Source organism: Stenotrophomonas terrae (assembly GCF_039674165.1).
GTDB lineage: Bacteria > Pseudomonadota > Gammaproteobacteria > Xanthomonadales > Xanthomonadaceae > Stenotrophomonas > Stenotrophomonas terrae_A.
Map to the genome: position 1 here is coordinate 1 of NZ_JBDJMY010000036.1, position 44523 is coordinate 44523.

The window sequence follows — 44523 nt, forward strand, 5'->3', positions numbered from 1 at the left end:
GCCATGCTCGGCAGGGGCGTTACCGGGAAAGCTCCTGCCGAGCCTGGCTCGGCACGACAGGGCGCATTGCTGGGAAAGCCTCTGCCGAGCATGGCTCGGCACTACGCTCCCTCCCTTGGGCCGAAGGCCAAGGGGAGGGTTGGGGAGGGGTAAGCTCTTTGCGGACTGATGCAGTATTAGCTTCGCGGCTTACACCGCTCCTACAGGTTCACTGGGAAAGCCTCTGCCGAGCATGGCTCGGCACTACAGAGGGCATTGCTGGGAAAGCCTCTGCCGAGCATGGCTCGGCACTACAGAGGGCATTGCTGGGAAAGCCTCTGCCGAGCATGGCTCGGCACTACGCATCACGCTGTGCCAATGCGTGCCAGCAGTAGGCCGGCCAGCACCACCGCGATGGCGACCACTGCCGCCAGCGCGAGCAGCCAGCCGCGCCTGCGCTGGCGTTGGGTCGCGCTGATCGCGGCGTTGAACATGGCCACGCGCTGCTGCTCGCTGGCCGCTATGACGGCCTTGGCTTTGGCCGAGCCCTCATCGGCACCAAGCCGCCCAGCCTTGATGTCCTCGGCAATGACTTCCAACTGCTGCATCACTTCCAACTGCAGCTTCTGCAGTTCCAGTGCGGTGTGGTTGTGATTGGACAAGTGGGAACCCTCGCGGTTGGGATCAGGCAGAAGGAGACTGCAAGGCTTGCCGGATCACCCGTGACAGGATCGCCGGGTCCTCGGCCGACAGGTGCTGGCCCAGCCGGACCAGCCCCACGCCGAAGCCGGCCATCACCAGCCCCGGTATTGCTGTGGCCATCTGCAACGAGCTCTGCTGGCCAAGCTGCAGCACGCTCACAACCGTCCCCAACAGGCAGAAGCCGATCCAGAACGACAGGAACACGATGACCAGCAGCGGTGGCGCAAATACGCCCCGCAGTTCGCAGCCCTGCGTGCTGGCAACGAAGCGGCCACGGAAATGGGGTTTGAACGAGTTGCGCATGGCGCGGCGGTGATACAGCAGCACCCGGTCCGCATCCACCGAGCCGGCGATGGTGCCGGTGGCGGTGATGTTGCCGCGTGCGGTGGTCGCGCGCAGCGCCTGCACGGCCTGTTCGCGCGACAGCGGGCTGCTGTAAACGGCGGGTAGGCGTGGGAACAACCAGGTCCACAGAGACATGCGTTCTATCGTTGCCGGGCAGGACACGATAGCTGTACACGCGGGCGCTGGCTATTGCAGGCTGCTACCTGTAGCGCGCATGGCTTTCCTGATCAGGGCGGTGATCTTCTTCTCGACTTCGGGCGTAAGTTCGGCCAGCGCATACGCGGTGGCCCACATCGGGCCGTCATCCAGCATCGCGGTGTCGTTGAAACCCAGGGTGGAATAGCGCGAGCCGAATTTGCTTGCCCCCTGGAAGAACACCAGCACCTTGCCGTCGCGCGCATAGGCGGGCATTCCGTACCAGGTCTTGGGCAACAGCGACGGTGCGGTGGCGGTCACGATGGCGTGCAGGCGCCGCGCCATCTGTTGCTCGGCGGCGGGCATTTCGGCGACCTTGGCCAGCAGCTCGGCTTCGCCATCGGCCTTCAGCTTGCCGGTCTTGGCCTCGGCCTTGAGCTCGCGCGCACGCTCCTTCATCGCCGCCTGTTCTGCGGCGGTAAATCCACTGGATTTGGCTTTGGATTTGGAGTCGGGCATGGCACTGGCTCGGGCGGGCGGAGTTCGGTTTATACCGTGCGGTGAGCGGATGTGTGTGAAACGCAGGCCGGTGCTGATCAGTCAGGCTGGCCGAGTTCGCGTTCGATGCGCCGGTCCGGAATCAGCCACAGCAAGGCGGCGATGGCATACAGCGCCTGCCCCAGATGCACTTCGACAAAGCTCAGCGCGATGCCGCTGATATACAGCAGGGGCGACAACTTGCCCTTCCAGTCGCCGCCCAGCGCATGCCGCAGGCGGGAGTTCTCGCCATCGGCGACGACGATGCGCCGCTGCAGGATCCAGTAGGCAATCGCTGCCCCCAGCAGGATGCAGCCGTACAACGCAGTGGGCAGCGGCTGGGTGTTGTAGTCGTCCATCCAATGCGTGGCGAAGGGCAGCAGCGACAACCAGAACAGCAGGTGCAGGTTGGCCCACAACACGCTGCCGGTGACCTTCTGGCAGACCTGCAGCAGATGGTGGTGGTTGTTCCAATAGATGCCGACGTAGACGAAGCTCAGGATATAGCTGAGCAGGGTGGTCAGTAGCGGCCGCAGCGCGTCGAGCGAAGCACCCTCCGGTGGCCGCATCTCCAGCACCATGATGGTGATGATGATGGCCAGTACGCCGTCACTGAATGCCTCAAGTCGCCCCTTGCCCATCGTCCGCTCCTGGCGGTTTGCCGCCGCTGTCTGGGGCGAAACCTAGCACGCCGGACTGTGCTGGCGATGTGTTTGTGCTGCGGCCGGAAGGCAGGGCCGGTGGCGGCGCGGTACTGCCGGCGGCGGTGCGGCTTTCAGTGCGCCATCTGCAGGACGATCTTGCCGATATGCTGGCCGCGCTCCATCCACGCATGCGCCTGTGCGGCGCCGGCAAGCGGGAACACCTTGTCGATCAGCGGCGGGCGGATCTTGCCAGACTCGATCAGCGGCCATACCTGCTGGCGCAGCTGTTGGGCGATGACGGCCTTTTCGCCGACGCTGCGCGGGCGCAAGGTCGAGCCGCTTACCGAGGCACGCTTCTGCATCAGCGTAAGCAAGGGAAGCATGACTTCCGAGCCCTGCTGCAAGCCGATCTGGATGATGCGCCCGCGCATGTTCAGCAGCTCAAGATTCCTGGCGAAGTACGAACCGCCGATCATGTCCAGCACTACATCCACGCCCTTGCCATCCTGCAGGCTGCGCACCTGCTGGACGAAATCATGCGTGTTGTAGTTGATGGCGTGGTTTGCGCCCAGCCGCAGGCAGGCCTGGCACTTCAGCTCGCTGCCGGCGGTGACGATGACCCGCGCACCAAAAGCGTGGGCGATGGCGATGGCAGTGATGCCTATGCCGCTGCTGCCGCCATGGATGAGGATGCTTTCATCCGCGCCCAGGTTGCCGGCCATGAACAGGTTCGACCAGACGGTGAAAAATGTCTCCGGCAATGCGCTGGCTTCCAGCAGCGACAGGCGGGCAGGAATGGGCAGGCATTGCGTCGCTGGCGCGGTTGCATATTCCGCATAGCCGCCACCGGCCAACAAGGCGCAGACCTGCGCACCCACGCGTGGCCATTGCACGCCGGCTGCCGCCCGGACCACGGTGCCGGCGACTTCCAGTCCCAGTGTTTCCGACGCGCCGGGCGGCTGTGGATACAGGCCGCGCCGTTGCAGCAGGTCGGGGCGGTTGATGCCTGCGGCCGCGACGCGGATCAGTACCTCGCCGCTGCGCGGTCTCGGCGTTGGCCCGCGTGCAATTTTTAGATTGTCGGCATCGCCAGTTGCCGACAGCTGGATCAACTGCATCGTGCCGGGGATCTTCATCGTGCCTGCGACAGCCTGAGAGTCGAAGGCTTCGACAATAACGTTCGCCTCTGTTCACAGGCACGAACGTGCATATGAATTTATCTGCTGAGCGCGGGCATGTGCGGTCTGGATTGCAGTGGAACTGCCGGCCCATCGCCGGCTGGGTATGGAGGATTCCCCGAAGGATCAATACGCGCACAGCCCCGTGCAATCGGGATCACTCATGGCCTTGATGATGGTCTCGATATCCGGGCGGCTGTCAGCTGGCGCGTCGGCAAGAATGGCTGTGGCGGCCTCGACGATCTGTTGCCGCGTCGGCAATTGCAGCGCGGACGCAAATATCGGCGAACTCTCCGCCATTGCCCGCAGTACCCGCCTGCGATAGCTCGGCGCCAAGGCTTGGTTGCCTATGCTGCTCAGGTTGCCGGCATAGGAATTCACCAGACCACCACGCAGTTGGTGCAACCCGGCCAGGCGCACGGGTGTAAGTTCCTGTGGTGGCAAGTCGGCCATGAATGTTGTCAGGGGTTGGATCTGCGTGGCCAGACAGCGCAGCAGAAAGGGGTGCAGGCGTTCCAGCTCCTGCGGGAATGACATGATGTTCGCTTCCATCAACGAGACCATCTGCCTCGCGATGTCTTCTGCGGTTGCCTGGGGGGCAACATGTTCCTTCAATCCCGATAACGCATAGGCCATCGAGACGCGGTTGGCCTGCCCGCATATTTCCATCAGCTGGCCGATGTTGCCGGCGTCGTAAACCTGTGATTCCAGGAACCGATCACTGTCGGAAAGGACTTCAAGCAGTGCACGCGTCTCAGGCTCGGTGATGCGGGGCATATCCCCCTTGGCGGCGCTCTGTGCGATGCGCTCCTGCATCTTTGCACCGGCCTCCATGTAGGCGGCGTGGGGGTTTGCTGGTACTTGCCCGATGGCCTGCGACGCAGCAAGGCTGAGGCAGGCGGTGGTAAGGCAGGTGAGCAGGGACTTCATGTCAGGTAGGTCCAGAAGGTGGCGGCGACAGATGACTGCGGCCGGTGCCGAGCGGCCGCAGCGATAGCCCGGCGGTGCGGCGTGATGCGAAACCAGAAGCCCGGCGGATGCCGGGCTTCTGCTGATCGCGAGTGTTGGCCGATCGATTACTCGATCGGCTGTTCCAGCATCAGCTGCCGGGCGAAGCGCACCGGCGGCGCGCCGTAGGACAGGATCTGGTCGTGGTAGGCCTTCAGGTTGAAGTTGGCGCCCTGCTTGTCCTGCACTGCCTTGCGGGTGTCGAAGTGCTCCTGCGCACCGACGAAGTAGGTCGGCAGCTGGGCCGAGGTGAGCTGTGCGCGCACCCACTTGCCCGAGGCTTCGCTTTCCTGCTGGAAGGCGTCGTGGATCATCAGGTGCATCGCCTGCTCACGCGTCCAGTTGTCCACGTGCACGCCCTGGTCAAGGATGGCGTTGGAGATGGTGCGCAGGTAGAACTTCAGCTGCACCAGGTGGAACAGCGGGTCGTTATCCAGGTAACCCTGTTCCTGCATCATGCGCTCGGTGTACACCGCCCAGCCTTCGGCAAACAGGCCCGAGCGAAGCACCGCACGCAGCGTCGACGGGAACTTGCCCGAATGCCAACCTTCCAGGTAATGGCCCGGGGTGCCTTCGTGGATGGACAGCAGGTGGATCATGCGGCTGTTGTATTCGCGCAGGAAGGAATCCACCTGCTTGTCGTTCCAGTCGTCCGGAATCGGCGAGACCGCGTAGAAGGTCTTCAGGTTCTTGTCCAGCGGGCCCGGCGAGTCGCAATAGGCCACGGCCACACCGCGCTGGAATTCCGGCATCAGGATGATGTCGACCGGCGCGTCGGGCAGGGTCATCAGGTCGTGCTTGCGCACGAACTCGGTGGACTGGTCCAGTGCCGCCTTGGCATCGTCCACGACTTTGTCGCGGGCCGGCTTGTCGGCATAGGCCAGTTCCAGTGCGGCTTCGATCGCCTTCTGCTGCTGGTCATCGGTCGGGTTGGCCGGCATTTCCGGCGCGCCCGGCTTGTCCTTCAGCACCACCTGGGCGATGCCGTACATGTCCTTGCGCACACGGCTCAGTTCGGCGCGGGCGCGCTCGCCGATCTCGGCGCGCGACAGCGAGGAGTTGAGCGAGAACTTGAGCTTCTGGTCGTACTTTTCCGCGCCGATGCGGAACTCGCCCTTGGCGTTGGGCACCAGGGTCTTGTCCAGCCAGGTCTGCTGTTCTTCCACCGCCTTGGTGAGGTTGGCGATGGCGGTCTTCAGGCGCTCCTGGTCAGCGGCTTCAAGTTGGCCGATGTTCGGCACGATGAAGGTTTCAACCAGGCTGAGGATGCCGCGGTTCTGCTTGGACACGGTCTCGGCATGGATCTTCGGCACGCGAGCCGGGTCGAGGTTGGCGCGGGCCGCGGCGAAGATCTGCGGGATCTGCTCGATGCGCGCGGTGGCCGACTTCAGGCGTTCGGGCAGCGGTGCGAACTCACGCGCCATCAGGCCATAGATGGCGCTGCCGGCCAGTCCGTTATAGACCTGCGGGTCCCACTTCCAGGACTGCATGGTTTCGTTGGACCAGATGTCGGACTGCAGCTGGTTGCGCAGGATCGCGGCATCCACCTGGTTCTCGCGGCCGAGCTTGCTGACGTCGAGCTTGTCCAGTTCGGCGAGCAGGGCCTTGCTGGCCTCCAGGCTCTTCTGCTGGCCGGCGGCGCTGAGGTCATCGAGCTGGCTGTCGTAGCGGTGGTCACCGATCTGGGTAGCGCTGACTGGGGACAGCTGCATCCAGGTGTCCAGTGCCTTCTTCGACAGCTCGGCGAACTGGGCGTCGGCCTGGGCTTGGCCAGCCTGCTCGGTGGAGGTGGACGGAGCGGTCGGGGCCTCGCCGCTCTGGCAGCCGGCAAGGCTGGCGAGCAGGGCGGCGGCGAGCAGGTGCTTGCGCATCGGTGATCCTGTTACTGAGGGAATCGACGAGCATAGGCGGAGCCGGCCGTTGCCGCACATGCCGTTGGTTGGTGGCAGCTTGCCGACCCGGGCGGTTGGGCAGCGCCGAACCCTGCGCCAGGTGGACGCAGCGCCACCGCAAAATCGGCTCAAATTCATGTAGCCCGGGTAAGCGCAGCGCACCCGGGGAGGTGGCCCGGTGCAGGAACTACAACCCCGGGTGCGCTGCGCTTACCCGGGCTACAGCGCCCTGCACAAAAATTTAGCCTTCGTATTCAGCCATGTCGTTATGCTGCCGCCACTCCATTCCGGAAACAGGGAAGCATGAAGCAATTGCACGGAAGTACCTTGGTCTTGGCACTGGGCGCGCTGCTGGCGCTGGCAGGCTGCGCCAAGCACGAGATGTCGGCCGAAAGCGCGGCCGTTGCCGCCGATGCGGTGCAGTCGCCAGAGGGCGCCTTCCTGGCCTACGAGCACACGGTGCAGCTGCAGCTGCCGGGCAAGGAGATTGCCCCGCGGGTGAAGGCGGTGGCCGATGCCTGCCAAAGCGCGAAGTACGGTGACTGTGCGGTGCTCAACGTCTCCCAGCAGGGCGGCGATACGCCGAGCGGCCTGATCAAGGTGCGCGTCGCGCCCAAGGGCGTGGAGCCGCTGATCGCGCTGGCCAGTGACAAGGGCGAGGTGACCACGCGCAATACCGAGGCCGAGGATCTGGCGCAGCAGGTTGCCGATACCCAGCTGATGCAGGACCGGCTCAAGGCCGAGCATGCGCGGCTGATCGAGTACCAGCAGCGCCGCGATCTGGCGGTGGCGGACCTGCTGACGATTTCGCAGCGTCTGTCGGAGATCGAAGCCGGTCTGCAGCAGGCCAACCGTGATTCGGCGCAGCAACACCGTCGCATCGATACGCAGCTGGTGACGATCAACATCGAATCCACCAACAGCCAGCGCAACCGCAGCGAGATCGGTCAGGCGTTCGGCGACTTCGGTGAGATCTTCACCACCAGTCTGGCGTATGTGATCCGCATTGCCGCCGGATTGTTGCCTGTGCTGCTGGTCGGCGGCATGCTGGCGTGGTTGCTGCGGCTGTGGTGGCGCCGCCGCAAGAAGAAGTAATCCTCGGCTTTGTGGGAGCAGCGTAAGCCGCGAAGCCGATGACCTGAAACGGTGTCAGCTTCGCGGCTGACGCCGCTCCCACAAGGGCCTGCATCAGCCGTGCAGATGCAGCTCCGGAATGCGCTTCTCATGCGCGGCAAACAGTTCCTGGAACTCTTCCTCGTTGAACTCATCGGGCAGATAGACCGCCACCTGGCTGCTGACGCCATTGGCATCCACCCGCTCGCGCGGACCCGCGCGCAATGACACTTCGCGATCCTTCCAGGTAGCGACCCACGGGGTTTCATCCCATTGCGTCACTTCGGCGTTGTCTGCATCCCAGATAACAACAATCGTAAACATGGCGTCTCAACTCTTCAGAGGGCGGTGTTCGCTGGTGATGACTGCACCTTCGCTCATCACCTTGGTGACAGGTGTACGGCTGGCAACATCCAATAACCGGTCCCATTGTTCGCGGCTCAGCGCGCCGGTCGCGGAAAGAATGCGATGCACCTGCAGCTTACCGGCTTCATCGCGGCTGGATGTAAGCTCGGCGTTGAGTTGCCCCAGCTCCCAGCCTTTTTTCTCTGCATACATGCGCAGGGTAATGGCGGTACAGGCGGCCAGTGATGCGAGGTACAGATCGAACGGTGCCATCCCCGCATCCTTGCCGCCCAGGCGCGGCGGCTCGTCGGCCAGCAGCGTATGCAGGCCGTTGCTGATGCGATGGGCGTAGTTGTCGGCGGTTGACTCGATGGTGACCTGGGCCATGGCGAATTCCTGTGCAATGAGCCATCAAAGTAACTGCAGATCGCCGATGGCGGTAGTTGCTGTTTATTGCCCTCATTGTCCCACTGCCTGAACGATGACGGTTTGAAAGAGACGCGCCGAAAGTCAGCCCGTAACCACCGCCGTGGCATTGCTGTGCCGGGCTGCCAGCGCATCTTCCAACACCTGCGCAACGGCGGTCGTCAGCATCTTGGGGGCGATGAAGTGGCGATGCACGGGGTCGACGACTGCCATGTACAGGTGCCCGAATGGGTTGTAGCAACGCACGCGTGTGGACAGGCTGAAAACGATCTGGTCGTGCTGGCGACGCACCGCGACACAGGAGCGGAACTGCAGGTGGCGATCATCGGCCCCCAGCAACACCTGCTGCGCGTCTGCACTGCCGGCGCTGGCCAATACCGGGAAGCGCTGTGCAAAGCGTTGCCCGGGTGTGTCGTTCAGCAGCGACGAAACCGGACAACCCAGCGGCGATGTGCGCAGCCGAAGTGGACGCGCCAGCAAGTTGCGCAGACGCATCAGGCCGCTGATGCTGCTGGCGGGTTGGTTCATGAAGGCTGTCAGCAGCAGTACCAGCAACTGCTCGGTGCCAATGGCAGGAAGCCAACGCTGATCGATCTGCAGTTGCACACAGTCCTGGTGATGGTAGTGCGGCAGTTGCGCGGCCAGCAGTGAATCGTCCGGCAGCGCGCGCAGGCTGCGTGCCTGCAGTGGCGGCAGTCCGTGGCGGGCACTGCCGGAGCGTGGAAAGCGCTGCAGCAGCGCCTGCCGCAGCCGGCCGACATGGTGGCGAAGCGGTGTGCAGGCTGCAGCTGCCCAGGCATGGCCGGGAAGTGGATCGAAGCCGAGCATGTGGGTTGGTACTGCCGGACTGTAGGGCGTGGCGTGCCGCAGTGTGTGCCGCAAGGCTTCGGGCATCAGCTCGGTCAGGCTGGCAAGATCGGCGTCGCCGCGCATGACCTGCGCATGCAAGTCCTTATCCAGTGCGCCGCCGGTTTCGTCGGGGTGACAGGACACCGCGAACAACGCCGGGTGCCTGCCATTGCCATGCAGTGGCTGGAACTGATGCCAGGTATTGGCAGCCATGCGCACGGTGAACAGGCAATCTGCAGGCACTTCGACATGCTGCAGACCGGCGAGCGCTGCTTCGGTGCTGCCCAGGCGCGTATCGGCGGGGATGAAACGCAGACGCGCGCCACCGCTGCCACTGATTGCGGTGAACAGACGTGGTGCCGCATGCCGGTGGAAAGGATGGCCGTTGCCACCGACGGAGAACGTATACAGCGCAGCAGGGTCGCCTGCGTCCAGGTCAGGTGCGGACAGCCGTGCGGAGGGCTCATCCAGGGCGTCATTGAAGTGCGGGTGGCGGGCCTGCAATGCACCGGCACTCAGTGCCAGGGAGTCGCCAGCGCCTACGCCCAGTTGTGTCAGCAGCGTGACTTCCACTACACGACGGCCATCGGCGGTGGTGATTGATGCATGGGGGAAACTGCGTTCACGGCGGCTGCGACTGCGGTCCATGCGGGGCCTCGGTGTGCTCAGGTAGCGGGCTTGGTCTTGCGCTTGGCGTTGCTTCGCGATTCGCGCTGCAACGGGCCGGCCGTTGGGCAAACCTCGAAGGCGAAGCGGCTCAAGGTATTGACAAGGTTGTCTGGGGTAAGCCGGTAGAAAACAAACTGGCCGCGACGCTCGCTGATGACCAGGCCAGCGGCCGCAAGAACGGAGAGATGGCGCGAGATGGCCGGTGCGCTCATCGCGAAGCGCTGACCGATTTCTCCGGCGGTGAGTTCCTGCGCCGACAGATAGGCCAGAATCTCCCGGCGTGGGCGCGAGGCAAGGGCTTCAAAAATCTGGTCGGCAGGCATGGTAAATCAATTAACTAATTCGTTAATTAATTAATTGCATGAATAACCCGCCACGTCAAGCGACACAAATGTAGTGCCGAGCCATGCTCGGCAGAGGGATTACCGGTAAAGCCCCTGCCGAGCATGGCTCGGCACTACAGGTACGGTGGCCGGCTTACTTGATGATCCGCACCGGCAGCGGAATGTTGCACAGGTCGATATGGCCAGCCGCGCGCTTGTAGAAGCCGTCGACGCGATTGCGGCGCGCTTCCACCGCATCGGCGAAGGTCTTGGAATCGGTGCGCAGCACCTGCAGTTTCACCCGTTGTGCTTCCGGCAACTCGCTGGCCAGGGTGATCGCCTTGATCGGCGTGCGCTGCGCGGCGTCCTCATAGAAGCCCATCGGCTCGGGTCCACGCGTGATCGTGCTGAGCAGCTCCATGCCCTTGAGCACGCGACCAACCAGGGTGATGTTGCGGTCCAGCTGGCGTGGTGATTGGCCGGTAACCACATAAAGCTCGGCGCCCAGGCTGCTGTCTTCATCATTGTTGCGGCCTGCGCCGACGGCGCCGTAGCAATGCGCCAACCAGGCGTTCTGGCCATCACTGCCCACAGCGAAGTCGCCGACAAAACCGGTCTTGGCGGCCCAGCCATCGCGGTCGGGCAGGGCAGTGAATTCCAGGCCGGCAACGGGGCGCTGGAACTCCGCCGGCAGATGGGATTTGGCGCTGCCCATCGACTTGGCCTTGGCCGCATCGTCGGCATCGGCATCGCCGAACTGGACGACGAAGTTGTCCTGCGAGCGGTAGATGCTCAGGCCATCCCAGAAGTGCTGCTTGGCCAGGGTGCGGATATTGCCTGCGTGTTCGGGCGCGAACTGGGGCGCCAGTTCGATGATGACGCGGCCGCCTTCCAGGTCCATGTACACGGTGTTTTCGGCGGCCGGGGTGTGCCAGTCACTGGCCGGCGCGGCGTCGATGATCTCCTGCGCGCTGCGGTACTTGGCGGGGGCGTCAGCGGCCAGCAGCGGCAGCGGGGACAGCGACAGGGCCAGCGCGAGCAGGCAGGGACGTAGCGTCATCGGGCGCATTCCAGTTGGGTGTGGCCTGATTCTGCGCGATTGCGCAGCGTGCCTGCCAGCGCCATGACGGCGGTGGGGGTGACTACCGGCACATTCGCTATAGCGAACTAAACACTAGTGTTTGCTTCAGGCTAGTCGGCAGGAGTGAAGGCCATGACTGAATTGGATGCGCATCTGCGCAAGTTCCAGAAGGAATTGAGCACAGGCACGGTGTCGCTGGCATTGCTGGCGGTGTTGGCCAAGGCCCCAGAGCCGCTGTACGGCTATCTGATCGCCAAGGAGCTGGAGCGGGTTGGCGATGGGGTGCTGAGCGGCAAGCAGAGCGCGCTGTACCCGGTACTGCGCAACCTGGAGGGCGCCGGCCTGCTGGAGAGTTATGTCGAGCCATCGGTGGCGGGACCACCGCGGCGCTACTACCGCATCAATGACGACGGTCGCGCCGCGTTGCGGCAATGGATCGCTGCCTGGAACGCCACCCGCGACTCGGTCGAGTCGGTACTGGAAGGAATCAAGTGATGAATACCGAATACAACGCACGAGCGCTGCCCACGACCATCCCCGAGTACCTGGAGCAACTGCGTGCTGCCTTGGCTGGCGCGGACCCGGCAATGATCCAGGATGCGCTGTACGACGCCGAGGAGTACCTGCGTTCGGAGCTGGCCGAACAGCCGGGCAAGGGCGAGGCCGAAGTGATTGCCGGGGTAGCCGGCAGCTATGGCGCACCCGAGGAAGTTGCGGAGATCTACCGCGAGACCGAAGTGACGGTGAACCGTGCCTTGCGCACGCCGCGTCCAGCGGCGCGGCCGGCTCCTGCGCCTGAAGCGGCGGCAGCACAGTCCGCTGACTCGTCTGCGGAGCCCCTCGCAGCTGCGCCGCTTCGCGAGCCTGCGCCACGCTCCCTGGTAGCGCGTTTCTTCGGTGTGGCGATGGACCCGCATACCTATGGCGCGCTGTTCTACATGCTGTTGTCACTCGCCACCGGCACGTTCTTCTTCACCTGGGTGGTGACCGGTTTGTCACTGTCGGTATCGCTGCTGATCCTGATCATCGGCATCCCGATCCTGCTGTTGTTTCTGGGCTCGGTGCGGGTGTTGTCGCTGGTCGAAGGGCGCCTCATCGAAACCATGCTGGGTGTGCGCATGCCGCGCCGCCCGGCCTATACGGACCGGAGCCAGGGTTGGCTGCAGCGCATCGGTGCGATGTTCTCGGATGGGCGCACCTGGCTGACGATGCTGTACTTCGTGCTGATGCTGCCGCTGGGGATTCTGTACTTCACCCTGGCAGTAACCTTGCTGTCGACGTCGTTGGCGCTGGTATTCGCACCGCTGGTGGCATTGCTGACAAATTTGCCGGTTGGGATATGGATCGACGGCGTCAATGTCGGCACTCCGTTCTGGATGTGGCCGGTGTCGGTGGGTGCAGGCGTGTTGCTGCTTTTCGGCACCCTGCATCTGGCGCACGGTATCGGCAAGCTGCACGGGGCGATGGCCAAGCATCTGCTGGTGCGGCTGTAAGCAAGCTGCAGTGAGTGAATGCAGACGAGGGCGCCGCCGGCGCCCTCGTTTTTTTGTAGTGCCGAGCCATGCTCGGCAGAGGCCTTCCCGGTAACGCCCCTGCCGAGCATGGCTCGGCACTACCGGTGCCAGCCCCTCTCCCGTTTACGGGAGAGGGGTTGGGGTGAGGGCGGCTTTTTGGGCGTTACCGGTAAGGCCCCTGCCGAGCATGGCTCGGCGCTACGGCTTGTCAGCGTTGGGCGCGGCGGCGCAGCGGGGTGACGTTGCTGCTGGCTTTCTTTGGTTTCTTTGCCGCTGGCTGCGTGGACTGGGCGCTGAAGAAGTCGCGCATCTTCGGGTACACCACTTCGCGCCAGCGGCGGCCGCTGAAGATGCCGTAATGGCCGGCGCCTTCTACGATGAAATGGTCGCGGCGCGAGGCCGGGATACCGGTGCACAGTGCCTGCGCGGCTTCGGTCTGGCCGAGCCCGGCGATGTCGTCCAGCTCGCCTTCGATGCTAAGCAGGGCGGTGTCGCGGATTGCCGACGGGTCGACGTGCTCACCGCGCACATACCACTCGCCGCGCGGCAGCAGGAACTCCTGGAACACCACGCGGATGGTGTCCAGATAGAACTGCGCCGGCATGTCCAGCACTGCGTTGTATTCGTCGTAGAAACGGCGATGCGCGTTGGCATCGTCCAGATCGCCCTTGACCAGGTCGGTATAGAAATCCCAGTGCGACATCAGATGGCGGCTGGGGTTCATCGACATGAAACCAGCGTGCTGCAGGAAGCCCGGATAGACGCGGCGGCCCTGGCCCGGATACGGCGCCGGAATGGTGTGGATGACGTTGTTCTCGAACCACGACATCGGATTGCGAGTGGCCAGATTATTGACCGCGGTCGGGCTGCAACGGGCATCGATCGGGCCGCCCATCATCACCAGCGAACGCGGCGTGGCTTCGCCACGGCTGGCCATCAACGACACCGCAGCAAGTACCGGCACAGTCGGCTGGCAGACGCTGACCACGTGCACGTTGTCGGCGCCGAGGTGGCGGATGAGCTCCTGCACGTATTCGATGTAGTCGTCCAGGCCGAACTCGCCCTGTTCCACCGGCACCATGCGCGCATCGACCCAGTCGGTGACGTAGACGCGGTGGTCGCGCAGCAGGGTGCGCACGGTATCGCGCAGCAGCGTGGCGTGGTGGCCGGACAGCGGCGCCACCACCAGCACGATGGGCTGTGCCAGCAGGGCTTCGACCTTGGAGGTTTCGTTGCTGTGGCGCTTGAAGCGCAGCAACTTGCAGAACGGCTTTTCGACCTCGGTCAGCTGGGCGATAGGCACGATCTCGCCATCAAGTTCCAGCTCGTGGATGCCCCATTCGGGCTTCTCATAATCCTTGCCGAGGCGGTGGAACAGCTCGTTCATCGCCGCAAAGCGATCAGCGCCCGGCATCGACGACCACCAGTGGCCCGAATTATTGAAGAACGCCGCATTGGCCTGCGCCTGGTGAACCCAGGGCGCAAGCAGATTGCGGGTCAATTCATGCAGTTGATAAAGCATGACGTCCCAATATGTACAGTCATATGATGCTGTGCAGCATAGCGCACTATCGCAGAGCGGGCGTTAAGCAGGTATCGGCCTTTAGTCGGAGCTTTCCAGGGCGGCGATGTCCTCGCTGAACGCCGGCGCCAGCCAGCAATGCGAGCCGACCGCGCGGAAGCCCACCTCGCGCAGCTGCCGCCTGTACCAGCGGGCAGGGCGCTGCTGGAAACCTTCATGGTCGCCATGGAACTCGTCCTCGGCGGTGAACAGCTCCAGGAAGGCGACCCCGCCGCACAGCTCGGCCAGACCGGGCAGGCCTTGGCGCAGCTCACGGTTTGGCACGTAATGGATCACGTCCGAGCAGACCAGCAGGTCCACCGGCGCGCAGGGCCGCAGCCATTGGAAGTCGCCGAACCTGGCCAGGTGCAGGTTGCGGGTACGGCCATAGCGGCGCACCGCATACTCGCTGCTGTCAAAGCCCATGTACTGCAGCTTGGGCCGCAGCTTCAGCAGGGGCGCGCGCCAGGCCGCTTCGCCGGCGCCGATATCGAGCACGCTGCGGATCGGGCGCTCCAGGTAATACTCGGCCGCGGCCACGGCCAATTGCACCTTGCGCGCCAGGCGCGCCGGGCCGCCGATATCGTCGCGGCGGTACCAGCGTTGGAAGTAGTCGGCGTCGTACTGCTTGTCCTGCATGTGCGTGTCTTGTGCGGATGGGCGAAAATGGCGCTCATCCTACGCCGCCGATGGAGCCAGCGCATGCAGTCGTACTTTTGGGTAAAAACCTTCCACCTTGTTTTCGTGGTGGCGTGGATGGCGGCGGTGTTCTACCTGCCGCGGATCCTGGTCAACATCGCCGAGGCGGCGGGCCAGCCGCCGGTGGTGGAGCGCCTGCAGTTGATGGGCAAACGCCTGTATCGCTTCGGCCACGTGATGTTCGGCATTGCCTTCATTCTGGGGCTGGTGCTGTGGCTGGGCTACAAGGTGCTGCCGGAGTTCCCGACCATGGTGGCGCCGGGCGCTGCCGGTTGGCTGCATGCCAAGCTGGGCCTGGTGGTGCTGCTGCTGGTGTATTTCACCTTCACCGGCCGCTGGTTGAAGGGGACCATCAAGGGCAAGGCCTTGCCGTCCTCGGGCGCGCTGCGCTGGTTCAATGAGCTGCCGCTGGTGCTGTTCATTGCGATTGTGTATCTGGTGCTGGCCAAGCCTTTCTGAGTTTTTTTGGGGGGCTGCGAAGATCAAAAACACCCCTCCCAACCCTCCCCTTGGCTGCGCCAAAGGGAGGGCTCAAGCTCTGCCCCCTCCCTTGCGCGTAGCGCAGGGGAGGGTTGGGGAGGGGTAGGCTTCAAGCGCTACCGCCCCCGCAATGCCTCTGCGAACTGCGCATAGGCAAACACATCGTTGTGAGCGGCCTCCGCGATGGTTACTTCCTGCGCCACGCCGGGCTGGAATTGCTGCAGCAACCGCAACGAACTCGCATTCGGAATCACTTCGTCCCTGCCGGCGATGATCAGCGTGGTGGGCGCGCTGATCCGCGCTGCGTGACGCCATGAATCGTAGTGATCGCGTAACAGCAGGCGCACCGGGAAGGCCGGGAACATGCGCGCAGCCAAGCCGCCGATGCTGTCGTAAGGCGTGATCAAGACCAGGCGTTGAACGGGGCGCGCAGCAGCGAGTTGTACGGCGACGCCCGAGCCCAGGCTGCGGCCAACCACGACAATGTCGTTTGCTTGGGCGTTGCTGGTGCCGTCATAGAGCGCGAACGCATCGCCAACAAGTGTGGCTTCGGTCGGTGAGCCGCTGCTGCCACCATAGCTGCGGTAGTGCATGGCATGGATGGCGGCTGCGGGAAATGCCTGCTGCAACATAGGCAGCGCCTGCGAGACGTCTTCGGCGTTGCCGCCGAAATACAGTACGAGCTGGGTGCTGTGCTGTCGGTTGCTGGACACGATGATGTCCGCATCGCCGCGTGGCAGGGTCCAGTGCGGTACATCGGCAGTGCGCGGTGCCGGGTGGTAAAGCATGCCGCGTGCATTGAAGGCGAGCAAGGCGCAGGTGATCAGGTACGTGCTGGCAAGCAGGCTGATGACGATCAACAGGATTTTCAGGCTGGTGATCATGCTGCTTGACCTCGCCGGGGAGGGGGGAAGGCAGGTGATGCGGTCCGTTTGCCTATCGCGTCGCCACAATCCGATGCCAGCGCGCAGGCGCCGGAGACGTTTGTAGGAGCGGCGTCAGCCGCGAAGCAAGTACATCATCAGATGGCATGGGTGCCAAGGGCTTTGGTAGGGTCAGCTTCGCGGCTGACGCCGCTCCCACAAGCCAACAGGAGGGCTCAGCCCGCCGGCGCCAGCTGCCGTAGTTCCTTGCGTGCGGCATCGATCCAGGTGCGTTGCGCCTGCTGGTAATAGCGTGGCGAGGTTTCGGCACGGTCGAGGATGTTCTGCAGCTGCTTGGCAGCATCATCGTCGCGGCCGGCGCGTTTGAGCAGCAGGGCATAGCGCAGGCGTGCTTCCTCACCCGGGTAGCCACCGATCAGTGCTTCGTACTCGTGCACGGCAGCCGCGATGTCAGCACTGTCTTCCACCGTGCGTGCGTACAGCAGGTGGCCGTCATGCGAGCGGAAACTGGGATTGGCGGCGATCAGCGCTTCAAGCGTTCTGCGCGCCTGTGCTGGCTGTTGCAGGCCGTACTGGGCTTGGGCCAGGCCCAGCATCAGGTCGGGGTCTTCGCGGTGCAGCCCGCGCAAGGCACCTTCGTACAAAGCCGCGGCCTCGGCGTATTCGCCACGGCCCAGGTGTTCCTGGGCCAGGCGCATGCGGTTGTCGGGTGTATCGGATACGCGCAGGCGCTGGCCAGCCGCACGCTTGCTGCGCTGCGGGTCGATCTGGTCGCGGACCTGGCGCAGGCCGCGGCGTGCGCTGGGGTTGTTGCGCAGCTCAGGCAGTACTTCGGCGATGAAATAAATCAGCACCGCCAGGTACGAAAAGACCAGCAGGATGAAAACCCAGTACAGCGGCCGCCCGGTGCGCACGACGTGTACGCAGCAGGCAACCTGCAGGACCAACGAAAGCAGAATGATCGGACTCATCCCTGTGTCCCCGATGTGGAAGCGGCTCAGGCCGCTTCGTAGGCACCGTAGCTGCGCAGGCGGGTATAGCGCCGTGCCAGCAGTTCCTCGACCGACAGCTTCTCCAGCATGTCCAGCTCATTGAGCAGCACGGCTTTCAAACGCTTGCCCATCTGGGTCGGGTTGCGATGCGCGCCGCCGATCGGCTCGCGGATCACCTTGTCGACCAGGCCCAGGCTCTTCAGGCGCGGGGCGGTCATGCCCAGCTGTTCGGCGGCATCCTTGGCCTTGCCGGCGTCCTTCCACAGGATGGAGGCGCAGCCTTCCGGGCTGATGGTCGAGTAGACGCTGTATTCCAGCATCAGGGTACGGTCGCCCACGCCCAGTGCCAGCGCGCCGCCGGAGCCGCCTTCGCCGATCACGGTGCAGATCACCGGCACCTTCAGCTCGGCCATTTCCATCAGGTTGCGGGCAATGGCTTCGGACTGGCCGCGCTCTTCGGCATCGATACCCGGCCAGGCGCCGGCGGTGTCGATCAGGGTCAGCACCGGCAGGCCGAAGCGCTCGGCCATCTTCATCAGGCGCAGCGCCTTGCGGTAACCCTCGGGCTTGGGCATGCCGAAGTTGCGGCGGACCTTTTCCTTGGTGTCGCGGCCTTTCTGGTGGCCGATCAGCATCACCGAGCGGCCGCCGATACGGGCCAGGCCGCCAACAATGGCCTTGTCGTCGGAGAAGGCGCGGTCGCCGGCCAGTTCCTGGAACTCATCGCAGAAGATGCGGATGTAGTCGAGCGGGTAGGGGCGCGACGGGTGGCGGGCCACCTGCAGCACCTGCCACGAGGACAGGTTGCGGAAGATCTGGGCAGTACGCAGGCGCAGCTTGTCTTCCAACGCCTTGACCTCGGCATCGACATTGACCGCCGGCCCAGCGCTGGCATTGCGCAGGTCCTTGATCTTGGATTCCAGATCGGCGATGGGTTGCTCGAAATCGAGGTAATTCGGATTCATCGGAAACCGTCAGCAATGAAAGGGGGGAAGTGTAGCCGAACGCGCCGTATCAACCCGTACGCGTCCGTCCGGACAATCAGTTGGCCCAAGGCGGGCTGTACTTGACCTTGACCCGGCGTACGGCCGGATCTTCACGCAGGGCGTCCAGCAGTTTGGGCGTGACCCGTACCGAGCCGCTGCTACCCAGGTCCAGCATGCCGGCGATGCTGCCCGGCTTGCCGTTGAGCAGCAGGTCCAGCCGCAACGGCGTGCGGCCGGGGCGGTGCGCCGCCAGCAGCGCGTCGATACGCTGCCAGATCGGGCCGCCACGGCCATCGACGCGCATCGACAAGCGCAGGGCGTGGTCGGCGCAGAGCTGCTCGTAGTCCCAGCACTGGCGCATGCGTAGGGCATAGCCGCCATTGAACTCGTCCTCGCGCAGGCCGCCCTTGACCACCAGGATGCGGTCCTTGGTCATCAGATGGCCAAACTCGGCCAAGCCATCGGAGAACGCGCTGCATTCAACCCGGCCCTTGCCGTCTTCCAGCGTCACAAAGACCTGGCTGTCGCCCTTGCGGCGTACACCAATGACCATGCCGGCCAGGATCACCGGGGATTCCTGGCGCCAGGCACGCTTCTCGCCGTCCTTGGAGGGGAAGGCTGGTGCAATCAGCTTGTCCAGGCCGCCGAGGTCGGTGCCGACCAGTTCCTTGACGTCATCGGCATACGGGTCGAACGGGTGGCCGCTGAGATAGAAGCCCAGCGTTTCGCGCTCGCCGTTGAGCAGCTGTGCCAGCGGCCATTCCTTGCTCTCGGGCAGGTCAAGCTGGCTGGCGGTGGTGACCGGGTCCGGTGCGCCGAACAGCGAGTTCTGCCCGGAGGCTTTTTCGCGCGCGATCTGCTCGGTGGCCTTGATCACCTCCGGCAGCTGCAAGGCCAGGGTTGCGCGGTTCTTGCCGACGCCGTCGAAGGCGCCGCAGTTGATCATGGCTTCCAGCGTGCGCCGGTTGAGCTTGCCCGACTCCACGCGCGCGCAGAAATCCAGCAGTGAGGCATATTCGCCGCCGCGCTCGCGTTGTTCGACCACGGCTTCGCACGCGCCCTGGCCGACGCCCTTGATCGCACCCAAGCCGTAGCGGATGGTGTCGGCGTTGGCCGCCTCGAACATATAGGCCGAGTCGTTGACGCGCGGCGGCAGCACGGTCAGGCCGAGGTTCTTCACCTCGGCCAGGAAGCCCACCACCTTGTCGGTGTTGTCCATGTCCGAGGACAGCGTCGCGGCCATGAACTCGGCCGGGTAATGACGCTTGAGCCAGGCGGTCTGGTAGCTGACCAGTGCGTAGGCCGCAGCATGCGACTTGTTGAAACCGTAGCCGGCGAACTTCTCCATCAGGTCGAAGATTTCGTCGGCCTTGGGGCCGTCGACGCCGCCGGTGGCCGCACCTTCGCGGAAGATCTCGCGGTGCTTGGCCATCTCCGCCGGCACCTTCTTGCCCATCGCACGGCGCAACAGATCGGCGCCGCCCAGCGAGTAGTTGCCGACGATCTGTGCCATCTGCATCACCTGCTCCTGGTACACCATGATGCCGTAGGTGTCTTTCAGGATGGCTTCGGTGCGCGGATCGGGATAGATGATTTCTTCCTGGCCGTGCTTACGCGCGTTGAAGGAGGGAATCAGGTCCATCGGGCCGGGACGGTACAGCGACACCAGCGCAATCAGGTCTTCGAAGCGGTCGGGCCGCGCGTCCTTCAGCAGGCGGCGCATGCCCGAGGATTCGAACTGGAACACTGCACCGGTATTACCGTTGGCGAAGATGTCCTTGTAAGTCGGGGCATCGTCGAGCGGGATGTGGGCGATATCGACCGGCGGAATGCCGGCGCGCTCGTGGCGCTTGTTGATCGCCTTCACCGCCCAATCAATGATGGTCAGCGTGCGCAGGCCGAGGAAGTCGAACTTCACCAGGCCCACTTCTTCGACGTCGTTCTTGTCGAACTGGGTGACTGGATTGCGGCCGATGCCGCCTTCGTCATGTTCGGCGTACAGCGGGCAGAACTCGCTCAGCGGCTCCGGCCCGATCACCACGCCGCCGGCATGCTTGCCGGCGTTGCGGGTCAGGTCTTCCAGCTGCAGGGCCAGATCGATCAGGTCGCGGACGTCGTCTTCGGATTCGTAGCGCTGGATCAGCTCGGCCGAGGCCATTTCCGAATTCGCGCCTTCCTTGCCCTTGCCCAGTGCATCCTTCAGGTGGATGCCCAGGATGTTGGGAATCAGCTTGGAAACGCCATCGACCAGGCCGTACGGGAAGCCCAGCACGCGGCCGGTATCACGCACCACTGCCTTGGCCGCCATGGTGCCGTAGGTGATGATCTGGCTGACGCGCTCGCGGCCGTACTTGCGCGCGACGTAGTCGATCACCTCGTCGCGGCGGTCCATGCAGAAGTCGATGTCGAAGTCGGGCATCGACACGCGTTCGGGGTTGAGGAAGCGCTCGAACAGCAGGTTGTAGGGCAGCGGGTCCAGATCGGTGATCTTCAGCGCCCAGGCCACCAGCGAGCCAGCACCGGAACCACGGCCGGGGCCGATCGGAATGCCCTGGTTCTTGCCCCACTGGATGAAGTCGGCAACGATCAGGAAGTAGCCGGGGAAGCCCATCTTGATGATGGTGTCGAGCTCGAACTCCAACCGCGCGTTGTAATCCTCGCGGGTCATGCCGGCCGCCAGCGGGTGCACCTGCAGGCGTTCTTCCAGGCCGTCGCGCGAGATCTTCTGGATCCAGGTGTCCAGGGTCTGATCGTCGGGCACCGGGTAGTTGGGCAGGAAGTAAGTGCCCAGCCGCATCTCGACGTTGCAGCGCTCGGCCAGCGCCAGCGTGTTGTCGATGGCGTCGGGGATGTCGGCGAACAGCTCGCACATCTGTTCCGGCGTTTTCAGGTATTGCTCGCGGCTGTACTCGCGCGGCCGTTTGGGGTCGTCGAGCACGCGGCCGGTGGAAATACAGACGCGCGCTTCGTGCGCCTCGAAATCATTGGGCGACAGGAAGCGCACATCGTTGCTGGCAATCACCGGCAAGCCACGTTGGCCGGCAGCCATCAGCGCGAACTGGTTGAAGGCTTCTTCACCATCGCGCTTGGTGCGGGTCAGTTCCAGATGCAGGCCATCGCCGAATACGCGCTGCCAGTCGGCGAGCTGCTGCTCGGCCAGATCGTGGCGGCCCTCGGCGGCCAGGCGCCCGGCCAGGCTGTGGCGGCCGGCCAGTGCAAACAGGTTCTTGCAGCCGTCCTTCAGCCATTGCGGATGCACGGCGACGCCGCCTTCGTTGCGGTGGCCTTCCATCCACGCGCGGGTCAGCAGCCGCGACAGGCTCAGATAGCCTTCGCGGTCGCGGCACAGCAAGGTCATGCGCCAGGGGTCCTGGCCTTCCTCAGCAATGAGCAGGTCGGCACCGGCGATGGGCTTGATGCCCACGCCTTCGGCGGCCTTGTAGAACTTGACCAGCGCGAACAGGTTGTTCAGGTCGGTGACCGCCAGCGCAGGCGCCTTCATTTCGACCGAACGGCTGAGCAGGTTGGGTTGCTTGGCCTTCTTCGGATCAGCCTGATCCGGTTTGGCGGGCACGCGGATGGTGGAGTCCACCATCGAGAATTCGGTGTGGACGTGGAGATGGACGAAACGGGAAGAAGTAGACATGCGGGGCCAGAGTTATGCCGATGCAGGGTAGCGACGGGGGCGGGGTGGGGCAAGGCTTGACATGCCCCGCCGCGCTCGCCGGCCCGGCGCCTGGCCCCTGCCAGCAGGCCGCCAGCCTTGCGCCGGCGTTGGCGGCAGTGCCGGCAACGCCCGGCCCGTGGGGCCCCAGCATGCGCGCGGTCGTTCTGGCTGGGGCCGGAGGGTGTTGCGGTCAGTGGATGCGGAAGTAGGTAAACGGTTCAGGTGCATAGCTGCCTTCACGGACCCTGCGCTGGTGCTCATGCAGCCGGGCTTCGATCTCACGCAGCTCCAGCCAGCTGCTGCGGTTGAAGGTGATCGCATCGTCGCTGCGGCCCTGGCGTTCGGCCTCCAGGTGGCGCAGGCGCTGGTAGTCGACGAAGTTGGCGACCTCGGTGGCCAGTTTCGGCCAGGCGGTGTCGATCACGATGGCCAGGTCCAGATGGCCTACGCCCGGGACGGTGTCGGGGATCAGTTGCCGGCTGGCATGAAGATAGGCAACCACCAGCTTGAGTTCGCGGCTGATATCGGCGTTGGGCTCCCAGTCGCGGTCCTGCAGCAGCTGTTCCAGCAGATGGGCGTGCCGTATCCGCTGCTGGATGCACGGCGACGGCACGTCGCCTGAGGCAACGTCGTTCAGGCTGCGGGCGGCGGTGGCCAGCTGGTCGGTCTGCAGCGGCGGTTGCGCGCGGCCCAGCAGCGCCAGGAAGCCGTTGAAGTATTCGACTTCACGCGGAACCAACAAATAGTCGTTGACGTGATTGCGGCGGTGCGGGACGCCGGACGGGAACCGGTCCAATACCTGCGGCAGCGGAAGGCGGGAGTCGGGGATGGCGTACATGGTGTTGCTCCTGCGGGGGGAGGGGCGTCCGTGAAGGTGGGACGCAGCGCCAGCATCCGCTTGGGCGTAGCATTGGTCATGATGGCAGGCGGAGCCTTCAGACAGTCATTGCGCTGGTTTCTGAGGAATTCATGAGGGCTTGCCGATGGGTGCGGTCGAAGACCCTGGTGACACAGGTCAATTGCTCCATCGCTATCGTTTTGACGGCATCGTGGTGGACACGGTGGCGCATACGCTCAGCCGTGACGGCAAGTTCCTGTCGGTGGAGCCCAAAGCGTTCGCGGTGTTGTTGCTGCTGCTTCGTCACGCCGATGAATTGCTGGTGCGCGACCAACTGCTTGATGCGGTCTGGGGCCACCGACATGTCACTCCGGGCGTACTGACCCGGGCCATCGCCCAGTTGCGTTCCGCGCTGGATGACCATTCGCACGAGCCGCGCTACATCCAGACCCAACATGGCTTGGGCTATCGCTTCATCGGCACCTTGCTGCCGCCGGAGCCAGCCGCTGTCGAAGCCTCGGCTGCGCCGCCGGTCGCCGATTCAGATGTGGCCGGTGCCGACGCCACGACTGAGTTGAATGCGGAGGCCACCGCCGAAGCGGACCCGCCGCGCGAACCGTTGCCACGGCACCGGTTTCTGCAATGGTGGCGGGAGGCACCGCGGCTGTCGTTGCCGACGTGGCTGCGGTCGCGGGCATTGCTGATCGGCGCCGGCTTGCTGTTGCTGATGCTGCTGGTCGCTGCAGTTTGGTGGTGGAGCCGCAGTCCGGTGGTGGCCGGTGCTTCCATCGCGGTCATGCCATTCAGCAGCCTCAGCGATGATGCGGCCGATCGCTATTTTGCCGACGATCGCTATTTTGCCGATGGGCTGGCGGTGGAGATGCACGATGCGCTGACCAATGTGCCCGGCTTGAAAGTGGCAGCGCGGCAGCTCACCGCCGCGGGCAATGGCGACGCCGAAGGCGACGATGTGCGGCGGATCGGGCAGCGGCTGGGAGTGGCGACCTTGCTCGATGCGAGTGTGCGCCGCGAGGGTGGGCGGGTAAGGATCAGTGCGCGGCTGTCCGATACGAATACCGGTTTCACCCTGTGGGCGGAAACCTATGATCGCCAGATCAATGATGTGTTCGCGCTGCAGGGCGAGATAGCCAACAAGGTGGTGCACGCCTTGCTGGGTCATCTGCCGGGGAAAACATCCGGGATCGCCCAGCGGCTTACCCCGACCAACGACGTCAACGCCTACGACGCCTATCTGCGTGGGCTGGCGTTGTTGCAACGCCCCGTTGGCGAGGCCGGCAATGAGCGGGCAATGGCGGCGTTTACCCAGGCGTTGGCGATCGACCCGCATTTTGCGCGAGCGCAGGCCGGCATCTGCCGCGCGCAGATCGCGCGCCTGGAAGGGGTCAGCGACGCGGAGGCGTTTACCCGCGCGCGACAGGCCTGCGCGCGGGCGCAGGCAATGGACCCGGATCTGCGCGAGGTAAGCCTGGCGATGGCGGAAATCGCCCGGGTCAGTGGCCAGAACGAACAAGCGCTGCGGCTTTACCAGCAGGTCATCGACGACCCGGCACTGCGCGCCGATGGGCTGGTCGGGCAGGCCCGCACCTATGCCGCGCTCGGCCAGGAGAAACAGGCCCTGCAGGCCTTCCAGCAGGCGATCGCGGCGCGGCCCAGCGATGCGCAGATCTTCCGCCTGCTCGGCTACCACCATTGGCTGCGCGGCGATGTGCCCAAGGCGATAGATGCGTTTGTCACCGCCACCGTGCTGCAGCCGGAGGACAGTCGCTTGTGGGGCAGCCTGGGCGGCTTGTATCTGGCCCAGGGCGACACCGTGCAGGCCGGGCACGCGTTCAACATGTCCTTGTCTATCGAGCCCAATGCCGGTGCGTTGACCAACCTCGGCACGATGAAATTCGATCATGGCGAGTACGCACTCGCCGCTGAACTGTTCCAGCAGGCAACCATGCTGGAGCCGGAAGACTATCTGCACTGGGGCAATCTGGCCGATGCGTTGGCCGCTGCGCCGGCTACCGCTGCGCAGGCGCAGGCGCCCTATCTGCGCGCGGCGCATCTGGCCCAGCAATACGTGGATGTGCGCCGCGACGATGCCTACGCGCTGGCGGTGCTGTCCTGGTACCGGGCCAATCTTGGCGAACGTGCGCGCGCGCTGGCCGATCTGCAGGCGGCGCGTACGCTGGGCACGCAGACAGCCGAGGTCGCGCTGTGGTGTGCGCAGACACTGACCCTGCTCGGCGACCGGCCTGGCGCGCATGGCTGTGTTGAGACCGCGTTGAAGCAGGGCATTCCGCAACAGCGCATCGATGCACTGCTGTCATTGCAGCGCTATGCGGCGGTAGGCAATGGAGAGCGGCGGGAGTGAACCGGTTTTTCCTGTCCGGGGCGGCGGACCTCATCGAGGAGTTGTCGTCATGAACTACAGAGTGTGGGTCTGTGTTGTTCTTTCCGTGGGTGTTGCGGCTTGCTGCACGCTGCCGGCAGCACCGCCAAGCGAGCCTGTACCGTGTCCGGCGAGCCCGCCGGCACAAATGCTCAAGCTGGTTTACGTAGACGTGGTGCTTGGCCCGGGAGGGCCGGTCATAACGCCGGAAACCTGTGTGGTACGCAGCGGAACCCGGGTGCTGTGGCGCACTGCGGAGAATGCGCTGGAGCCCTTCGAGTTGGCGTTCGCCGAGTCACCGGTGGATCCCGCACGTCAAGGCGTGGCGGGAAGTGATGGGCAGAAGGATTTCCTTTCCCAGCGCATGGGCCGGCGACAGGAAGTACTGATCACCGCCAAGGAAGTGAGCGCCGAAAGCGATATCAAATACGACGTGCGTATCGGCTCACATCACCTCGATCCAGGTATCAAGATCATGCCGCGTTGAGCGGCAAGGCGCGGCCTCAGCAAGGTTCCAGGCAGGCACGGACCGGGGCGAAACTGCGACGGTGCTGCGGGCACGGGCCATGTGCCCGCAGTGCGGCCATATGCAACGGCGTGCCATAGCCCTTGTGCTGGTCGAAGCCGTACTCGGGATGCTGCTGGTGCAGTTCCAGCATGTAGCGGTCGCGGCTGACCTTGGCCAGGATGGAGGCGGCCATGATGCTGCGGTCCAGTGCATCGCCGCCAATCAGTGCCTCGGCCGGGCAGGGCAGGCCCTTGGGAATCTTGTTGCCGTCGATGCGGGCCAAGCGCGCTACATGCGCCACGCCTTCCACCGCCAGGCGCATGCCCTGCATGGTGGCCTGGAAGATGTTGAGGCTGTCGATCTGCGCCACGTCGACCATGATGATCTTGTAGGCCAGAGCACGCTCGATGATGCGGTCGTAGAGCTGCTCGCGGCGCAGTGCGGTCAGCGCCTTGGAGTCGTCCAGGCCATTGAGGCGTGGCCGCTGTGGATCGAATACCACCGCTGCCACAGCGACGGGCCCGGCCAGTGGTCCACGACCGGCTTCATCGACGCCGGCATGCAGGCGGAATTCGGGGTCGGCGATTGCTGCGGGGGAGAACAGCGAGGCTTGCCCGATCAGCGACTCACCCGGCGTCGGGCGCGCACGCTTCACGGTGCAGGTCCCTTGGCGGGCCGGTTCGCAGGCTGCAGCAGGCTGGCGATGGCCACCGCCGCGCGTGCCGAGGCATCCTGGCGCAGTTGCTGGTGCAGCTGGCGGTAGTCGGCCTGCAGGCCGTCAACCTGTTCGGGATGTTCGAACCAATGGCTCACGGCGGCGGCCAGCCTGTCCGGGGTGCAGTCGTGCTGGATCAGCTCCGGCGCCAGGTCCTTGCCTGCCAGCACATTGGGCAAGGCGTAGCGGTTGACCTTGATCAGGCCCAGCGCCTTGACGATGCGGTAGGTGAGCTCGGCCACGCGGTAGCCCACCACCATGGGGCGCTTGACCAGCATGGTTTCCAGGGTGGCGGTGCCGGAGGCCAGCATCACCACATCGGCGGCGGTCATTGCTTCACGCGCCTTGCCATCGAGCAGGTGGACGCGCGCGCTGGGCAGGGCGCCGGCGCGGATCTGCTCGCTGATCAAGGCCTTGCACTTGGCATTGGCCGCAGGTACGACGATGTGCAGGTTGCGGTCTTGCTCGCACAACTGCCAGGCCGCGGCGAAGAACGGCGGGCCGAGCCGGCTCACTTCGCCAAGGCGACTGCCGGGCAGCACCGCAAGCAGCTTGGCGTGTTCGGGAATGCCCAACGCCTGGCGCGCCTGCTCGCGGTCGCTGTGCAAGGGGATCTCGTCGGCCATCGGGTGACCGACGAAGCGTGCATCGATGCCGTGACGAGCGTAGATCGGTGGTTCCATCGGGAACAGGCACAGCACCATGTCGGCGCTGGCGCCGATCTTCTCCGCACGCTTCTCGCGCCAGGCCCAGACCGACGGGCTGACGTAGTGCACGGTGCGCAGGCCGCGTTGCTTGAGCCACTTCTCCACGCCAAGATTGAAATCCGGTGCGTCGATGCCGATGAATACATCCGGTTGCCAGTCGAGCACGCGCTGCCGGAATGCCTTGCGCAGTTTCAGCAGGCGCGGCAGGTGGCGCAGGATTTCGGCCAGACCCATCAGCGCCAGTTCGCTGGCGTCGAACCAGGTTTCGCAGCCGGCATTGCGCATCGCATCGCCGCCGATACCGGCAAATTCGGCATCGGGGTAGCGTGCACGCAACGCCTTGATCAGGCCCGCGCCAAGCAGGTCGCCCGAGGCTTCACCTGCCACCAGCGCGATGCGCGGCCTGCGGCCTGCGGCAAAGCCTGTATCCCGGGTTGCGGTGCTCATCATCGCTGCAGCGGGCGCTCGCCGTGCTCGATGAAGTCCAGCATCTGCTTGACGTCATCGCTGCTGAGCGCCTGCTCGGCCAAGGCCAGCTTGGCTTCGGCCAGCGGCACGCCGGCCACGTAGATGGTGCGGTAGGCGCGCTTGATCGCGCTGATCCGTTCGGCATCGAAACCGCGACGCTTCAAGCCTTCGCTGTTGATGCCGCGCGGCCGGCCGTGGCCGTCGATGCCGACCATGGTGAACGGCGGGATGTCACCGGTGACCAATGCACCCATGCCGAGGAAGGCATGATCGCCAATGCGGCAGAACTGGTGTGCACCGGCGAAGCCGCTGATGATCACCCAGTTGCCGACCGATACATGCCCAGCCAGCGTGGTGTTGTTGGAAAACACGCAGTGATCAGCCACATGGCAGTCATGGGCGACATGCACGTAGGCCAGCATCCAGTTGTCGTTGCCGATGGTGGTGACACCACCGCCGCCGACAGTGCCGCGGCTGAGGGTGACGAACTCGCGGAATACATTGCGGTCGCCAATCACCAGCTCGGTGCGTTCGCCGCCGAACTTCTTGTCCTGCGGCTCGCCGCCGACGGCGACATGGCCGATGAAACGGTTGTCGCGGCCGATCCGGGTCGGGCCGTGGACGCTGCAGTGCGGGCCCACTTCGGTGCCGTCGCCGATTTCGACATCGGCGCCGATCAGGGTGAATGCACCCACGCGCACGCCTTGGCCGAGCTTGGCCGAAGGGTCAATGACCGCGGTAGGGTGAATCAGAGGGGCGCTGTCGCTCATCGGGTTGCTCCAGCCAGGTTATTCGCGGGTGCCGGCGCACAGCACTTCGGCGTGTGCAACGATTTCACCGTCCACCTTGGCTTCGCCGTAGTAGACCGCCATGTTGCGGATCATGCGCTTGACCTGCACGTGCAGTTCCAGCACATCACCGGGCACGACCTGCTTCATGAAGCGCACGTTGTCCACCTTGACCAGGTAGAACAGCTTGGACTGCGCGTCGCGGCCCAGGCTGAGCTGGGTGAGCACACCACCGGCCTGCGCCAGCGCTTCGATGATCAGCACGCCCGGCATGATCGGCTGGCCCGGGAAGTGACCCTGGAAGTAGGGCTCGTTGATGGTCACATTCTTGTGGGCGATGATGCGCTTGGCTTCCACATCGAGGTCGACGACCTTGTCGACCAGCAGGAATGGATAGCGGTGCGGGATCAACGTCTGGATGGTGTTGACGTCGATGGGCATCTGCAGTGGTGCGTTCATTCTTTCTCCTTGCTCACAGCCAGGATGCGCCGTGCCAGCGAATCGAGCTGCTTGAAGCGCGCGGCGTTTTTGCGCCACGTGCGGTTGTCAGTCAATGGGGTGCCGGACGAGTACTCGCCCGGTTCGGTAATTGAATTGCGCACCACCGACTTGCCGGTGATGACGACGTGGTCGCAGATTTCCAGATGGCCAACGACACCCACCGCACCGCCGAGCAGGCAGTAGCGGCCGATCTTGGCGCTGCCGGCAATGCCGGTGGAACCTGCGATGGCGCTGTGTGCGCCGATCTGTACGTTGTGTGCGATCTGCACCAGGTTGTCCACGCGCACGTCTTCGTCCAGCGTGGTGTCTTCCAGTGCGCCGCGATCGATGCAGGTATTGGCGCCTATTTCGCAGTCGTCGCCGATGCGAACGCCGCCCAGCTGCGGCACCTTGATCCAGTGGCCGTTGTCCATCGCCAGGCCGAAGCCTTCGGCGCCGAGCACGGCACCGGGATGGATGCGTACGCGCTTGCCCAGCTTGACCCGGGCAACCAGGGTGACGCGGGCCAGCAGTTCGCTGCCGGCCTCGACCACGCAGTCGTCACCGATGATGCTGCCGGCGCCGATGATGCAGCTTTCGCCGATCACACTGCGCGCGCCGATGCAGACGTGCGGTCCGATATGCGCGCTGGCCGCCACCGTCGCGCTGGGGTCGATGACCGCGCTGGGGTGGATGCCGGGCTCGCGTACTGGCACGGTCTCGAACAGTGCGCCGATCTTGGCGAAGGTGGTGTACGGGTCCTTGGCGATCAAGGCGGTGCCCGGTGCAGCCTCGGCGTCATCGGCGCGCAGCAGCACGATTGACGCCTTGCTGTCGGTCAGCTGTGCCCGGTAGCGCGGATTGGCCAGGAACGTCAGCTGCCCTGGGCCGGCGTGGGCCAGTGTGGCGACGCCATGGATGGCAACCGACGGGTCGCCGTGCACCTGCAGGCCGAAACGGTCGGCAAGTTCCTGAGCGGTATAGGTAGGAGTATTCACGCAGCAAGTTTACCGTTTGCGCCGATGGCGGTCATGCGAGCGGACGTTATCACCCTTGCGAGGCAAGGGCAGCGGGTGGGCGAGGGGCCCGAAAGTGCAGGTGTTCTGGAGGGTGCGCAGCGTTGCCACGAAAGTCAGTTTCCGCGGAGTGCAAGCGCGGGACCCTTAAAAACAAACCCCGGGAATGATTCGCTTCCCGGGGCCGGCTGAGGCGGTAAATCTGGTGTAAAGCCCCCTTTGGTAAAGGGGGCGCGCCGACAGGCGCGGGGAATCGGAAGACCGAACCGCGCCCGAAGATTGCGCCATGGCGCAATCTTCGGTACCCGGGGCTTCACCCCGGGTGAGCGGGTCAGTTCTATTTAGAACTGACCACCAAAGGTGAACTGCAGGCGCTCGATCTCATCGCCGTCTTCCTTCTTCAACGGGAAGGCATAGCTGATCGAGATCGGGCCAACCGGGGCGCGCCACAGCAGGGCGACACCGGCCGAAGCGCGCAGTTCGTTGGCCTTGAAGTTCTTGGTGCCGTTGTAGACGTTGCCGAAGTCGAAGAACGCCGAAACGCGCGCCGACGGGCTGTCGAACAGCTTCGGGAAGTAGGCTTCGATCGAGCCGACCGTCTTCACCGAACCACCCAGCGGCTGGCCGTTGTAATAGCCACCGATGATTTCCGAGCGCGGGCCCAGGGTGTTGTCTTCAAAGCCGCGCACCGAGTTGGTGCCGCCGGCGTAGAAGTTCTCGAAGAACGGCAGGCCGGTCGCGCGCACCTGGCGGTGGTTGGCGGTCGGGTTGGTGCCGCAGTCGACCACCTCGGTGGTGGGATAGGTACCAGGTACGGCCGGGGTGGTACCGGTGGCCGGCGTACCGGGGGTGCCCGGGATGTCGTTCCAGCAGATATCACGGACCTTGTCGCTGCCGTAGGAGTCGCCGTAGCCCAGTTCCAGACGCGTATTGATGACCAGCGACGGGATGATCGGCCAGTACTTGGAGAACTGGTAGCTGAGCTTGTAGTACTCCACCGTCGAACCCGGCAGCGTGGTTTCCAGGCCGAGGCGCTGGTAGGTGCCGCGGGTCGGCATGAAGTAATCGTTACGGGTGTCGCGTGCCCAGCCCAGCTCCGAACGCCAGGAGTGGAACGTACGCGTGCCGACCGCATCGATGTAATCAATGATCGACTGTGGCGTATAGCCCGAGTAAGTGGTGATCTGGTTGCTGTCGATGCCGAACATCAGCGAGAACGCATCGTTCTCGGTGATCGGAATGCCGAACACCACCTGCGCCGAACCGTTGGTGCTGTTGTACTGGGCGGTGTTGAAGTCCGAGTAATCGAGCTCGCGCCAGGACAGGTTGTAGCCCAGCGAGACGCCGTCGTCGGTGAAGTAGGGGTTGGTGTAGGAGAAGCCATAGCGCTGCAGATAGCTGCTGCGCGACGCTTCGACCGACACGCGGTTGCCGCCGCCGAGGAAGTTGTTCTGCGACAGCTGCACCGAGGTGGTCATGCCGTAGGACTGCGAATAGCCCAGGCCGAACACGAAGCTGCCCGAGGTGGTTTCCTTGACGTTGTAGACCACATCGACCTGGTCGTTGCTGCCGGTGACCGGTTGGGTCTCGACGTCGACCGACTCGAAGTAGCCCAGGCGCTGCAGGCGGATCTTGGAACGGTCGATCGCGGCCTGCGAGTACCAGCTGTTCTCGAACTGGCGCATTTCACGGCGCAAGACCTCGTCGCTGGTGCGCGAGTTGCCCTTGAACACGATGCGGCGCACGGATACGCGCGGGCCCGGCACGACCTGCATGTTCACCGCCACGGTACGGTCGGCGCGGTTGCTGGTCGGGATCGGGTTGACCTTGGCGAAGGCATAGCCAACGTTGGACAGGCTGTTGGTGATGCCGTCGGCACTGAACTCCAGCAGGGCGCGCGAGAAGGTATCGCCGCTCTTCTGGATGACCATCTTCTCCACGTCTTCCTGCGGCAGGACGGTGTCGCCGGTGACCTTGATGTCGGAAATCTTGTACTGCTCGCCCTCGGTCACGCCGGCGGTGACGAACATGTCACGCTTGTCCGGGCTGATCGAGACCTGGGTGGAGTCGATGCTGAAATCGACGTAGCCACGGTCCAGGTACCAGGAGTTGAGCTTTTCCAGGTCGCCGGACAGCTTTTCCTTGGAGTACTGGTCGTCGCGGCGGTACCACGAAGCCCAGTTGTGCTCCTTGGATTCCCACAGGTCCAGGATGTCCTCGGCCGGGAACTTCTCGGTGCCGATCAGGTTGACGTGGCGGATCTTGGCCGCCTTGCCTTCCTTGACGGCGATGGCAACGTCGACGCGGTTACGGTCCAGCGGGCTCACCGTCGGGGTGATTTCCACGTTGTATTTGCCACGGTCGTTGTACTGGCGGCGCAGCTCCTGGGTCACCCGGTCCAGACTCAGGCGGTCAAAGGTGCCGCCCTCGCTCAGGCCGATGTCGCTCAGGCCCTTGAGCAGCTGCTCGCTCTTGATGTCCTTGTTGCCGGTGACGGTCAACTTGTTGATCGCCGGGCGTTCCTTGACGGTGACGACGAGGATGTCGCCCTGGCGGTCCAGCTGCACGTCTTCGAAGAAGCCGGTCTTGTACAGCGCACGGATGGTGTCGCCGGTCTTGGCGTCGTCAACCACGTCGCCGCGTTCCACCGGCAGGTAGGTGAATACGGTGCCGGAGGAAATGCGCTGCAGGCCGTCCACGCGGATGTCGCTGGCGGTAAAGGGCTCGGCTGCCTGTGCGAGCACAGGCAGGGCCAGACCAGCAGCAAGTGCGAGGGCCAGCAAGCGGCGATTGGGAAGTCGCGTCATATCACGTCCGGTTGGAGTCGATTTCGATAATGCGTGGGTGCCGGCGTAAGACGACGACAACGGGAAAAAGTTCATCGCGGGACCAGGCTGAGAATGTCGTTGTAGAACGCCAGTCCCATCAACCCGGCCAACAGCGCCAGACCGATGTATTGGCCGGCAGCCATGGCACGCTCGCTAAGCGGGCTGCCCTTGACCAACTCGATAAGGTAATACAGCAGGTGCCCGCCGTCCAAGACGGGGATGGGCAACAGGTTGATGATGCACAGGCTCAGCGACAGCAAAGCCAGGAAATACAGGAACCAGTCCACCCCGCGTTCAGCCGAGGCGTTGGCCACCCGGGCAATGGTGATCGGCCCGGATATGTTCTTGACCGAGGCCGCCCCGGTAAGCATGCGCCGCATCATACCCAGCGAATCGCTGGCCAATTTGCCGGTTTCGCGCACGGCGGCCGGGAAAGCGGCCAGTACGCCGTATTGCTGGCGGGCGTCGTAGGCGGGGGTCTGGCCGGTGGCGAAGCCCACGCCGATCAACCAGCGCGGCTTGCCGTCCGGGCCTTGCCCGGCCTGGGGAGTCAGCTCCAGTGCAAGACGGTCACCGCCGCGTTCGACCTCGATCATGCCCGGGCCGCCACGCTGGCCAAGCTGCTGGATCAGCGGCGTGACCTGGTCGGCGCTGTCCACGCGCTGCCCATCCACGGCCAGGATCAGGTCGCCGGGCTGCAGCAGATTGGCGGCGGCCGAATCCGCCGACACCGAGTCGATCCGCGCCGGCTGTAGCCAGAACTGCCAGATGAAACCCGCCTGTACCGGCACCTGGCGTTCATCGAAGCCGGCAGGCAGCTGCGACAGCGGCAGCACCCGGGTGCGCTCGTTGTCCAGCGCGTCGCGCACGCGTACATGCGCATCCTGGCGGTCCATTGCAGCCGTGGTGAAGGCCATGCTGGCCTCGGCCCAGGTGTCGACGCTGCGGTCTTCGACCGCCAGCACCCGGTCGCCGGCGACAAAACCGGCCTGCGCGGCCATGCCGGTGGTGCGGCCGATGGTGGCCGAGTAGTCCTGGCGGCCGATCACGAACATCGCCCAGAGCAGGGCGATGCACAGGATCAGGTTGGCAATCGGGCCGGCAGCCACAATGGCGATGCGCTGCCAGACGGTCTTGTTGTTGAAGGCGAGCGCGCGTTCACCGGCCGGGACCTCGACCTCGCGTTCGTCGAGCATCTTCACGTAGCCACCGAGCGGGATGGCGGCGATGGCGAATTCGGTACCGTTGCGGTTGCGGCGGCTCCACAGCGGCTTGCCGAAGCCCACCGAGAAGCGCAGTACCTTTACCCCGCAGCGGCGGGCAACCCAGTAATGGCCGAATTCATGGAACGTCACCAGCACGCCAAGGCTGACGATCATCCACCACACAGACCCCAAAAAGTCAGCCATGGGCGCAGCTCGGTTGTAGGGTGGGATCAGACATTCGGCAGGCGGGCGATGGCGGTTTCGGTGATATGGCGGGCCTGGGCATCGGCTGCCAGCAGGGCGTCCAGTGTATCGGCCGCCACGTAAGGCAGGGTGGACAGGGTGTGCTCCACCAGCGCAGGGATCGACAGGAAGCCTATGCGCCCCTGAAGAAACGCTGAAACAGCCACTTCGTTGGCGGCGTTGAGGATGGCCGGGGCGCTGCCGCCGGCCTCCATCGCCTGCCAGGCCAGGCGCAGGCAGGGGAAGGCGTCGATGTCCGGCGCTTCGAAATCCAGCCGGCCCTGAGTCAACAGATCCAGCCCGGCGACGCCGGATTCGATCCGCTGTGGCCAGCCCAGGCCTACTGCCAGGGTGGTGCGCATGTCCGGCAGGCCAAGCTGGGCCAGGGTTGAGCCGTCGATGAACTCGACCAGCGAGTGCACCAGGCTCTGCGGGTGCACCAGCACGTCAATGCGCGAAGCGGGCACGTTGAACAGGTGGTGGGCCTCGATGACTTCCAGGCCTTTATTCATCAACGTCGCCGAATCGACCGAGATCTTCGGCCCCATCGACCACTTCGGGTGGGCAACGGCCTGCGCCACGGTCACCGCTTCCAGCTCGGCGCGGCTGCGCCCACGGAACGGGCCGCCGGAGGCGGTCAGGATGATGCGACGCACGCCGGCTTCCAGCCGCGCATCGCGTGAGCGCAGGCATTGGAAGATGGCGTTGTGTTCGCTGTCGATCGGGATGATCTCGGCGCCGGCGTCGGCTGCCTCGCGGGTCAGCAGTTCGCCGGCCAGGACCAGCGACTCCTTGTTGGCCAGCAGCAGGCGCTTGCCGGCACGGGCGGCGGCCAGCGTCGAGGACAGGCCGGCAGCACCGACGATGGCGGCAATCACCGTGTCGGCGTGGTCGCTGGCGGCCAGCGCATCAATCGCGGCGTGACCGGCGTGGGCCTCGGTCGCCAGGCCTGCGTCCTTCAGCCCATCCCGCAGGCGCGCGAACAGCGCGGGCTCGGCGATGGCGGCATGGTCGGGGCGATGCTGGCGGCACAGCGCGAGCAGGGCATCCACATTGCTGCCCGCGGCCAATACGCTGGCGCGCATCTGCTGCGGGTGGCGGGCGATCACATCCAGCGCCGAGGTGCCGATGGAACCGGTGGCGCCAAGGATGGCGACCTGACGTAAGCGAGAGGTGGACATGTTCAGAAACCGAAGATTTCCTTGCCCAGCGCAAACACCGGCAGGGCTGCAAGCACGCCGTCGATGCGATCCAGCACGCCGCCGTGGCCGGGAATGATGTGGCCCGAGTCCTTGGCGCCGGCATGGCGCTTGAGCAGGCTTTCAAACAGATCGCCCAGTACCGAGGCCAGTACCGCGACGGCGCTGACCAGCATCAGCCAGCCGAACTGCGACATCTGCACCCCGGCAAACCAGCCGAACACGCCAGCGGTGAGCAGGCCGGCAACCAGCCCGCCGAGCAGGCCTTCAATCGTCTTGTTGGGGCTGATGCGGGGCGCCAGCTTGTGCTTGCCGAAGGTGCGGCCGGCAAAGTAAGCGCCAGAATCAGCCGCCCAGACCAGGGTCAATGCGGTCAGCAGCCACAGGTGGCCATTGGGCCCGGCGTGGATCAGCACCAGTGAGGCCCAGGCCGGAATGATCGCCAGAGTGCTGGCGGCCAGCTTCAGCATGCGCGCGCTGCTTTCCTCATGCGCACCGAAGTCGAAGAAGCGCAGCCAGAGCAGGGCCAGCAGCCAGAAGCCGACGCCGACCAGCGCTGCCAGCTGGAACAACACCATGCTGCCGGCCGAAGCCCAGACCAGCAGCACCATCAGCAGCAGGTTCAGCACCACCAGTACGGTGCGCGGCAGGCCAACCACGCCGGTGAGCCTGAGCCACTCCCACAGGCCGGTCAGGAATACCAGCGCGGCGGCGGCGGCCAGCCATTGCGAGGGCAGGAACAGGATGGCGCAGATCGCCACGGGGGCCATGATCAGCGCTGCGATCACACGGGTTTTGGTCATGAGTGTGCGCTCGGTGCCGCGTTGGCGGCGATCTGGGCACTGGTCAGGCCAAAGCGGCGTTCGCGCCCGGCATAGTCCTCCAGCGCCTGTTGAAGGACGGCCGCGTCTACATCCGGCCATAGCACGTCAGTGAACCACAGCTCGCTGTAGGCCAGCTGCCACAACAGGAAATTGCTGATGCGGGTGTCGCCACCGGTGCGGATGAACAGGTCCGGTGGCGGCATGTCGGCCAAGGCGACGTGTTGGCCCAGGGCCTGCTCGTCGATCTGCTCCGGCAACAAGGTGCCGGCGGCAACCTGTTCGGCCAGGGCGCGCGCGGCCGCGGCGATATCCTGGCGGCCGCCGTAGCTGGCAGCAATGCTCAGGGTCATCGCGGTATTGCCCGCGGTGCGCTGCTCGGCCTTGTCCATGCGCTGGGCGATGCTGGCCGCGAAGCGGCTGCGGTCGCCAATGAAGCGCACGCGTACGCCACGACGGTGGAGTTCATCCACCTCGCGGTCCAGGGCGCCAAGGAACAGCTTCATCAGCGAATCCACTTCTTCCTGCGGGCGGCCCCAGTTTTCACTGGAGAACGCAAACAGGGTCAGTGCGCCGACGCCACGTTCAAGGCAGAAATCGATGGTGCGGTTGACCGCGCGGGCACCGGCGCGGTGGCCGATCATGCGCGGACGCCGCCGTTGCTGCGCCCAGCGCCCATTGCCATCCATGATGATGGCAATGTGGCCAGGCACGGCTGCGGCGGCTGTGTCGCTATGCGGGACGGAGGACACGCCTCAGACCGCCATCAATTCCTGTTCTTTGAGCTTGACCACTTCGTCGACGTCCTTGATCGCCTTGTCGGTCAGCTTCTGGATGTCTTCCTGGCTGCGACGGTCGTCATCCTCGGTGATCGCCTTGTCCTTGAGCAGCTTGGCTACTTCCTGGTTGGCGTCACGGCGGATGTTGCGGATGGAGATCTTGGTTTCTTCGCCTTCCTTGCTGACCGACTTGGCCAGTTCCTTGCGGCGCTCTTCGGTGAGAGGCGGCAGGTTCAGGCGGATCACGGTGCCCATGGTGGTGGGGGTGATGCCGATGTCGGAGGCATAGATGGCCTTTTCCACTTCCTTGATCATGCCCTTGTCGAACAGGGTGATCACCAGTGAACGGCCTTCGGACACACTGATGCTGGCCACCTGGTTCAGGGGCGTATCGGTGCCGTAGGCCTTGACCTTGATGCCATCCAGCAGCGCCGGCGAAGCGCGGCCCGTGCGGATGGTGGTGAGGGTATGGCGCAGAGCGTCGATGCTCTTGGTCATGCGCGCCTGCGCATCTTGCTTGATATCGTTGATCATCGGCCGAATCCTGGATGTTTCTAGAACCGGCCGATTATAGGCGATTACCCCTGCCCACCGTGCCGGAAGCGGGGTTTAGTGTGCGTCGCGGCCGTGCACCAGGGTGCCGATATGCTCGCCGTGCAGGATTTTCAGCAGTTCGCCGGGCTGGCTCATGTCGAAAACGCGCAGCGGCAGGTCGCTGTCACGGGCCAGGGCAAAGGCGGCCGTGTCCATGACTTCCAGGCCCTGGCTGATGACTTGGTCATAGCTCAGGCTCTCGTAACGGACCGCATCGGCGTGCTTGTTCGGGTCCTTGTCATAGACGCCGTCGACCTTGGTGGCCTTGAGCAGCAGGTCCGCGCCGATCTCGATCGCACGCAGCGCGGCGCCCGAATCGGTGGTGAAGAAAGGGTTGCCGGTGCCGGCGGCGAAAATGACCAGGCGGCCCTTTTCCAGGTGGCGGATGGCGCGGCGGCGGATGTAGTCCTCGCACACATCATTTATTTTGATCGCACTCATCACCCGTGCCTTGCCGCCGGCCTTTTCAAGCGCGTCCTGCATGGCCAGGGCATTGATGACGGTAGCCAGCATGCCCATATGGTCGCCGGTGACCCGGTCCATGCCGCCAGCCGCCAGGCCTGCGCCGCGGAAGATGTTGCCGCCGCCAACCACCAGCGCGATTTCAACGCCGGCCTGCTGGGCCTCGATGACTTCATGGGCCAGGCGGTTGATCACCTTGGGGTCGATGCCGTAGTCCTCATCCCCCATCAGCGCCTCCCCGGAAAGTTTCAACAGGATGCGGCGGTAGGTGGGTTTGGACATGGTGACCTCAGATGGCTGGAAAACGCGGGAATTCTAACGGATGCCGCAGTTTCAGGTGACATCTATTGTTGCAATGCAGCGACAAACTGCGCCTCAATCGCTCCGCGGTTCAGCAGGCGGTGGGGTGCGGGTCCGGTGCGCGGGCAATTACCCGGTTGCGGCCGAGGTTCTTGGAGCGGTACAGCACATCGTCGGCAGCCTTGAGCAGGTCGCGCATGTCGGTGAAGCGCTCGTAGGCACCATGGGTGGCGACGCCTGCGGAGAAGGTGACGTGCAAGGGCGTGTCGGCGACGGTGACGATCGGGGTCTGGGTGATCGCGCCGAGTACGCGGCGGATCACTTCCAGTGCGGTCTGCTCGTTGGTGCCTGGGAACAACACCACGAATTCCTCGCCGCCGAAGCGGGCCACCGTATCGCTGCCGCGCAGCTGGCCCTGCAGCAGGCTGGCGAAAGCCTGCAGCACCTGGTCGCCGACCAGGTGGCCATGCTGGTCGTTGATCTTCTTGAAATCGTCCAGGTCGATGAAGGCCACCGACAAGGGCCGGTCGGCGCGGCCGGCGCGGTCGAATTCCTGCGCCAGAACCACTTCCAGCTGGCGCCGGTTCAACAGCCCGGTCAGTGCATCCAGGTGGGCTTGTTCGGCCAGTCGGCGCGCCTGTTGTTCAAAATCATCGGCGCGCCGCTTGGAGGCGCTGGCGTCCTGCAGCTCGCGCAGGTTGCGCAGCGCCATCAGTTCGCTGGCGTGGTCCAGCAGGTAGGTGATGCGCGCCGGGGACGGCACCGGGACATCGAACAGGGCGCTGATTTCTGGCAGCATCTGGCTGACCTGCTGCAGCACCTGCTCGAACTGGCTGCTGTCCATCTGCAGCTGCGCATGGACAAGGCGCAGGGCTGTGTCGCGGGCCAGGTCGGTGTCCTGGCTGAGCCAGATTTCGGCAATGCTTCCGGACAGGGCGACACAACGCTCGAACAGATCGGCCGGCTCGGCCGGTGCTTCGCTGTGGCGGATGGCATCTACCAGATACGCGGGCAGGCCCCATTGTTCGCACAGCTCGGCGCCGATATCGGCGTGGCTGCAATCCAGGATGGTGCGTTCGCGGGCCAGTAGTGCGTCGTTGTTGTCGGCGCTTGCAAGCAGCTCCGGGTAGCTGTCGCTGCGCAGCTGCAGCAGCGCCAGGATGCCGATGTCCTGCAGCAGCCCGGCCAGCATCAGTTCTTCGACGCGGCGCACATTGCGTGCCAGGCCCAAGTAGCGTGCGGCCAACGCGCTGAGGATGCTGCGCCGCCAGATCGCGTCCAGCTGGTTTGCGTGGTTCTGGTCCTCGCGCAGGGCGCGCGACAGGCTGAAGCCCAGCGCCAGCTGCAAGGTGGCGTTGAGGCCGAGCATGGTCAATGCCTGGCCGAGGTTCTCGATGCGGCGGCGGCTGGCGTACAGCGGGGAATTGGCGATGCGCATCATGCGTGCGCTCAAGCCCATGTCCAACGCGATCACATCCGCAGCGCTGGCGATGTCGGTTTCCGGATCCTGCGCAAGCTCGATCAAACGGACAGCGATGGCCGGTGGCGAGGGCAGGTTGCGGCAGAGGGACAGGGCTGCAGTAAGCTCGGGAGACATGTCAAGGAAGCAGGCGGCAGTGGTTCAAGCATACAGGATGCCTTAAGCAAAGAAGGCGTGCTGTAGTCCAGTGCCGGGAGTGCAATGGCGTGGTTGCCTTGCGATAAAAGAAAAAGCCGCGGAATCCGCGGCTTTTTCAGGTGCTTCAGGCAGCGGGTGCTTAGACCTGCATCGCCTTGGCAACTTCGGCGGCGTAGTCTTCCACCACCTTCTCGATGCCTTCACCGACAGCCAGACGCTGGAAACCGACAACGTCGCCGCCAGCGGCCTTGACGGCCTGCTCAACGGTCTTGTCGCTGTCCAGCACGTAGTTCTGGCCGTACAGGGTCACTTCGCTGATGATCTTGTTGATCTTGCCGCTGATGATCTTCTCCAGGATGTCAGCCGGCTTGGCCTTTTCCTTTTCGCTCATCTTGGCCAGCTCGATTTCCTTTTCCTTTGCAACGAAGTCGGCCGGAACGTCGGCAGCCTTGTTGTGCGGCGGGTTCATCGCGGCCACGTGCATTGCCAGGCCCGAAGCCAGCTCGGCGTTGCCGCCAGCCAGTTCGACCAGCACGCCGATCTTGCCGTTGCTGTGCACGTAGGTGCCAACGGTGTTGGCGCCGTCGATCTTGACCAGGCGACGGATCTGGATGTTTTCACCCAGCTTCTGGATCGCGGTGGCGCGGGTTTCTTCGACGGTTTCGCCGCTGGCCAGCTTGACCGACTTCAGGGCTTCAACGTCGGCGGCGCCAGATGCCAGGGCGGCAGCGGCGACGGCGTCGACGAACGCCTTGAAGTTGACGTCGTTGGCAACGAAGTCGGTTTCCGAGTTCACTTCGACCAGCACAGCCTTGCCGCCTTCGCTGGCAACGCCAACGCGGCCTTCAGCGGTGACACGGTCGGACTTCTTGTCGGCCTTGGCAGCGCCGGACTTGCGCAGGGCTTCGGCCGCTGCGTCGATGTCGCCGTTGGTCTCGGACAGAGCGCGCTTGCACTCCATCATGCCGGCGCCAGTGCGCTCGCGCAGTTCCTTGACCAGGGAAGCAGTGATTTCCATGGAATTACCTCATCAATAGAAAGGGGTAGGCCGGCCATGATGGCCGGCCGTTGTTACGCAGCCCTGTCAGCAGTCGGCACCATTGGCGCCGGTACAGGGGGAGCGGGCGCAGTGACTGCGCCCGCCGGGGTGGATCAGGCCGAAGCCTCGTCACCCTTGGTGGCTGCAGCCTTCTTGGCCGGAGCGCGACGGGCCGGCTTGGCTTCTTCGGCAGCGGGGGCGTCGGCGAACTCTTCTTCGCGCACGTTAGCGGCGTTCGGAGTAGCGGCCTTGCCTTCCAGCACGGCGTCAGCAGCGGCGCGGGCATACAGCTGCACAGCGCGGATGGCGTCGTCGTTGCCCGGGATGGCGTAATCGACCAGTTCCGGGTTGTAGTTGGTATCAACCACGGCGATCACCGGGATGCCGAGCTTCTTGGCTTCCTTGATGGCGATGTCTTCGTGACCGATATCGATGACGAAGATGGCGTCGGGCAGACGGTTCATTTCCTTGATGCCGCCCAGCGAGGCTTCCAGCTTGTCACGCTCGCGACGCAGGCCCAGCACTTCGTGCTTGACCAGCTTGTCGAAGGTGCCGTCGGATTCACCGGCTTCCAGTTCCTTCAGGCGGGCAACCGACTTCTTCACGGTGGCGAAGTTGGTCAGGGTGCCGCCCAGCCAACGCTGGTTCATGAAGGGCATGCCGCAACGCTCTGCTTCTTCCTTGATGGATTCGCGTGCGCTGCGCTTGGTGCCCAGGAACAGGATGGTGCCGCGCTTCTGGGCAACGGACGAGATGAAGTTCATCGCATCGTTGAACAGCGGGACGGTCTTTTCCAGGTTGATGATGTGGATCTTGCCGCGGGCGCCAAAGATGTACTGGCCCATTTTCGGGTTCCAGTAACGGGTCTGGTGGCCGAAGTGGACGCCGGCTTCCAACATCTGACGCATGGTGATCTGGGGCATTGCAAAACTCCTGATGGTGGAACTGACACCGCGCGCGTCCGGTTTGTTGGGATCGTGCTGCGATGCGCGACTTCTTATAAGAGTGCGCAAACAGTTCCGGGGTTGGGCTTCCCTGTTGCCTCCGTGGCCGAACCCTGTTTGACAGGGCACCCCGGCACGGATGGGGGCGACAGGTGAGGATTCACCGGTGGCGCCCGGTGTCAGCGTGTTTCGAGGGGCCAGGGGCCCAACAAAGCCGGCGAAGTATAGCCGTTGCCCGGCCTGGGCGCAATTTGGCCCGTGGGCGCGGCGCCGGGGCCTGCTGAATGGGCGTCAATAAGTCAGGGTGACTGTGATCGTATCGCTATAGCTGCCGGGTACCGTCGCCGGTTGTGGGACCACCCGGCCATAGACCGTGAGCGAGACGTCTTCATTGTCTCCTGAATCAGCAACGGCATTGAGCTGCGTACTCCCCCAGGGAAGCAGCAAGGCCCGGTCCCTGTACAGGGCGTACGGCAGGAAGTTGCCGTTGGAGACCATCCGTCGATTACCGCTGGAGGTGGGGTTCAGTCCGGTGCCAAGGGTCACAAACCAGTCGGTATCGGTGGCGCAGCGCAGCTGGATCAGGGCAGTGGCGTCACGTGGGGCGTCGCCTTGGGAGACGGTGCCGAAATCAAGGTCGCTGGCCAGGTTGATGACGCAGTTGTCGGCAACGTGGGCCTGGGCCTCGCCAAATGTGAACGTGCTCTGGCCGGCGCTGCCGAAAATGGGCGCCACCCCATCCCTGCAGTTCTCTCCAGAGGATGCGCCTGCAAATGGGGCAGCAAAGACGTAACGCAGCAAACCCTGGCTCATTGCGTTCTCGTACCTGTAGGCCGCAGGCAGGTTCTGGCCGGGCGGCACACGACCGTAGACGCTGAGGCTGTACTGCGCAGACCCGATGATCGGCAGGGACAGGAAGGTGTAGAAAATATCGTAGTTGCGCCCGAACGGGCCAAGGAGCTGGGTGCGTGCGGCATTGGCATACAGGTCATACGCCATGAAGGCGCCAGCGTTGTTGCCCATGCGGCGAGGCGCCATGCCCGATGGGAAACCCTCTTCGACGAAGATGCAGACCGTCACCTGCACCGGCACCCCGGGGAGGCCTTGGCAGCTGATGGACAAATTGGCCGAGGCGTCAGTGTTACCCGCAGTGGAGACCGTACCGAAATCCATCAGCGTCGAGCTGACCACCCGGCACGATTGTTGTGCTTCGGCCAGCAACGGCAGCCAAAGCAGCAGGGCAAGCAGCAGCGTGAACGGGAAGCGGTGGCTGGGCTGCCGGGGGGGAATGCGCGCGTTCAAGGTCGGCATTGCAAGGGCTCGGTGGGCGCTGAGGGAGCGGTGGTGGCTGTGTCGGGAAGGGCAATCACGCATTCCCCGCCGGCATGGCGGATGCGCAATCGCGCACCGCTTGGCGCGCTGCCCAGGTAAAGCTGCCCGTCATGGCCGATCACGGTGACGGCCAGGCGGCGATTGTCACGTTCAACCACGGCCTCGGTGCCGGCGGGCAGCCAGTGCCCGTCCGGGCCGAGGATGCGCAGGTCCAGTGGCTGGCTGGGCTGCAGATGAAACCTGGCGCGCACACCGCTGCGCGCAGCCGGCACCACCTGCTGCTGCACCACGTCGACCTGCACATCCAAGGGCAGCGCCAGCGGGTCGATGCTGAGCAGATTGCGCTGCCAGGCACGCAGGGGCGCCACCAGCAGTTCGCCGTGCGCATCGGTGCTGCCGACCAGGCGGTTCTCCAGACGCACCGGCACCCCGGGCATGCCATTGGTGGAAACCAGCGCGAAGGCGTCGTCGGCGCGACGCAGCATGTGCAGGCCGCTGCCGAACCAGGCAACACTGCCGGTGCCCTGCAGATAGGCCAGCGTGCCCACGGTGTTGTCATGATCAACACCGAAACGCCAGCGGCCGTGTTCGTCCAGGTGATTGAGTTCGGTGCTCTGGCTGCGTTGCGCGCCCATGCGGGTCTGCACCCGCCAGCCCCAGCCACCGCTGTCGAGCGGCTGGCTGCGGTTGGCTTCCACCGCCAGCACGTCGCCATCGGCACCGTGGCGCAGCGAGGTGCTGAGCTGGGTGCGGCGATCCAGCGGTACGGAGACATACAGGTTGGCGCTGTCCATGCCCTGCCTGCCCAGGTCGCGATTGAACTGGGCGCTGACCCAGGCATGGTCACGCAGGCTTCGCGACCAGCCCGCGCCAAGCAGACGGGTGCGCGGGCTGCCGGGATAGTCCTGCAGGATGTAGTTGAGGCTGAACTGACCACTGCGCGCGGTGCCGAAGCCGACAAACAGCTGATCGCTGCGGCGCGATTGCAGTGACCGGGTCAGGTGCGCCGGCGCGTCGACGAACTGCCGGCTGCGGCGCTGGGTGCGGGCCGAAATACTGAAGCCCGCTGCATTCCATTGATAGCCCAGGGTGCGCTGGTTGCCGCCTTGGCCGTTGGCTTGGCTGCCACTGAAGGAGGCATCGAGCACCCCGGCGCGGCGCCCCCCCCGGGCCGCCCCGCCCACGCCCGCCCCCCGCACGGTGCGGGCCACAACGGCCTGGGTCGCCCGGGT

42 protein-coding genes are annotated in these 44523 nt (G+C 64.6%); 6 read left to right on the forward strand and 36 right to left on the reverse strand.

The features are described from left to right. Window positions 1-344: 344 nt before the first annotated feature. From ABE493_RS14235 to ABE493_RS14265, 7 genes are all read right to left on the reverse strand, one after another. Complete coding sequence (locus tag ABE493_RS14235) at window positions 345-641, reverse strand: hypothetical protein (RefSeq protein WP_346499570.1); 297 nt, start codon at window positions 639-641, stop codon at window positions 345-347. Between the two features lie 22 nt (window positions 642-663). Continuing rightward, window positions 664-1161, reverse strand: a complete 498-nt coding sequence (locus tag ABE493_RS14240) for a hypothetical protein (RefSeq protein ID WP_346499571.1) — start codon at window positions 1159-1161, stop codon at window positions 664-666. Between the two features lie 51 nt (window positions 1162-1212). After that, window positions 1213-1680 carry an iron chaperone gene (locus ABE493_RS14245; protein WP_346499572.1) on the reverse strand — a complete coding sequence of 156 codons (468 nt, stop codon included), beginning with the start codon at window positions 1678-1680 and terminating at the stop codon, window positions 1213-1215. Between the two features lie 77 nt (window positions 1681-1757). Continuing rightward, a complete protein-coding gene (locus ABE493_RS14250) occupies window positions 1758-2339 on the reverse strand; it encodes a TMEM175 family protein (protein ID WP_346499573.1) in 582 nt (193 codons plus the stop codon). Between the two features lie 134 nt (window positions 2340-2473). Further along, complete coding sequence (locus ABE493_RS14255) at window positions 2474-3478, reverse strand: NAD(P)H-quinone oxidoreductase (RefSeq protein ID WP_346499574.1); 1005 nt, start codon at window positions 3476-3478, stop codon at window positions 2474-2476. Window positions 3479-3646: 168 nt separating this feature from the next. Next, window positions 3647-4450 (reverse strand): hypothetical protein, encoded by an 804-nt coding sequence (locus ABE493_RS14260; RefSeq protein WP_346499575.1) that lies wholly within the window; start codon window positions 4448-4450, stop codon window positions 3647-3649. 146 nt (window positions 4451-4596) lie between these two features. Further along, window positions 4597-6399 carry a DUF885 domain-containing protein gene (locus tag ABE493_RS14265; RefSeq protein WP_346499576.1) on the reverse strand — a complete coding sequence of 601 codons (1803 nt, stop codon included), beginning with the start codon at window positions 6397-6399 and terminating at the stop codon, window positions 4597-4599. A 324-nt stretch (window positions 6400-6723) separates the two neighbouring features. Between ABE493_RS14265 and ABE493_RS14270 the strand changes: the two genes are divergently transcribed. Then, window positions 6724-7515: a DUF4349 domain-containing protein gene (locus tag ABE493_RS14270; protein ID WP_346499577.1), complete on the forward strand. Its 792-nt coding sequence runs from the start codon at window positions 6724-6726 to the stop codon at window positions 7513-7515. 93 nt (window positions 7516-7608) lie between these two features. On the opposite strand, the gene ABE493_RS14275 is transcribed toward ABE493_RS14270, so the two are convergent. From ABE493_RS14275 to ABE493_RS14295, 5 genes are all read right to left on the reverse strand, one after another. Further along, a complete protein-coding gene (locus ABE493_RS14275; protein ID WP_346499578.1) occupies window positions 7609-7857 on the reverse strand; it encodes a hypothetical protein in 249 nt (82 codons plus the stop codon). Between the two features lie 6 nt (window positions 7858-7863). Continuing rightward, window positions 7864-8265, reverse strand: coding sequence for an OsmC family protein (locus tag ABE493_RS14280; protein ID WP_346499579.1), 402 nt, complete (start codon window positions 8263-8265; stop codon window positions 7864-7866). A 123-nt stretch (window positions 8266-8388) separates the two neighbouring features. After that, window positions 8389-9801, reverse strand: coding sequence for a DUF2867 domain-containing protein (locus ABE493_RS14285; RefSeq protein ID WP_346499580.1), 1413 nt, complete (start codon window positions 9799-9801; stop codon window positions 8389-8391). 17 nt (window positions 9802-9818) lie between these two features. Continuing rightward, the gene (locus ABE493_RS14290; RefSeq protein WP_057628515.1) at window positions 9819-10145 is read right to left on the reverse strand and encodes a metalloregulator ArsR/SmtB family transcription factor; all 327 of its coding nucleotides are present in this window, start codon (window positions 10143-10145) and stop codon (window positions 9819-9821) included. 154 nt (window positions 10146-10299) lie between these two features. Then, window positions 10300-11205: a peptidylprolyl isomerase gene (locus ABE493_RS14295; protein WP_346499581.1), complete on the reverse strand. Its 906-nt coding sequence runs from the start codon at window positions 11203-11205 to the stop codon at window positions 10300-10302. A gap of 153 nt (window positions 11206-11358) precedes the next feature. On the opposite strand from ABE493_RS14295, the gene ABE493_RS14300 reads away from it, so the two are divergent. Together ABE493_RS14300 and ABE493_RS14305 are read left to right on the forward strand one after the other, a co-directional pair. After that, window positions 11359-11721 carry a PadR family transcriptional regulator gene (locus tag ABE493_RS14300; RefSeq protein WP_346499582.1) on the forward strand — a complete coding sequence of 121 codons (363 nt, stop codon included), beginning with the start codon at window positions 11359-11361 and terminating at the stop codon, window positions 11719-11721. Then, entirely contained in the window at window positions 11721-12719 is a 999-nt protein-coding gene (locus ABE493_RS14305; protein WP_346499583.1) for a sensor domain-containing protein, read from the forward strand. The genes ABE493_RS14300 and ABE493_RS14305 overlap by 1 nt, the downstream gene beginning before the upstream one ends. A gap of 229 nt (window positions 12720-12948) precedes the next feature. Here ABE493_RS14305 and ABE493_RS14310 read toward each other — a convergent pair whose 3' ends face one another. Next, on the reverse strand, window positions 12949-14262 hold the full coding sequence (locus ABE493_RS14310) for a polyhydroxyalkanoate depolymerase (protein WP_430980790.1): 1314 nt from the start codon (window positions 14260-14262) through the stop codon (window positions 12949-12951). An 81-nt stretch (window positions 14263-14343) separates the two neighbouring features. Next, complete coding sequence (locus ABE493_RS14315) at window positions 14344-14940, reverse strand: class I SAM-dependent DNA methyltransferase (RefSeq protein ID WP_346499584.1); 597 nt, start codon at window positions 14938-14940, stop codon at window positions 14344-14346. A gap of 63 nt (window positions 14941-15003) precedes the next feature. On the opposite strand from ABE493_RS14315, the gene ABE493_RS14320 reads away from it, so the two are divergent. Then, the gene (locus tag ABE493_RS14320) at window positions 15004-15459 is read left to right on the forward strand and encodes a CopD family protein (protein WP_346499585.1); all 456 of its coding nucleotides are present in this window, start codon (window positions 15004-15006) and stop codon (window positions 15457-15459) included. 137 nt (window positions 15460-15596) lie between these two features. On the opposite strand, the gene ABE493_RS14325 is transcribed toward ABE493_RS14320, so the two are convergent. The 5 genes from ABE493_RS14325 to ABE493_RS14345 all read right to left on the reverse strand — a co-directional run bounded on the left by ABE493_RS14325 (window position 15597) and on the right by ABE493_RS14345 (window position 22847). Continuing rightward, entirely contained in the window at window positions 15597-16364 is a 768-nt protein-coding gene (locus ABE493_RS14325) for an alpha/beta hydrolase (RefSeq protein WP_346499586.1), read from the reverse strand. A 215-nt stretch (window positions 16365-16579) separates the two neighbouring features. Next, window positions 16580-17335 carry a tetratricopeptide repeat protein gene (locus ABE493_RS14330; protein ID WP_346499587.1) on the reverse strand — a complete coding sequence of 252 codons (756 nt, stop codon included), beginning with the start codon at window positions 17333-17335 and terminating at the stop codon, window positions 16580-16582. 26 nt (window positions 17336-17361) lie between these two features. Further along, window positions 17362-18321 carry an acetyl-CoA carboxylase carboxyltransferase subunit alpha gene (locus ABE493_RS14335; protein WP_346499588.1) on the reverse strand — a complete coding sequence of 320 codons (960 nt, stop codon included), beginning with the start codon at window positions 18319-18321 and terminating at the stop codon, window positions 17362-17364. Window positions 18322-18397: 76 nt separating this feature from the next. After that, window positions 18398-21988: a DNA polymerase III subunit alpha gene (gene dnaE / locus ABE493_RS14340; RefSeq protein ID WP_346499589.1), complete on the reverse strand. Its 3591-nt coding sequence runs from the start codon at window positions 21986-21988 to the stop codon at window positions 18398-18400. Between the two features lie 211 nt (window positions 21989-22199). Continuing rightward, the gene (locus ABE493_RS14345) at window positions 22200-22847 is read right to left on the reverse strand and encodes a hypothetical protein (RefSeq protein ID WP_346499590.1); all 648 of its coding nucleotides are present in this window, start codon (window positions 22845-22847) and stop codon (window positions 22200-22202) included. Between the two features lie 145 nt (window positions 22848-22992). On the opposite strand from ABE493_RS14345, the gene ABE493_RS14350 reads away from it, so the two are divergent. Both ABE493_RS14350 and ABE493_RS14355 read left to right on the forward strand, forming a co-directional pair. After that, on the forward strand, window positions 22993-25227 hold the full coding sequence (locus ABE493_RS14350) for a winged helix-turn-helix domain-containing tetratricopeptide repeat protein (RefSeq protein ID WP_346499591.1): 2235 nt from the start codon (window positions 22993-22995) through the stop codon (window positions 25225-25227). A 166-nt stretch (window positions 25228-25393) separates the two neighbouring features. Next, entirely contained in the window at window positions 25394-25732 is a 339-nt protein-coding gene (locus tag ABE493_RS14355) for a hypothetical protein (protein ID WP_346499592.1), read from the forward strand. A 16-nt stretch (window positions 25733-25748) separates the two neighbouring features. On the opposite strand, the gene ABE493_RS14360 is transcribed toward ABE493_RS14355, so the two are convergent. The 17 genes from ABE493_RS14360 to ABE493_RS14440 form a co-directional block, all read right to left on the reverse strand. Then, the gene (locus ABE493_RS14360; RefSeq protein ID WP_430980792.1) at window positions 25749-26375 is read right to left on the reverse strand and encodes a ribonuclease HII; all 627 of its coding nucleotides are present in this window, start codon (window positions 26373-26375) and stop codon (window positions 25749-25751) included. 29 nt (window positions 26376-26404) lie between these two features. Beyond that, window positions 26405-27625, reverse strand: coding sequence for a lipid-A-disaccharide synthase (lpxB, locus tag ABE493_RS14365; RefSeq protein WP_430980791.1), 1221 nt, complete (start codon window positions 27623-27625; stop codon window positions 26405-26407). Next, entirely contained in the window at window positions 27622-28413 is a 792-nt protein-coding gene (lpxA, locus tag ABE493_RS14370; RefSeq protein ID WP_346499594.1) for an acyl-ACP--UDP-N-acetylglucosamine O-acyltransferase, read from the reverse strand. Before lpxA ends, lpxB begins: the two co-directional genes overlap by 4 nt. Before the next feature lie 18 nt (window positions 28414-28431). Then, entirely contained in the window at window positions 28432-28890 is a 459-nt protein-coding gene (gene fabZ / locus ABE493_RS14375) for a 3-hydroxyacyl-ACP dehydratase FabZ (protein WP_346499595.1), read from the reverse strand. Then, window positions 28887-29909, reverse strand: a complete 1023-nt coding sequence (gene lpxD, locus ABE493_RS14380) for a UDP-3-O-(3-hydroxymyristoyl)glucosamine N-acyltransferase (RefSeq protein WP_346499596.1) — start codon at window positions 29907-29909, stop codon at window positions 28887-28889. The genes fabZ and lpxD overlap by 4 nt, the downstream gene beginning before the upstream one ends. Before the next feature lie 359 nt (window positions 29910-30268). Continuing rightward, on the reverse strand, window positions 30269-32734 hold the full coding sequence (bamA, locus tag ABE493_RS14385; protein WP_346499597.1) for an outer membrane protein assembly factor BamA: 2466 nt from the start codon (window positions 32732-32734) through the stop codon (window positions 30269-30271). A 71-nt stretch (window positions 32735-32805) separates the two neighbouring features. Further along, window positions 32806-34164: an RIP metalloprotease RseP gene (gene rseP / locus ABE493_RS14390; protein ID WP_346499598.1), complete on the reverse strand. Its 1359-nt coding sequence runs from the start codon at window positions 34162-34164 to the stop codon at window positions 32806-32808. Window positions 34165-34190: 26 nt separating this feature from the next. Next, a complete protein-coding gene (locus ABE493_RS14395) occupies window positions 34191-35384 on the reverse strand; it encodes a 1-deoxy-D-xylulose-5-phosphate reductoisomerase (RefSeq protein ID WP_346499599.1) in 1194 nt (397 codons plus the stop codon). A gap of 2 nt (window positions 35385-35386) precedes the next feature. Beyond that, window positions 35387-36205 (reverse strand): phosphatidate cytidylyltransferase, encoded by an 819-nt coding sequence (locus tag ABE493_RS14400; protein WP_346499600.1) that lies wholly within the window; start codon window positions 36203-36205, stop codon window positions 35387-35389. Further along, complete coding sequence (gene uppS / locus ABE493_RS14405; protein WP_346499601.1) at window positions 36202-36975, reverse strand: polyprenyl diphosphate synthase; 774 nt, start codon at window positions 36973-36975, stop codon at window positions 36202-36204. Before uppS ends, ABE493_RS14400 begins: the two co-directional genes overlap by 4 nt. Before the next feature lie 3 nt (window positions 36976-36978). Then, window positions 36979-37536, reverse strand: coding sequence for a ribosome recycling factor (frr, locus tag ABE493_RS14410; protein WP_346499602.1), 558 nt, complete (start codon window positions 37534-37536; stop codon window positions 36979-36981). 75 nt (window positions 37537-37611) lie between these two features. Beyond that, window positions 37612-38340, reverse strand: a complete 729-nt coding sequence (gene pyrH / locus ABE493_RS14415) for a UMP kinase (protein WP_057628490.1) — start codon at window positions 38338-38340, stop codon at window positions 37612-37614. A gap of 109 nt (window positions 38341-38449) precedes the next feature. Next, entirely contained in the window at window positions 38450-39955 is a 1506-nt protein-coding gene (locus tag ABE493_RS14420) for a GGDEF domain-containing protein (protein WP_346499603.1), read from the reverse strand. 160 nt (window positions 39956-40115) lie between these two features. Continuing rightward, complete coding sequence (gene tsf / locus ABE493_RS14425; protein WP_346499604.1) at window positions 40116-40994, reverse strand: translation elongation factor Ts; 879 nt, start codon at window positions 40992-40994, stop codon at window positions 40116-40118. 134 nt (window positions 40995-41128) lie between these two features. Further along, window positions 41129-41938: a 30S ribosomal protein S2 gene (gene rpsB, locus ABE493_RS14430; protein WP_346499605.1), complete on the reverse strand. Its 810-nt coding sequence runs from the start codon at window positions 41936-41938 to the stop codon at window positions 41129-41131. A 312-nt stretch (window positions 41939-42250) separates the two neighbouring features. After that, entirely contained in the window at window positions 42251-43270 is a 1020-nt protein-coding gene (locus tag ABE493_RS14435; RefSeq protein WP_346499606.1) for a Csu type fimbrial protein, read from the reverse strand. Then, on the reverse strand, window positions 43258-44523 hold a 1266-nt coding region (locus ABE493_RS14440; RefSeq protein WP_346499607.1), incomplete at its 5' end, for a fimbria/pilus outer membrane usher protein. The genes ABE493_RS14440 and ABE493_RS14435, both read right to left, overlap by 13 nt.

Coding starts and splice junctions, on each gene's coding strand:
- ABE493_RS14240 (WP_346499571.1), bottom strand. CDS start 1,161: ATGTCTCTGTGGACCTGGTTGTTCCCACGCCTACCCGCCGTTTACAGC.
- ABE493_RS14245 (WP_346499572.1), bottom strand. CDS start 1,680: ATGCCCGACTCCAAATCCAAAGCCAAATCCAGTGGATTTACCGCCGCA.
- ABE493_RS14250 (WP_346499573.1), bottom strand. CDS start 2,339: ATGGGCAAGGGGCGACTTGAGGCATTCAGTGACGGCGTACTGGCCATC.
- ABE493_RS14255 (WP_346499574.1), bottom strand. CDS start 3,478: ATGAAGATCCCCGGCACGATGCAGTTGATCCAGCTGTCGGCAACTGGC.
- ABE493_RS14260 (WP_346499575.1), bottom strand. CDS start 4,450: ATGAAGTCCCTGCTCACCTGCCTTACCACCGCCTGCCTCAGCCTTGCT.
- ABE493_RS14265 (WP_346499576.1), bottom strand. CDS start 6,399: ATGCGCAAGCACCTGCTCGCCGCCGCCCTGCTCGCCAGCCTTGCCGGC.
- ABE493_RS14270 (WP_346499577.1), top strand. CDS start 6,724: ATGAAGCAATTGCACGGAAGTACCTTGGTCTTGGCACTGGGCGCGCTG.
- ABE493_RS14275 (WP_346499578.1), bottom strand. CDS start 7,857: ATGTTTACGATTGTTGTTATCTGGGATGCAGACAACGCCGAAGTGACG.
- ABE493_RS14280 (WP_346499579.1), bottom strand. CDS start 8,265: ATGGCCCAGGTCACCATCGAGTCAACCGCCGACAACTACGCCCATCGC.
- ABE493_RS14285 (WP_346499580.1), bottom strand. CDS start 9,801: ATGGACCGCAGTCGCAGCCGCCGTGAACGCAGTTTCCCCCATGCATCA.
- ABE493_RS14290 (WP_057628515.1), bottom strand. CDS start 10,145: ATGCCTGCCGACCAGATTTTTGAAGCCCTTGCCTCGCGCCCACGCCGG.
- ABE493_RS14295 (WP_346499581.1), bottom strand. CDS start 11,205: ATGACGCTACGTCCCTGCCTGCTCGCGCTGGCCCTGTCGCTGTCCCCG.
- ABE493_RS14300 (WP_346499582.1), top strand. CDS start 11,359: ATGACTGAATTGGATGCGCATCTGCGCAAGTTCCAGAAGGAATTGAGC.
- ABE493_RS14305 (WP_346499583.1), top strand. CDS start 11,721: ATGAATACCGAATACAACGCACGAGCGCTGCCCACGACCATCCCCGAG.
- ABE493_RS14310 (WP_430980790.1), bottom strand. CDS start 14,262: ATGCTTTATCAACTGCATGAATTGACCCGCAATCTGCTTGCGCCCTGG.
- ABE493_RS14315 (WP_346499584.1), bottom strand. CDS start 14,940: ATGCAGGACAAGCAGTACGACGCCGACTACTTCCAACGCTGGTACCGC.
- ABE493_RS14320 (WP_346499585.1), top strand. CDS start 15,004: ATGCAGTCGTACTTTTGGGTAAAAACCTTCCACCTTGTTTTCGTGGTG.
- ABE493_RS14325 (WP_346499586.1), bottom strand. CDS start 16,364: ATGATCACCAGCCTGAAAATCCTGTTGATCGTCATCAGCCTGCTTGCC.
- ABE493_RS14330 (WP_346499587.1), bottom strand. CDS start 17,335: ATGAGTCCGATCATTCTGCTTTCGTTGGTCCTGCAGGTTGCCTGCTGC.
- ABE493_RS14335 (WP_346499588.1), bottom strand. CDS start 18,321: ATGAATCCGAATTACCTCGATTTCGAGCAACCCATCGCCGATCTGGAA.
- dnaE (WP_346499589.1), bottom strand. CDS start 21,988: ATGTCTACTTCTTCCCGTTTCGTCCATCTCCACGTCCACACCGAATTC.
- ABE493_RS14345 (WP_346499590.1), bottom strand. CDS start 22,847: ATGTACGCCATCCCCGACTCCCGCCTTCCGCTGCCGCAGGTATTGGAC.
- ABE493_RS14350 (WP_346499591.1), top strand. CDS start 22,993: ATGGGTGCGGTCGAAGACCCTGGTGACACAGGTCAATTGCTCCATCGC.
- ABE493_RS14355 (WP_346499592.1), top strand. CDS start 25,394: ATGCTCAAGCTGGTTTACGTAGACGTGGTGCTTGGCCCGGGAGGGCCG.
- lpxB (WP_430980791.1), bottom strand. CDS start 27,625: ATGATGAGCACCGCAACCCGGGATACAGGCTTTGCCGCAGGCCGCAGG.
- lpxA (WP_346499594.1), bottom strand. CDS start 28,413: ATGAGCGACAGCGCCCCTCTGATTCACCCTACCGCGGTCATTGACCCT.
- fabZ (WP_346499595.1), bottom strand. CDS start 28,890: ATGAACGCACCACTGCAGATGCCCATCGACGTCAACACCATCCAGACG.
- bamA (WP_346499597.1), bottom strand. CDS start 32,734: ATGACGCGACTTCCCAATCGCCGCTTGCTGGCCCTCGCACTTGCTGCT.
- rseP (WP_346499598.1), bottom strand. CDS start 34,164: ATGGCTGACTTTTTGGGGTCTGTGTGGTGGATGATCGTCAGCCTTGGC.
- ABE493_RS14395 (WP_346499599.1), bottom strand. CDS start 35,384: ATGTCCACCTCTCGCTTACGTCAGGTCGCCATCCTTGGCGCCACCGGT.
- ABE493_RS14400 (WP_346499600.1), bottom strand. CDS start 36,205: ATGACCAAAACCCGTGTGATCGCAGCGCTGATCATGGCCCCCGTGGCG.
- frr (WP_346499602.1), bottom strand. CDS start 37,536: ATGATCAACGATATCAAGCAAGATGCGCAGGCGCGCATGACCAAGAGC.
- pyrH (WP_057628490.1), bottom strand. CDS start 38,340: ATGTCCAAACCCACCTACCGCCGCATCCTGTTGAAACTTTCCGGGGAG.
- ABE493_RS14420 (WP_346499603.1), bottom strand. CDS start 39,955: ATGTCTCCCGAGCTTACTGCAGCCCTGTCCCTCTGCCGCAACCTGCCC.
- tsf (WP_346499604.1), bottom strand. CDS start 40,994: ATGGAAATCACTGCTTCCCTGGTCAAGGAACTGCGCGAGCGCACTGGC.
- rpsB (WP_346499605.1), bottom strand. CDS start 41,938: ATGCCCCAGATCACCATGCGTCAGATGTTGGAAGCCGGCGTCCACTTC.
- ABE493_RS14435 (WP_346499606.1), bottom strand. CDS start 43,270: ATGCCGACCTTGAACGCGCGCATTCCCCCCCGGCAGCCCAGCCACCGC.